Consider the following 57,671-nt stretch of genomic DNA (forward strand, 5'->3'; position numbering starts at 1 on the left):
TTGGAGATGTTCTCTCCGTTACGGTTGGTGAGCTGGATCTTGGCCTGGGTGTTATCCCAACCAAACAGTTTTTCCAGGTCCAGCGCCGCCCCCAGGCCGAACTGGTCCGCGTAACGCGCGGTTTTGTCGTTGTTGTAGCCACCGTGGAGGTTGCCGCCGACTTCACCGACGTAATCCATCTTGATGTCGATGCCTTGCTCGATCAGCTTGGTCCGCTCGCCACCCCAATCACCGGTCATCCATTCGGAGTCAGCGCTGAACGCGTCAGCCGCGTGCACACTACCGGCCAGCATCATGGCTGCAACTGCTGACAACTGGCAGATAAGCTGAGCGTTGTTGTTCTTCTTCATCCCTACATCCTCGTTTTATTGTTATTAACTGTGTTCTAACGCGGTTACATCAGGCGCGAAGAGCGACAGGCCGCTCACCGCATATCCCCCTGTGGGAGCGAGCGCGCCCCCACATTTTGTTCTTCAGCGGCCTTTGAATTGGGCCACGTTGGCGCTGTGCGCCTCGGCTTTTGGTTCGCCAGCCACACCCAACCGCTCCCCGGTCTTGGCATCGAACAGCAACACTTTCGACGGATCGAATTGCAGGGTCAGGGTTTCGCCCGGGGCCGGTGCAACATCGGGTGCCAGACGGCAGCAGACTTTGGTTTCATTCAGATTGACGAACACCAGGGTGTCGGGACCGGTCGGTTCGGTGACCTGGACTTCCGCGCGGATGGTCGGCAAACCGTTCGGCTCGCCGTTCGCCAGCACGATCTGCTCAGGGCGCATGCCGAGGATCACTTCGCGGTCTTCGAGACCGGCGTCCTGCATGCCCAGCGGCAATTCACAACGGGCCTGGCCGCTGTCGAGCAGCGCGTAGAGACGACCGTCCTTGCGCTGCAAGCGCAGGGGGATGAAGTTCATCGGCGGTGAACCGATGAAGCTCGCCACAAACAGGTTGGCCGGGTTGTTGTAGATGTCTTTCGGCGTGCCGAACTGCTGAATGATTCCGTCCTTCATGACCGCCACTTTGTCGCCCAGGGTCATCGCTTCGATCTGGTCGTGGGTCACGTAGACCGTGGTGGTTTTCAGGCGCTGATGCATCAGTTTCATTTCGGTGCGCATCTCGACCCGCAGCTTGGCGTCGAGGTTGGACAGCGGTTCGTCGAACAGGTAAATCTTCGGCCGACGCGCCAGGGCACGGCCCATGGCCACGCGCTGTTGCTGACCACCGGAGAGCTGGCCGGGCTTGCGGTTGAGCAAGTGTTCGATCTGCAACAGCTTGGACACCCGCGCCACTTCCGTTTCGATATCGGCGGCGGGCATTTTGCGAATCTTCAAGCCGAAGGCGATGTTCTCGCGCACGCTCATGGTCGGGTACAGCGCGTAGGACTGGAACACCATGGCGATGTCGCGGTCTTTCGGGCTCATGCCGCTGACGTCCTGGTCATCGATCATGATCGCACCGCCGGTGATGGTTTCCAGGCCGGCGATGCAATTCATCAGAGTCGATTTGCCGCAACCCGAAGGTCCGACCAGGATCAGGAACTCACCGTCCTTGATCGACAAATGAATGTCCTTGAGGGTGTCCGGCAAGCCGGGGCCATAGGTCTTGTTTACATTGCGAAGTTCGAGCGTAGCCATGATTACCCCTTGACTGCGCCGGCCGTCAGCCCGCGCACGAAATACTTGCCTGCGACCACATAGACCAGCAGGGTCGGCAGCCCGGCGATCATCGCCGCCGCCATATCAACGTTATATTCCTTGGCCCCGGTACTGGTGTTGACCAGGTTGTTCAGCGCGACCGTGATGGGTTGCGAGTCACCGCTGGAGAACACCACACCAAACAGGAAGTCGTTCCAAATCTGAGTGAACTGCCAGATCAGGCAGACCATGATGATCGGGGTGGACATCGGCAGGATGATCAGGCGGAAGATCGTGAAGAAACCCGCGCCATCGAGCCGCGCCGCCTTCACCAGCGCATCGGGAACGCTGACGTAGTAGTTACGGAAAAACAGCGTGGTGAACGCCAGGCCGTAGACAACATGGACGAACACCAGGCCCGTGGTGGTGCTGGCCAGGCCCATCTTGCCGAGGGTGAACGAGGCTGGCAGCAGGACGGTCTGGAACGGCAGGAAGCAACCGAACAACAGCAGGCCGAAGAACAATTGCGAGCCGCGAAAGCGCCACATCGACAGCACATAGCCGTTCAGTGCACCGATGGCGGTGGAGATCAACACCGCCGGGACGGTGATCTTGATCGAGTTCCAGAAATACCCGTCGACGGTGCCCCAGGCCTTGACCCAGCCAATGCCGCTGACCACTGTCGGCCAGCTCAGCAGGTTGCCGGTATTGATGTCTTCCGGTGTCTTGAAGCTGGTCAACAGCATGACCACCAGCGGTATCAGGTACAGAAATACGGCGAGGATCAGCACGCCGTAAATCGCGATGCGACTCAGGCTGATGGAAGGTTTGGCAGCGAAACTAGTCATGACGCTTGGTCCTCAGCTCGGAGTACAGGTAAGGCACGATGATTGCGAGAATCGCACCGAGCATCAGAATCGCACTGGCCGAGCCCATGCCCATCTGGCCGCGACTGAAGGTGAAGGAGTACATGAACATCGCCGGCAAATCGGAGGAGTAACCCGGGCCGCCAGCCGTCATCGCTGCCACCAGGTCGAAACTCTTGATCGCGATGTGGGCCAGGATCATCACGGCGCTGAAGAACACCGGACGCAAGCTTGGCAACACCACTTTCAGGTAAATGCGCGGCATGCTCGCGCCATCGATCTGGGCGGCACGGATGATCGATTGATCAACGCCACGCAGGCCGGCGAGGAACATCGCCATGATGAAGCCCGAGGCTTGCCAGACCGCAGCAATGACCAGGCAATACACCACGCGGTCCGGGTCGATCAGCCAGTCCAGGCGGAAGCCTTCCCAGCCCCAGTCACGCAGCAATTTGTCCAGGCCCATGCCCGGGTTGAGCAGCCATTTCCAGGCGGTACCGGTGACGATCATCGAGAGCGCCATCGGGTACAGGTAAATGGTACGAATGAAACCTTCGCGACGAATGCGCTGATCAAGAAACACGGCCAGCAGCACACCGATCACCAGGGTGATGCCGATGAACATGCCGCCGAAAAGCGCCAGGTTCTTGCTCGCCACCCACCAACGATCGTTGTCGAACAGCCGCTGGTATTGAGCCAGGCCTGCCCATTTGTAAGTCGGCAAAAAGGTCGAACTGGTGAACGACAGAACGAACGTCCACAGGATGTAGCCATAAAAGCCCACCAGAACGATGAACATGCTCGGCGCCAGCACCAGTTTAGGTAGCCAGCGTTGCAATGCATCGAACGGCGAGGCCTTGCTGAACACAGCAACAGAACTCATGGGGAAATCCAGTACGAGAGAAAATTTACGTTGGAAATGCTGCCCCCTTGTAGGAGTGAACCTGCTCGCGATCGCTGAGTGTCAGTCAGTGGATGTATCAACTGATACACCGCAATCGCGAGCAGGCTCGCGCCTACAGGGGCCAGGCATTACTTGGCAGACTTGACCGCGGCGCCGAGTTTCTTGGCGGCATCGGCTGGGTCGGCTTTCGGGTCGTTGATGTAGTTGGTCACCACATCAAAGAACGCACCCTGTACGGCCAGCGTGGTCGCCATGTTGTGCGCCATGCTCGGCTGCAGGCCGCCAGACTTGGCGTCTGCCAGGAAGTCCTTGGCAGCGGTCTGGGCGCAGGAGTCGAAACCGTACTTGCCCATGTCGCTCAGCATGTCGTTGCGAACCGGGATCGAGCCCTTGTTGATGCTGAAGACTTTCTGGAAGTTCTCACCCAGGACGATCTTGGCGATGTCCTGCTGACCGGCCGCAGTGCCCGCGTCTTTCTGCTTGAACACGGCCAGGGAGTCGATGTTGTAGGTGAAGGCCTTGTCGGTGCCCGGGAACGCTACGCACTCGTAGTCCTTGCCGGCGACTTTCTTGGCGGCGGTCCATTCGGACTTGGCCCAGTCACCCATGATCTGCATGCCGGCCTTGCCGTTGATGACTTTGGCCGCTTCCAGGTTCCAGTCCTGGCCTTTGCCATCGACGTCCATGTAGGTCGCGACTTTCTTCAGCTCGGTCAGCGCCTTGACCATTTCAGGACCGGTCAGCGCAGCGTTGTCGAGATCGACCAAGGCTTTCTTGTAGCCATCGACACCCATGACCGAAAGCACCACGGCTTCGAACACGGTGCTGTCCTGCCAAGGCTGGCCGCCGTGGGCGAGCGCAATGAAGCCCGCAGCCTTGAGCTTGTCGCCGGCGGCGTAGAATTCTTCGAGGGTGGTCGGGTTTTTGGTGATGCCGGCTTTCTTGAAGACTTCCGGGTTGATCCACAGCCAGTTGACGCGGTGAATGTTCACCGGCACGGCCACGTAGTTACCCTCGTACTTCACGGTATCGGAGACTTTCTTGTCGAGCAGGCTGTCCCACTTCTCCGATTTGGCAACGTCTTTCAAGACGTCGGTGTCGAGCAGACCGGTAGACGCCCATTCCTGGATGTCCGGACCTTTGATCTGCGCCACACCTGGCGGGTTGCCGGCAACGGCGCGGCTCTTGAGCACGGTCATGGCGGTAGCACCGCCACCACCGGCAACAGCGCCGTCCTTCCAAGTGAAGCCGTCTTTTTCGACTTGGGCCTTGAGCACATCGACCGCTGCTTTTTCACCACCCGACGTCCACCAGTGAACCACTTCCACGGAACCTTTGGATTCGGCGGCAAGCACACTGAGAGGGAGCGCAGACAGGGAGGCGAGAGAAATGACAGTAGCGAGGCGAGAAATCGCATTCATCTAGAAGTACCTTTCTTGTTGTTATGCATGCAAGTCTGGTGCTTGCGCTGCATAGGATTTTAAACAGGAGTTATCCCCTCGCAGGTAACGAAGGGACGCTTGAATGTCACCACATGGTTACACAGGAGCGCTCTGGGACAACCTCGTCAGAGCCGTGGCCATGCTGGGCGCCAGGGGCAGTCGTGGAATCAGTACGGCTTGCCAGGCGTGATACAGATCAGGTTTACCCGCCCAGATATCGGCACTTGGGCGATTCTGCGGATCCAGTTCGTGATGCCAGCTGCCGTCGCAATGGTCGATGAAATGAGTGTCACAAAATCCCCAGAACAGCCGGTACCAGCGTTCGTATTGCTCATCGCCCGTGCGTTTGAGCAACGCGCTGGCGGCAGCGCTGGCTTCGCAATGGGTCCAGTGCAGACGGTGACGAACCACTGCGCGGTTGCCCCAATCGAGGGTGTAGACAATCCCGGGCAGCCCGTCGATATCCCAGCCATGACGGCAGTTGTGGTCGAAAAGTTTTTGCGCGTCAGTAGCCAGCCACCCCGGCGTCAGCATGCCGGCCTGAACCCGCGCCGCTTCGAGGTGCAGTAGCAGGCGTGCCCATTCAAAACCGTGGCCCGGTGTGGTGCCGTAGGGGCGAAAACCGTCGGCCGGGTTGTCGTGGTTGTATTCGCGTAGCGGCTGCCAGTCGCGGTCAAAATGCTCGACCACCAGATAATCATTAGCGGCGGCGTGACCGTGGATCACCCGCTCGACGATGCGCTGTGCGCGACATAGCCAACGACTTTCTTCGGTGACATCGGCCAGCGCGAGGAACGCTTCGGTGGCGTGCATGTTGCTGTTGGCGCCGCGGTACGCTTCTTCTTCGCTCCAGTCACGATTGAAGGATTCGCGCAGGGCGCCCTCCTCCTCGCTCCAGAAATGCGTGTCGATGATGTTGATCGCGTCATCGAGCAAGGCGTGTGCGCCGGGACGTTGCGCGACCACGGCCGAACTGGCGGCCAGGGCCACGAAGGCATGCAGATAAGCCGCCTTGCCGGTGTTGTCATCCAGCGCATGAGCGACGGCAAACCAACCGCCATGCTCGGCATCGCGCAACGGGCCGCTGAGGGCCTGGACACCGTGATCCACCAACTCGGCAAACCCCGGCAAGCCTTGAATATGGGCCATGGCGAAGCTGTGCGTCATGCGCGCGGTGTTCATGGTTTCAGCGCGAGCGTTGGCCGGGAGATGGCCTTTTTCATCGAGATTGCCGAAGCCGTCAGGAAGCTTTGAAGCCTTGGCGAACGCCAGCAGGCGCAGGCCTTCGGCGGCGAGCCATTGCTGGTGGGCAGGCGCGTTCAGCCAACTGCTGAAGGCCGGTTGGAAGGTGTCCATGGGGTGCCTTTTTTGTTGTTTTGACTGAGGGCAGTCTAAACAACGGGCGGGGACGGGCTTGTAACGAAAGGGGCGAGTTATGTCACTGGTTTGTGACATTAGCTAAATGATGTGTTGAAAATCTGCTCGCGAAGAACGATGACGCGGCATTACTAATCAACACTACGAGGCAACTGCAACGTCACCCGCAACCCACCCTCACGCAGGTTTTGCAGACTGACCTCGCCACCATGACTGTGCGCAATATTGCGCGCAATCCCCAACCCCAGCCCATATCCCTGCTGCTGCCCGGCCAGGCGGAAGTGCGGTTCAAACACCTGCTCCAGCCGTTGCTCCGGCACGCCCGGCCCTTCGTCATCGACGTGAAGGATGAACGCGCTCTCGTCGTCATCGATGTGCAAATGCGCGTTCTGTCCGTATTTCAGGGCGTTGTCGATCAGGTTGCCAATGCAGCGCTTGAGCGCCAACGGTTTGCCCGGATACGCCGCCAACGCCCGGCCCTGCTGGGTCACGCGGCCATTGCCGTTAGGTGCCAGGTACGGTTCCACCAGGCAATCGAGCACGTGGTTGAGGTCCACCGGCTCGATGTTTTCGTGAATGTCGGTGTCTTTCACGCATTGCAGCGCGCCTTTGACCAGCAACTCCAACTCATCCAGATCACGCCCGAACTTGGCTTGCAGCTTCTCGTCTTCCAGCAATTCCACGCGCAGGCGCAAACGGGTAATGGGCGTGCGCAGGTCGTGGGAAATCGCACTGAACAACTGACTACGCTCCGTCAGGTAACGGCTGATCCGTTCGCGCATGGCGTTGAACGCGCGCCCCACTTCGACCACTTCACTGCCGCCACCCTCGGCCACCGGTTGCACATCAGCCCCCAGCGACATATCGCGCGCGGCCCGTGCCAGGCGCTTGAGCGGACGGCTTTGCCAGTGCACCAGCAAGCCAATGAACAACAGCAAGAAGCTGCTGGTGAGGACGATGAACCAGACCTGTTGCGCCGGCAGGCCTTGCTCTTCAAGACTGGTGTAGGGCTCGGGCAGCAATGACGCGATGTACAGCCATTCTCCCGGCGCCATCTGGATTTGCGTGACCAGCACGGGTGGATTGACCGGTTCGAGGGTCAATGCGTAATGCGCCCAGGAGCGCGGCAACTCATCGAGTTTCAGCCCGCTGTTGAAGATCCGCAGGTCTTCAGGACTGACGAAAGTCACCGAGATATCCGTGTCATGGCCCAGGGATTCGCGCAGCACCTGGTCCACCGCTTTGAGTACGGCCTCCTTGCGCGGGGTGATCGGCAGCACTTCCATGCCCAGGGGTTTGTCGTTGAGCGTCACCACGAAACGGGTGCCGCCCATGCTGCGCAACTGATCCAGTACCAACGGCCTGAAAGCGACGGGCAATGAGCGGAAGTAACTGACGCTGGCCGTCATCGAATGCGCCAGGCTGCGGGCAGCAGTGACCAGGCCTTCAAGCTGCGTGGCACGCAATTGCGAGACCCAGATCACGCTCGACAACGTCTGCGCAAACAGCACCGCCAACAACGTCAGCAGCAACATCCGCCCGAGCAGCGAACGGGGCACCGGCACGCGGGCGGCGAGCTTGCGCAGAAACTCAGTGGCCATTGCTGGCAACCACATTGGCTGCCAGTTGGTAGCCGCTGCCGCGCACGGTGCGGATCAGACGTGGCGGCTTTTCGGTGTCACGCAGGCGTTGACGCAAGCGGCTGACCGCCATGTCGACGATGCGGTCCAGCGGCATCAGATCGCGCCCGCGGGTGGCGTTGCCGATGGTGTCACGGTCGAGGATTTCCTGCGGGTGATCGAGGAACAGTTTCAGCAGCGCGAAGTCGGCGCCGGACAGAATCACTTCTTCGCCATCGGTGTGGAACAGCCGATGGCTGACCATGTCCAGGCGCCAGTCGTCGAACGCCAGCACTTCTGCGCCATTACGCTCCTGGCCAAATTGCGCACGGCGCAACAGGGCTTTGATGCGCGCCTGCAATTCTCGTGGGCTGAACGGTTTGCCGAGGTAATCGTCGGCGCCGAGCTCCAGGCCGATGACGCGGTCAGCTTCGTCGGAGCTGGCGGTGAGCATGATGATCGGCACCTGCGCCTGACGCGGGTGCTGGCGAACCCAGCGGCAGAGGCTGAAGCCGTCTTCGTCCGGAAGCATCACGTCGAGGATCACCAGATCGCTCGGGGCCTCGTTCAGAGCCTGGCGAAAACCGGCGCCATCGGGCGTGGTGCGGACCTGGAAACCGGCGCGAGTCAGGTAGGTATCCAGCAACTCGCGTATCTCTTGATCGTCATCGACCAACAAAATCGACTTGTTGACTGAGCTCACGGGGCGGCGTCCTTGTTGTTTGAATTGGGCGGATTATGCCTGATGAACCTTGGAAATTTGTTGCCTGATCTGGCCTCATCGCGGGCAAGCCCGCTCCCACAAGGTTACGCACACATCTTCAGAATGTAGGAAATCCTGTGGGAGCGTGGCTTGCCCGCGATGAAGACGACGCGGTTTCAAGCCTGTTCCAGCGCCACGCCCGCGCCCATCAGGCCGGAATACGGCGCTGTCACCAACCACACCGGAATGCCCTTGAAGTAATCGCTCATGCAACCCTTGTCGGCGAAGCACCGGGCGAAACCGCTCTCAAGGAAGAAATCGGCAAACCGTGGGATAACACCACCAACGATATACACGCCACCGCGCGCGCCAGTGGTCAGCACGTTGTTGCCGGCCACGCGGCCGAGCCAGCAGCAGAACTGCTCCAGCACTTCGAGGGCAATCGGGTCGCCCGCGAGCCCGGCAGCGGTGATTGCTTCCGGTGTTTCGAGCACCGGCGTGTGGCCGTCGACTGCACAAATCGCCCGGTAAACCCGAGGCAAGCCGCCGCCGCTCAACGCCGTTTCAGCACTGACATGGCCAATCTCATTGAAGATGTGTTGCCACAATTGAGTTTCCCGCGGGCTGCTCAGCGGCAAATCAACATGACCGCCCTCCCCCGGCAACGCGGCAAAACGCCCTTCACCAAAATCCAGCAAGGTGCCGACGCCAAGGCCGGTGCCCGGCCCAATCACGACCGCTGGCCGCAACGGTTCCGGGGTGCCTTCGCAGACCACGCGAAACTCGCCCGGCTGCAAACGGGTCATGCCCAGCGCCATCGCCGAGAAGTCGTTGACCAGCAACAGTTGCTCGACCTGCAAGGTCTTGCAGAAACCCTTGCGGCTCAGGCGCCAGTGATTGTTGGTGAACCTGAATTCATCGCCACTCACGGGACCTGCCACCGACAGGCATACCGCGCCGATCGAACCCAACGCCAGACCGAGCCCGCTCAAGTAGAGGGCAATCGCCTCTTCCGGGCTGGCGTGGTCGGCCGTCGCCAGCACCTGGACCGACTCCAGCTGCTGGTTTTTCCACAACGCGAAACGAGCGTTGGTCCCACCGATGTCACCGACCAAAGCCAGTTTCAATTAAGCGTCTCCAGGGCAGAAGTAAAGGCGCTGGCGCCCTGCTCTGCGGAGCTGAAGGCCATGCGCATGAAACCAAACAGCTCGCGTCCGCTGCCAATGTTGTTGCCCAACAGGCCTTTGGCAGGTTCGCGCGCCGCGAATTCGTCGGCGTCCACCTTAAGCTCCAGGGTGCCTTTGACGCCATCGACGCGAATGATATCGCCCTCTTGCACCCGCGCCAAAGCACCACCGACATACGCTTCGGGGCTGACGTGGATCGCCGCCGGGATTTTCCCCGAGGCGCCGGACATGCGTCCGTCCGTGACCAATGCCACTTTGAAACCGCGATCCTGCAGCACGCCAAGGAACGGCGTCATCTTGTGCAGTTCCGGCATGCCATTGGAACGCGGGCCCTGGAAGCGCATCACGGCAACAAAATCCTTCTCCAGCAGACCGGCCTTGAAGGCGTCTGCCAGATCCTGTTGATCCTGGAACACCATGGCCGGTGCTTCGACGATCTGGTTTTCCAGCGCCACGGCCGAGACTTTCATCACGCCGCGACCGAGGTTGCCTTCCATCACGCGCAAACCACCCTCTGGCGAGAACGCGCGAGCGACCGGGCGCAGGATGCTTTCGTCGAGGCTGTCGGTCACGCCTTCGCGCCAGACCAGTTCGCCGTTATCGAGGAACGGTTCCATGGTGTAACGGCGCAGGCCATGACCCAGCACGGTGTTGACGTTTTCGTGCAACAACCCGGCGTCCAGCAGTTCGCGGATCAGGAACGACATGCCGCCCGCCGCCTGGAAGTGGTTGATGTCGGCTTTGCCGTTCGGGTAGACGTGGCTCAGGGTCGGCACGACTTCGGAGAGGTCGGCCATGTCCTGCCAGGTCAACTGGATGCCCGCCGCCATGGCGATGGCCGGCATGTGCAAGGTGTGGTTGGTCGAGCCACCAGTGGCGTGCAGTGCCACGATGGAGTTGACCAGCGAACGCTCGTCGACGATTTCGCCGATCGGCATGAAGTCGCCGTTCTGCTTGGTCAGGCGCGTGACCTGATGCGCCGCTTCGCGGGTCAGGGCATCGCGCAACGGCGTGTTCGGGTTGACGAAGGACGCGCCCGGCAAGTGCAGGCCCATCACTTCCATCAGCAATTGGTTAGTGTTGGCGGTGCCGTAGAACGTGCAGGTGCCAGGGCTGTGGTAGGAGTTCATTTCCGACTCCAGCAGCTCTTCGCGACTGGCCTTGCCTTCGGCATAGCGCTGACGCACATCGGCTTTCTGCTTGTTGGAAATGCCCGAGACCATCGGCCCGCCCGGCACAAAAATCGTCGGCAGATGGCCGAAACGCAACGCGCCCATCATCAGGCCCGGCACGATCTTGTCGCAGATGCCGAGCATCAGCGCGCCGTCGAACATGTTGTGGGACAACGCCACAGCGGTGGACATCGCGATCACTTCGCGGCTCGGCAGGCTCAGCTCCATGCCGGGTTCGCCCTGGGTCACGCCATCGCACATGGCCGGAGTGCCGCCGGCGAACTGGCCGACCGAACCGATCTCGCGCAGCGCTCGTTTGATCTGCTCCGGAAAGACTTCGTACGGCTGATGCGCCGAGAGCATGTCGTTATATGACGAAACGATGGCGATGTTGGCGGAGTTCATCATCCGCAAGCTGTTCTTGTCTTCGGTGCCGCAACCCGCCACGCCGTGGGCGAAGTTGGCGCATTGCAGCTTACCGCGCATCGGACCGTCGCTGGCCGCACCGCGAATCAGTGCAAGGTAGGCCTCACGCGTGGCGCGGCTACGGGCGATAAGCCGTTCAGTGACCTCAAGGACGCGGGGATGCATGTGTAGAACTCCAGGCTAACGGATAGGGCGACCTGATTGTCTATGCTGAACAAGGACCGTTGTGATTGGGATGACAGACGGTTTTCTTGATCGGTCGGACCAGTTGATTCAGGTCACTCGTTGTAGATTGAACAAAATATTGCCATTAAAAAGGCTTGTTTTCTATTTTTATGCGAATAATCTTGTAATTCCAACAACAAAACGACGGCGGCGCTGTAAATGACTCTTCGAATCGCAATCAATGGTTTTGGCCGGATCGGCCGCAACGTCCTGCGCGCACTGTATACCCAAGGCTATCGCCAGGATCTGCAGATCGTGGCCATCAACGATTTGGGAGACAGCGCGATCAACGCTCATCTGCTCAAGTACGACACTGTTCACGGCACGTTCGACGCCGATGTCCAGCACGACCAGGAGAGCCTGACAGTCAATGGCGACCGTATTGCGGTCAGCGCCATTCGCAACCCGGCCGAACTGCCCTGGGCTGCGGAAAAAATTGATGTGGTATTTGAATGCACCGGTCTGTTCACCGACCGCGCCAAAGCCGCCGCGCATATTACGGCCGGCGCACGCAAAGTCATCATCTCGGCACCGGCCAAGGGCGCCGACGCCACCGTGGTGTACGGGGTCAACCACGACATCTTGCGCCAGCACCACCAAATCATTTCCAACGCATCGTGCACCACCAACTGCCTGGCACCGGTGGCTCAGGTGCTGCACCGCGAACTGGGGATCGAAAGCGGTCTGATGACCACGATCCACGCCTACACCAACGACCAGAACCTGACCGACGTCTACCACACCGACCCGTACCGCGCCCGCTCCGCCACGCAGAACATGATCCCGAGCAAGACCGGTGCAGCTGAAGCCGTTGGCCTGGTGCTGCCGGAACTGGCGGGCAAACTGACTGGCATGGCCGTGCGCGTTCCCGTGATCAACGTGTCGCTGGTGGACCTGACCGTGCAACTGAAACGCGAAGCGTCGGCCGAAGAAGTGAATGCGCTGCTGAAAGAAGCCAGCCAGCATTCGAAAATTCTCGGTTACAACACCCTGCCGCTGGTTTCCAGTGACTTCAACCATAACCCGCTGTCGTCGATCTTCGACGCCAACCACACCAAGTCCAGCGGCAAGCTACTGAAGGTGCTGGCCTGGTACGACAACGAATGGGGCTTCTCCAACCGCATGCTCGATAACTGCCTGGCGTTGTGCAACGCAGAATGATCGTGGAGCAGCAACCGATGATCGGTATCAGCTTTATGCAAAAGACCATGGCGGCGCGCAAGCGTGTTGCCTTGGTCGCCCACGACCACTGCAAGGTGTTTTTACTGGACTGGGCCGAGCGGCAGAAAGACAGACTCGCACAGCATGAATTGATCGCCACCGGCACCACGGGGTTGTTGTTGCAACAACGCCTGGATTTGCCAGTGGAGAGCATGATCAGCGGTCCGTTGGGCGGCGACCAGCAACTCGGGGCGCAAATCGCCGAGCAGCGGGTCGACATGCTGGTGTTCTTCTGGGACCCGTTCGAACCACAGCCTCATGACCCGGACATCAAGGCGTTATTGCGCGTCGCGGCGGTCTGGAACATCCCGGTGGCCTGCAACGAATGCAGCGCCGATTACCTGCTCAGTAGCCCCATGATGGATCAGGCACACGAACATCGAATACCCGATTACTCGAAATATCTGCTTGGCCGCGCCTGAAGCTTCAACCTGTTTGCGGAACAATCTTGAGTCTGCATCCTGGATGCCCGCCTGACTTAAAAGCGCCCCACCTGCGGGCGCTTGTTTCAGCAGCCCCCCTGCCTCCCCCTGCCGCGCGCCCGGAATCACTGCCGAGAATGTCTTGAATTCCCGGCCATTTCAGGGCTTTTTCCTGCGCAAACGTTCACCTGCTACCGTTCGTCGGCATCCGTTCATGCAATCGTCACACGGCGCCGATGTGCATTGAATGGCGCTAAATGGATTTGGCGTACCGAGTCGATCTCGACTCCTTGCCAACACCTCATCCATTTGTGAGTTCGCCCTATGTTCGACTCTCTCTCTATCCGTCTGAAAATCGTTTTGCTGTCCGGTCTGTGTCTGCTCGGCGTGGTCGCTCTGATCGTCGGCATGAACATTTACCAGACCAATCAGAACGATGATCTGGTCAACGCCTCCAGCAGCAAGATGCTCACCGACAGTGTGCAGAACCTGCTGCAAGCCAAGGCGGCGGAACAGGCCGTGCGAGTGCAGAAGACCTTCGGCGAAACCCTGACGGTGGTGACCGCCCTGGCGGACCAGATCAAGGACATGCGCAACATGGCCGCCAAGCGCTCGCTGGAGGCGGGTGCGTTGCGTGAAGAGTTGAACCAGAGCATCAAGACCGCGTTCGAGCGCAACGCAAAAGTATTGGGCGTCTGGCTGGCGTTCGAGCCTAACGGGCTGGATGGCAAGGACAGCGAGTTCGTCAATGATGCGGTCCGCCAGTCCAACGAAGCCGGGCGTTTCGCCACGTACTGGAGCCGCGCAGGGGGTGAAGTGCTCAACACCGTCATGGTCGAAGAAGACATGACCAAAACCACCCTGAACCTCAGCGGCACGCCCTACAACGTCTGGTACACCTGCCCGCGCGACAGCAAGCGTACCTGCCTGCTCGACCCCTACGCCGACACCATCGGCGCTAACAAAACAGAAGTGTTGATGACCACCATTTCTGTGCCGCTGCTGGTGGATGGCAAGTCCATTGGCGTGGTCGGTATCGACATTGCCCTCGATGCGCTGCAAGCGGCGGCGGTCGACTCCCAGCGTGAACTGTTCAACAGCGCCGGGCACATGCTGATCGTCTCCGGCACCGGCGTGCTGGCGGCTAACAGTGTCGACGCCGGTAAAGTCGGCAAGCCTATCGGCGAAACCCTGGGCGCGGACGGCAAGGACATCCTGCAATTGCTCAGCGGTGGTGCGCCGAAGATTGTGCAGCAAGGCGACCTGATTCGCGCGGTGTACCCGGTCAGCCCGATTGCCGATGCGAAGGCCTGGGCTGTGGTGATCGACCTGCCTAAACAAGTGTTGCTGGCCGACTCGGTAAAACTGCAAGCGGTGCTCGATGACGCCCAGCAAAGCGGCACGATTAAAACAGTGCTGGTCGCCGTGATTGCCGGCCTGGTCGGTTTGCTGCTGACCTGGCTCACCGCCTCGGGCGTCACCCGGCCGATCAACAGCGTGGCCCAGATGCTCAAGGCGATTGCCAGCGGCGACGGCGACCTGACCCAGCGTTTGCACTACAGCAAGAAAGACGAATTGGGCGAACTGGTCAGCTGGTTCAACCGCTTCCTCGACAAGCTGCAACCGACCATCGCGCAGATCAAGCAAAGCATCACCGACGCCCGCGGCACTGCCGACCAGTCTTCGGAAATCGCACGTCAGACCAGCGAAGGCATGCAGGTGCAGTTCCGCGAAATCGACCAGGTCGCCACCGCGTCCAACGAAATGAGCGCTACCGCCCACGACGTTGCCAACAGTGCCTCGAACGCAGCCAACGCCGCCAAAGGGGCCGACCAGTCGGCACGCGATGGCATGCAGATCATCGAGCGCAGCACCCGCGACATTAATCAACTGGCCGACGAAGTCAGCAAAGCCGTGACGGAAGTCGAAGCGCTGGCGGTGAACAGCGAGCAGATCGGTTCGGTACTGGAAGTGATCCGCAGCATTGCCGAGCAGACTAACCTGCTGGCGCTCAACGCCGCGATTGAAGCGGCGCGTGCCGGCGAGAGTGGGCGCGGCTTTGCGGTGGTGGCCGATGAAGTACGCAACCTGGCCAAACGCACCCAGGACTCGGTGGAAGAAATTCGCCAGGTGATCGAACGCATCCAGAGCGGCACACGCGGCGTGGTCGCCACCATGCATTCGAGCCAGACCCAGGCGCACAACAACGCCGGGCAGATCCAGCAAGCGGTGCAGGCCCTGGGCAAAATCAGTGACGCGGTGACGGTGATCAGCGACATGAACCTGCAAATCGCCAGCGCCGCCGAACAGCAAAGCGCCGTGGCCGAAGAGGTCAACCGCAACGTCTCGGCGATCCGTACCGTCACCGAAACCCTGACCGGCCAGGCCACCGAATCGGCGCAGATCAGCAGCCAGCTCAACTCGCTGACCACCCACCAGATGAAACTGATGGACCAGTTCCGGGTTTAAGGCTTCACCTCGCTCCTACAAGGGGGGGCAGTGTTGAAGCTGACATCATCGTTTCATCCGGCCAGCCAGTTTTTTGAACTATGATCGGGCTCTCGTTCCGGAGGGCCTTCGATGACTGATCTACTCACGTCCATTCAAACCGCACTCGGCTTGCCCCACACCCCAATTCCCTTCACGTCGAGCGGCGCCCTGCCCTCGGCGTTTGCCGTGACCGACCTTGCCTGCGCCAGCATCGCCGCAGCCGGGCAGGCGGTCAGCAAATTGTTGCAGCAGCACACCGGTCGCTTGCCCGGGGTTGAAGTCGACCGCCGCCTCGCGTCGTTCTGGTTCGCCACCTCGATCCGCCCCATCGGCTGGAGCGTTCCGCCGCTGTGGGACCCGATTGCCGGTGACTACGCGACGAAGGACGGCTGGATCCGCCTGCACACCAACGCGCCCCATCACCGCGCCGCGGCTGAAAGCGTGCTCGGCACCTGCGCCGACCGCGCGGCGATGGCGAGCAACGTGGCGCAATGGGCCAGCAGTGGTCTGGAACAGGCCGTGGTCGACGCCGGAGGATGCGCCGCCGAGATGCGCACCTGGGCGCAATGGCAGCAACACCCACAAGGTGTGGCCGTGAACGCCGAGCCGTTGATTCAGTTCAGCGGCGACCAAGGGCAACCGGCGAAACCGTGGCAAGGTTCCGTGGCTCAGCCGCTGGCCGGGCTCAAGGTGCTGGACCTGACCCGCGTGCTGGCCGGTCCGGTCGCCAGCCGTTTTCTCGCCGGCCTCGGGGCGGATGTTTTGCGCATCGACCCACCGACCTGGAACGAACTCGGCGTGGTGCCGGAAATCACCCTGGGCAAACGCTGCGCGCGCCTGGACCTGCACAACCGCGATGATCGCGCGGTGTTCGAAACGCTGCTCAAAGAGGCTGACATCCTCCTGCACGGCTACCGCGCCGATGCGCTGGAACGCATGGGTTACGGGGCTGCTGAACGCCGGAGGCTGGCACCGGGGCTGATCGATGTCAGCCTCAATGCGTACGGCTGGAGCGGACCGTGGCAGAACCGCCGTGGTTTCGACAGTTTGGTGCAGATGAGCAGCGGGATTGCCGAGGCCGGGATGCACTGGAAAAACGCGGACAAACCGACGCCGTTGCCAGTGCAGGCACTCGACCACGCGACCGGGTATTTGATGGCGGCGGCAGCAATCAGGTTGTTGGGGCGCGGGGGTTCGGCGCGGCTTTCGTTGGCGCGTACAGCAAAGTTGCTGATTGAAAATGGCCCGGGAACGGCCGAGGCATTACGAGCGGAGGATGACAACGACCAGGGGCTGGTGGTTGAGCAGACACCTTGGGGACCGGCGCATCGGCTGCATGTGCCGCTGAGAATAATCGGTACTCCGTTGCAGTGGGCACTGCCGGCAACTGAATTGGGTTCCCATCGCGCGCAGTGGGGGTGATTGCTCGCGATGAGGCCAGCAGAATCAATACAAATCCCGGATCAGCTCAATCCATTCGGCTCAGCGATGTCCAAAGCAACTGCGCCGCATACCCTCGACAAGGTCGCCACGCCTCGGCGCGCAACAGCAGTTCGCGCGCCGTCACCGGCCTTTGCTCGAGTGCCGCCAACGCCTTGATCAACCCCACATCCCCGGACGGAAACGCATCCGCCTCACGCAACTGACGCAAGGCAATGTACTGCGCCGTCCAGTCACCAATCCCGTGTAACGCCAACAACCGCGCCACACCGCCCTCCCGCCCCGGCGCAAACAACAGCGAATCATCCAGCAGCGCCTGAGCCACGCCGGACAAGGTCCGCCCTCGGCTTTTCGGCATGCCCAACCTCGCCAGATCCGCCTGCGCCAACACGACAGGCTCAGGAAAAACATGGCTCAAACCCGCCAGCGGCGAGGAAAAGGGCGCACCATACTGCGCGACCAATTTACCCGCCAACCGAATCGCCGCGCCCACGGTAATCTGCTGCCCCAGCACGGCCCGAATCGCCAGCTCCAGCCCATCCCAGGCCCCCGGCACCCGCAAGCCCGGACGCTCGGCCATCAAGCGCGCCATCAACGGGTCCCGCTTCAACTGCCGATGAATCGACGGCAAATCCGCGTCCAGATCAAACATCCGTCGCACGCGCGCCACGATCTCGGGCACCGCCGACTCCTGCGCAAAATCCAGCGTCAGCTCAAGCGCATCACCGCCCGCCGGCCCGATCGAAAACGTACCGTGAACACCGTTAAACCCGATGCTGCGCGAGTACACCCCATCGGTCACGATTTCCATACCGGCCACCGCCCGCGCCGACAAGAACTGCAACATCGCCGCCCAGTCATACGGCGGTTGATACGCCAGCAGCAACCTCATAACGACAGTAAACCGCTGTACAACCCATATGCGGCCAACCCGGCACCAATCAGGACACCAGTAAAAATGCCCTTCTCTACATGAGTGAACAACGGCTCGCCCTGCTCGTGCTTGGCCTTGGCAAACAGAATCACCCCCGGCGCATACAGCAGCGCCGACAGCAGCAGGTATTTGACCCCGCCGGCATACAGCAACCACACCGCATACCCCAGCGCGACCCCACCGATCATCAGGTCTTTGGTGCGCTCGGCACTGGCGTGTTCGTAGGTTTCGCCGCGTCCGCTCAACAATACCGCGTACGCCGCCGACCACAGGTACGGCACCAGAATCATCGAGGACGCGAGGTAGATCAGGCTGGTGTAAGTGCCGGCGGAAAACAGCGTGATCAGCAGGAAGAGCTGGATCATCACGTTGGTCAGCCACAGGGCGTTGACCGGCACATGGTTGGCGTTTTCCTTCTTCAGGAAAGCCGGCATGGTCTTGTCCTTCGCCGTGGCGAACAGGATCTCGGCACACAGCAGCGCCCATGACAGCAACGCCCCCAACAGCGAAATCGCCAGGCCGATACTGATCAGCAACGCGCCCCAAGGCCCGACGATATGTTCCAGCACCGCTGCCAGTGACGGGTTTTGCAAGTTGGCCAGTTGCGGCTGGCTCATGATCCCCAGCGACAACACGTTCACCAACACCAGCAATGCCAGCACCCCGAGAAAGCCGATGACCGTCGCCCGGCCCACGTCCGAGCGTTTCTCCGCACGCGCCGAATACACACTGGCACCTTCAATGCCGATAAACACGAACACCGTCACCAGCATCATGTTGCGCACCTGGTCCATCACTCCGCCGAAACTCGGGTTGCTTCGGCCCCAGATGTCGCGGGTAAAGACGTCAGCCTTGAAAGCGACGGCGGCAATGACGATGAACATGATCAGCGGCACGATCTTGGCCACGGTGGTCACCTGGTTGATGAACGCCGCCTCCTTGATCCCGCGCATCACCAGAAAATGCACGGCCCACAGCAGCACCGAGGCGCAGCCAATAGCAGTCGGCGTATTGCCCTGGCCAAAGACCGGAAAGAAATAACCGAGGGTGCTGAACAGCAGCACGAAATAACCGACGTTGCCCAGCCAGGCACTGATCCAGTACCCCCACGCCGACGAGAACCCCATGTAGTCACCGAAGCCGGCCTTGGCGTAGGCGTACACCCCGGAGTCCAGTTCGGGTTTGCGATTGGCCAGGGTCTGGAAGACGAACGCCAGGGTCAGCATGCCGACAGCAGTAATGGCCCAGCCGATCAGCACCGCCCCCGCGTCGGCCCGCGCTGCCATGTTCTGCGGCAACGAGAAAATCCCGCCGCCAATCATCGACCCCACCACCAGGGCGATCAGTGCGCTCAGGCGTAGCTTTTGCGTGGGTTGTGACATTCCAGCATCTCCATTTTTGTCCACAGTCGGCCAAGGGCTGTCATGGTTTTGAAACCTTCAAGGGGTTGGCTTAACTAAATAGATACAGCGTAATAACGTTTATTAGATAAAGCCATTTCGGGCGCGGTTATTTATAACCGATCACTCTATAGGCGTCATGGCAAAGAGCGAATTTGTCGATGAATCCCAATAAATCAAATCCACACTGGAAACGACTGCCAAATAGTTGCGGAAACGCCAAAACGAACTAATTTAAAGATCGCCAGCCAAGCTCTCTTATTTCGGATAGCTCTGAGCGAGCCGTCTGGAATAGGCTTCTGCGGCAATCCGTGTGTGGCCGGAGCAACATCCAAAAGTCTTTATTTAACAATGGAATGTGCCAATGCACTGATCTAAGTCAGATGTTTGAACAGCTAACAGAACTACTCTGTTGTCTCTCTTCTCCTGCACTGGAGTCATGCGATGTCTGAATCCCCCGGAAAACTGAAACTCGGCGCATTGGTTGCACTGGTTGTTGGCTCAATGATTGGGGGCGGGATCTTTTCCTTGCCACAAAACATGGCCGCCAGTGCGGACGTTGGCGCGGTCCTGATCGGCTGGGCCATTACCGCTGTCGGCATGCTCACGCTGGCCTTCGTCTTTCAGACCCTGGCCAACCGCAAGCCTGATCTGGATGGCGGGGTGTACGCCTACGCCAAGGCCGGTTTCGGCGACTACATGGGTTTCTCTTCCGCCTGGGGGTACTGGATCAGTGCCTGGCTGGGCAACGTCGGCTACTTCGTTCTGCTGTTCAGCACCCTCGGCTACTTCTTCCCCATTTTTGGCGAGGGTAATACGGTCGCAGCCATCATCGGTGCATCGGTCCTGCTCTGGGGTGTGCATTTCCTCGTGTTGCGCGGGATCAAGGAAGCGGCGTTCATCAACCTGGTGACCACGGTCGCCAAAATCGTGCCGCTGCTGCTGTTTGTGCTGATCGCGATTTTCGCCTTCAAACTGGACATCTTCACCGCCGACATCTGGGGTTTGAAAAACCCGGACCTGGGCAGCGTGATGAATCAGGTGCGCAAAATGATGCTGGTCACCGTCTGGGTGTTCATCGGCATCGAGGGCGCGAGCATTTTCTCGGCCCGCGCAGAAAAACGCACCGACGTCGGTAAAGCCACCGTCATCGGTTTCATCACCGTGCTGCTGTTCCTGGTGCTGGTGAACGTATTGTCCCTGGGGATCATGACCCAACCGGAACTGGCCAAGCTGCAGAACCCGTCGATGGCGGCCGTGCTGGAGCATGTGGTCGGTCATTGGGGCGCGGTGCTGATCAGCGTCGGTCTGGTCATCTCGCTGCTGGGGGCCTTGCTGTCGTGGGTACTGCTGTGTGCGGAGATCATGTTCGCCGCCGCCAAGGACCACACCATGCCGGAGTTCCTGCGCAAGGAAAACGCCAACCACGTGCCGGTCAACGCCCTGTGGCTGACCAACGCAATGGTGCAGCTGTTCCTGGTCATCACCCTGTTTTCGGCCAGTACTTACCTGTCGCTGATCTACCTCGCCACTTCGATGATCCTGGTGCCCTACCTGTGGTCGGCGGCTTACGCACTGTTGCTGGCGGTACGCGGTGAGAGCTACGAAATCGACAAGGCCGATCGTTCCAAGGACCTGTTCATCGCCAGCATCGCGGTGATCTACGCCGTCTGGCTGGTCTACGCCGGCGGCACCAAATACCTGCTGCTGTCCGCCCTGCTCTATGCGCCCGGCGTGATCCTGTTCGCCAAGGCCAAGCGAGAACTGGGCAAACCTGTTTTCACCAACGTCGAGAAGCTGATTTTTGCAGCCGTGATCATAGGTGCCGTAGTGGCGGCCTATGGACTGTATTCCGGCTTCCTGACTCTGTAACACCTGAATAATTTGTCATCTGGAGGATCACTGTAATGACCACGGAAAAAGTTAAGTACGGCGTGCATTCCGAAGCCGGCAAACTGCGCAAAGTCATGGTTTGCTCCCCCGGCCTGGCCCACCAGCGGCTCACCCCGAATAACTGTGACGAGCTGCTGTTTGATGATGTGCTGTGGGTCGCCCAAGCCAAGCGTGACCACTTCGACTTCGTCACCAAGATGCGCGAACGCGGGATCGACGTTGTGGAAATGCACAACCTGTTGACCGACATCGTCGCCATCCCCGAAGCGCTGGAATGGATTCTGGAGCGCAAGGTCACCGCCGATTCGGTGGGTTTGGGCCTGATCAATGAAGTGAAATCCTGGCTGCTCAGCCTGGAGCCACGTCATATCGCCGAGTTCCTGATTGGCGGTGTCTCCGCCGATGACCTGCCGGACAGCTTCGGTGGCAAGACCATCCAGATGTTCCGCGACTTCCTCGGCCACTCCAGCTTCATTCTGCCGCCACTGCCCAACACTCAGTTCACCCGCGACACCACGTGCTGGATCTACGGTGGCGTGACCCTGAACCCGATGTACTGGCCGGCACGCCGTCAGGAAACCCTGCTGACCACCGCCATCTATAAATTCCACCCGCAGTTCACCAACGCCGAATTCGAGATCTGGTACGGCGACCCGGACCAGGATCACGGCAGCTCCACCCTTGAGGGCGGCGACGTGATGCCGATCGGCAACGGCGTAGTGCTGATCGGTATGGGCGAGCGTTCGTCGCGCCAGGCCATCGGTCAATTGGCGTTGAACCTGTTCAAACACAAAGCCGTGGAAAAAGTCATCGTCGCCGGCCTGCCAAAATCCCGCGCCGCGATGCACCTGGACACCGTGTTCAGCTTCTGTGACCGCGACCTGGTCACTATTTTCCCCGAAGTCGTGAACCAGATCGTCGCCTTCACCCTGCGTCCGGACGAAAAGAAACCGGGCGGCATCGACATCCGACGCGAAGACGGCACGTTCCTCGACACCGTGGCCAAGGCACTCAACCTGAAAGCGTTGCGGGTCGTCGAAACCGGCGGCAACAGCTTCGCCGCCGAACGCGAACAGTGGGATGACGGTAACAACGTGGTGGCCGTGGAGCCGGGCGTGGTCATCGGTTATGACCGTAACACCTACACCAACACCTTGCTGCGCAAGGCGGGTATCGAGGTCATCACCATCAGCGCCGGCGAACTGGGGCGTGGACGTGGGGGCGGCCACTGCATGACCTGCCCGATCATTCGCGACCCTATCGACTATTAATCTTTGAGCCCTGGCCGCTGCTGCCCTCTACCCGAAGGCAAGCACGGCCAGGGGGATAACCGACATCTAAGGAGATCCATCATGGCTTTTAACATTCACAACCGTAATTTGCTGAGCCTGGAACACCACACCCCTCGCGAATTGCGTTATCTGCTCGACCTGTCCCGCGACCTCAAACGCGCCAAGTACACCGGCACCGAGCAACAGCACCTCAAAGGCAACAACATCGCGCTGATCTTCGAAAAAACCTCGACCCGCACCCGTTGCGCCTTCGAAGTCGCCGCTTATGACCAGGGTGCCAACGTCACCTACATCGACCCGAACTCTTCGCAGATCGGCCATAAAGAAAGCATGAAAGACACCGCCCGCGTGCTGGGGCGCATGTACGACGCTATCGAGTACCGTGGCTTCAAGCAGGAAATCGTTGAAGAACTGGCCAAGTTTGCCGGTGTGCCCGTGTTCAACGGCCTGACCGATGAATACCACCCAACGCAAATGATCGCCGACGTGCTGACCATGCGCGAACACGCCGACAAGCCGATCCACGACATCAGCTACGTCTACCTGGGCGACGCCCGCAACAACATGGGTAACTCGCTACTGCTGATCGGCGCCAAGCTGGGCATGGACGTGCGCATCTGCGCGCCAAAAGCCCTGTGGCCGCTGGACGATCTGGTTGAGCGTTGCCACAAATATGCCGAAGAAAGCGGCGCGCGCATCACCCTGACCGAAGACACGAAAGTCGCGGTCAAAGGCGTGGACTTCATTCACACCGACGTGTGGGTCTCGATGGGTGAACCGGTCGAAGCCTGGGCTGAACGTATCCAGCAACTGCTGCCGTATCAGGTCAACGCCGAACTGATGAAAGCCACCGGCAACCCACGCACCAAGTTCATGCACTGCCTGCCGGCCTTCCACAACAGTGATACCAAAGTCGGCAAACAGATTGCCGAGCAGTACCCGAACCTGAAGAACGGCATCGAAGTGACTGATGACGTGTTCGAGTCGCCGGCCTGCATTGCCTTCGAGCAAGCGGAAAACCGCATGCACACGATCAAGGCGATTCTGGTGTCGACCCTGGCTGACCTTTAACGGCGCACCCGGCTCCCACTGACTGGACTCAGTCAATGTGGGCGCCGGCTTTTGTGGGAGCCGGGCTTGCCCCGGGCGGCGTTCCGATGATGGCATCACCTCGTTGTGACTGATTCACCGAGGCGTCTGCATCGCTGGCAAGCCAGGCTTCCACAATGACCGCATTCGTCTTACGAGACCTCACTGTTTTCTGGAAGGACTGCATTATGCGTATCGTCGTAGCTCTGGGCGGTAACGCCCTGCTCCGCCGTGGTGAACCCATGACCGCGGACAACCAGCGCGCCAACATCCGGATCGCCACTGAACAAATCGCCAAGGTCCATGCCGGCAACCAACTGGTGATCGCTCACGGTAATGGCCCGCAGGTCGGCCTGTTGTCGCTGCAAGCCGCGGCCTACACCTCGGTGTCCCCTTACCCGCTGGACGTGCTCGGTGCCGAAACCGAAGGCATGATCGGCTACATCATTGAACAGGAACTGGGCAACCTGCTGGATTTCGAAGTGCCTTTCGCCACCCTGCTCACCCAGGTCGAAGTCGACGCCAACGACCCGGCGTTCCAGAAGCCCAGCAAACCCATCGGCCCGGTCTATACCAAGGCTGAAGCGGAGAAACTCGCCGCCGAGAAAGGCTGGGCGATTGCCCCGGACGGCGACAAGTACCGTCGCGTGGTGGCCAGCCCGAAACCGAAACGCATTTTCGAAATCCGCCCGATCAAATGGCTGCTGGAAAAAGGCAGCATCGTGATCTGCGCCGGCGGTGGCGGCATCCCGACCATGTATACCGCGCCCGGCAAACTGGAAGGCGTCGAAGCGGTGATCGATAAAGACCTGTGCTCGGCGCTGCTGGCCGAACAACTCGAGGCCGATCTGCTGGTGATCGCCACCGACGTCAACGCCGCGTTTATCGACTATGGCAAGCCGACCCAGAAAGCCATCGGCCAGGCTCACCCGGATGAAATGGAAAAACTCGGCTTCGCCGCAGGCTCCATGGGACCCAAGGTTCAAGCGGCTTGCGAGTTCGCCCGTCACACTGGAAAAACCGCGGTAATCGGTTCACTCTCGGACATTGAAGCGATCGTCCAGGGCAAGGCAGGTACGCGTATCAGCACGGCGAAACCTGGCATTACTTACTTGTAAGGAGAGACGTCTATGGCAAAGTTTGAACCAGGTCACTTGCACATCGAGCGTCACGCGCTGACCCCGGATGATGTCAGCTACAACATTTTCCTCGACTATGAAGTCAGCAAGAACCCCAAAGGGGAAAAAGGCATCCAGTTCAGGATGCATGGCGACATTCAGGGCAAGAAAGTGGACGAGCCCTTCTTCCTGCGCAAGGAGGAAGCCTACAACTTTGCCAACAACGTGACGGTTATCGCCGAGAAGTACGGCATTCCAAAGACACACAGCCAGATTGGTTCGGTTCACAAGCATTACGATCTGATGTTTGAAGACATCCGGGTGCAACTGGACATGAAGTCCGGCGACCCGGTGAACCTCGAGAACTTCGAGTAACCCACACTCCCCCTGTAGGAGTGAGCCTGCTCGCGATAGCGGACTGATATTCACCATGGATGTCGACTGATACACCGCTATCGCGAGCAGGCACACTCCTACAAAGGTTCGGTGTGGGCCTGAAATCCCGCGCAGGATTTCACCATTCGCCCGCCCCAAGGCATACTTGCGCCCCTCCGCACTCCAGAACCAAATACCGCCCCATGCGTATCCACGTCAGTTTCATCGACCGCGTCGGTATCACCCAGGAAGTCCTGGCCCTGCTCGGTGGGCGCAATCTCAATCTGGATGCGGTGGAAATGGTCCCGCCCAACGTTTACATCGATGCCCCGACCCTGAGCCCGGAAGTCCTCGAAGAGCTGCGCGATGCGCTGTTCAGCGTGCGTGGCGTGCAAGCGGTGACGGTGGTCGACATCCTTCCCGGCCAGCGTCGACACCTGCAACTCGACGCATTGCTCGCGGCCATGACCGACCCGGTACTGGCTCTCGACAGTGCCGGCAAAGTGTTGCTGGCCAACCCGGCATTGATCGCGCTGTACGGGCGTGAACCGGCGGGTGAAAGCATCGCCGACTTGTTCGCCGACCCGGCGCTGCTCGACGCGCTGCTGGAACAGGGCTTTCGTTTGCCGCTGCGGGAAATCACGGTCAACGGCCAGACCTTGTTGCTGGACGCCACGCCGATCACCGACGCGGGTGCCCTGCTGACGCTGTATCAACCCAACCGCATCGGCGAACGCCTCTCGGCGCTGCACCATGATCACGCCGAAGGATTCGATGCGCTGCTCGGCGAGTCGCCGGTGATCCGCACCCTCAAGGCGCGCGCGCAACGGGTGGCGGCGCTCGATGCACCACTGCTGATTCAGGGTGAAACCGGCACCGGCAAGGAACTGGTGGCCCGGGCCTGCCACGCCATCAGCGCGCGGCACAGTTCGCCCTTTCTTGCGTTGAACTGCGCAGCATTGCCGGAGAACCTCGCCGAAAGTGAACTGTTCGGCTACGCCCCCGGCGCCTTTACCGGCGCGCAACGGGGCGGCAAACCGGGGCTGATGGAACTGGCCAACCAGGGCACGGTGTTTCTCGATGAAATCGGGGAGATGTCGCCGTACTTGCAGGCGAAACTACTGCGGTTTCTCAATGACGGCAGTTTCCGTCGGGTCGGCGGTGATCGTGAGGTGAAGGTCAATGTGCGGATCCTCAGCGCCACCCACCGCGATCTGGAAAAAATGGTCAGCGAAGGCACCTTCCGCGAAGACCTGTTTTACCGCCTCAACGTACTCAACGTTGAAGTCCCGCCGCTGCGCGAACGCGGCCAGGACATTCTGCTGCTCGCCCGCTACTTCATGCAGCAAGCCTGCGCGCAGATCCAGCGCCCGGTCTGTCGCCTGGCGCCGGGCACCTACCCGGCACTGCTGGGCAATCGCTGGCCGGGCAACGTGCGGCAATTGCAAAACGTGATTTTCCGCGCCGCGGCAATTTGCGAAAGCACGCTGGTCGACATCGGCGACCTCGACATCGCCGGCACCTCGGTGGCGCGCCAGAGCGACAGCGATGTCGACAGCCTGGAGCAGGCGATGGAAGAGTTCGAGAAAACCCTGCTGGAAAAACTCTACGTCAGCTACCCCTCGACTCGCCAACTGGCCAGCCGCCTGCAGACGTCCCACACGGCGATTGCCCATCGGTTGCGCAAGTACGGCATACCCAACAAGCCCTGAGCCTGAGGTTGAACCACAACCCACAAACACCACAAAACCCTGTGGGTGGCCCCAGAACATCTCTCCAAAAACGACCTCCATCTGTACTGAAAGCGCTACAGCGGAACGATATCGCTACACCCCTCCCTGATCACGGCTGTGCAAGGCTTTGATCCACCTCGGCTTTCTTCCCTGACCTTGTCCGTATCGATTTCGCTACAGCGGGCGAATTCCGTCGCCTCGCAAAACGCCACAAACCACTGATTAATAAAGACAAAACCAACATTGGCCGTGTTCTTGCTTTGTAGTCCGGCATAACAGGGCTTTTTTGCCCAAGCATTCAATAGCGTCCACCAGACGAGTCTGGCCCCCTTAGGAGTTCTCATGAGCGATTTGCGTTTTACTGAAGATCACGAATGGCTGCGCACCGAAGCTGACGGCACCGTTACTGTCGGCATCACCGCTTTCGCACAGAACGCCTTGGGCGACGTGGTTTTCGTACAACTGCCTGAGCTGCAGTCCTACGACAAAGGCGCTGAAGCCGCCACCGTGGAATCGGTAAAAGCCGCCAGCGGCGTGTACATGCCGCTCGACGGCGAAGTGCTGGAAGTCAACCCGGCACTCGACAGCAGCCCTGAACTGGTCAATGAAGATCCGCTGGGCGAAGGCTGGTTCTTCCGCTTCCAGCCAAGCGACGCCTCTGCCGTCGCCCAACTGCTGGACCAGGACGCCTACGACCGCCTGATCAAAGCCCAAGCCGAAGCCTGAGGAGCACCGACATGACCGTAAACCTGACCACCGCCAACGAATTCATCGCCCGTCACATCGGCCCGCGTGCCGGCGACGAGCAAGCCATGCTCAACAGCCTCGGCTTCGACTCGCTGGAAGCCCTGAGCGCCAGCGTTATCCCGGACAGCATCAAAGGCACCAGCGTGCTGGGCCTGGAAGACGGTTTGAGCGAAGCTGAAGCCCTCGCTTCGATCAAAGCCATCGCCGGCAAGAACCAACTGTTCAAGACCTACATTGGCCAGGGCTACTACGGCACCCACACGCCATCGCCGATCCTGCGCAACCTGCTGGAAAATCCGGCCTGGTACACCGCCTACACCCCGTACCAGCCAGAAATTTCCCAGGGCCGACTCGAAGCGCTGTTGAACTTCCAGACCCTGATCAGCGACCTGACCGGCCTGCCGATTGCCAACGCCTCCTTGCTCGACGAAGCCACCGCCGCTGCCGAAGCCATGACCTTCTGCAAACGCCTGAGCAAGAACAAGGGCAGCCACGCCTTCTTCGCTTCCGTGCATTGCCACCCGCAAACCCTCGACGTACTGCGCACCCGTGCCGAGCCGTTGGGCATTGATGTGGTGGTCGGCGACGAACTCGAACTGACCGACGTGACGCCGTTCTTCGGCGCTCTTCTGCAATACCCGGCCAGCAACGGTGACGTGTTTGATTACCGCGAACTGACCGAACGCTTCCACGCCGCCAACGCACTGGTGGCTGTGGCCGCTGACCTGCTGGCCCTGACCGTGCTGACCCCGCCAGGCGAATTCGGTGCCGACGTGGCCATCGGTAGCGCCCAGCGTTTCGGTGTTCCGCTGGGCTTCGGCGGCCCGCACGCGGCGTACTTCTCCACTAAAGACGCGTTCAAGCGCGACATGCCGGGCCGTCTGGTCGGTGTCTCCGTGGACCGTTTTGGCAAGCCGGCCCTGCGCCTGGCCATGCAAACCCGCGAGCAACACATCCGTCGCGAGAAAGCCACGAGCAACATCTGCACCGCTCAAGTGCTGCTAGCCAACATCGCCAGCATGTACGCCGTGTACCACGGTCCGAAAGGCCTGACCCAGATCGCCAACCGCGTGCATCACCTGACCGCCATTCTGGCCAAAGGCTTGAACGCACTGGGCCTGACCGTCGAACAAGCCAGCTTCTTCGACACCCTGACCCTGGCCACCGGCGCGCAAACCGCCGCGCTGCACGACAAGGCTCACGCCCGGCAGATCAACCTGCGCGTCATCGACGCTCAGCGTCTGGGCCTGTCGGTGGACGAAACCACCACCCAGGCTGACATCGAAACCCTGTGGGCTCTGTTCGCCGACGGCAAGACCCTGCCGGACTTCGCTGCGCTGGCCGCCTCGGTACAAAGCACCCTTCCAGCTGCGCTGGTGCGTCAATCGCCGATCCTCAGCCACCCGGTGTTTAACCGTTATCACTCGGAAACCGAGCTGATGCGCTACCTGCGCAAGCTCGCCGACAAGGACCTGGCGCTGGACCGCACCATGATCCCGCTGGGTTCTTGCACCATGAAACTCAACGCTGCCAGCGAAATGATCCCGGTGACCTGGGCTGAATTCGGTGCCCTGCACCCGTTCGCCCCGGCCGAGCAAAGCGCCGGCTACCAGCAACTGACCGACGAACTGGAAGCGATGCTGTGCGCCGCGACCGGTTACGACTCGATCTCGCTGCAACCGAACGCCGGTTCGCAAGGTGAATACGCCGGTCTGCTGGCCATCCGCGCCTATCACCAGAGCCGTGGCGAAGATCGTCGCGACATCTGCCTGATCCCGTCGTCCGCCCACGGCACCAACCCGGCCACCGCCAACATGGCTGGCATGCGTGTGGTCGTGACCGCTTGCGATGCACGCGGCAACGTCGACATCGAAGACCTGCGCGCCAAAGCCATCGAGCACCGCGAACACCTTGCGGCGCTGATGATCACTTACCCGTCGACCCACGGCGTGTTCGAAGAAGGCATCCGCGAAATCTGCGGCATCATTCATGACAACGGCGGCCAGGTGTACATCGACGGCGCCAACATGAACGCGATGGTCGGCCTCTGCGCACCGGGCAAGTTCGGCGGCGACGTGTCGCACCTGAACCTGCACAAAACCTTCTGCATTCCACACGGCGGCGGCGGCCCGGGCGTCGGCCCGATCGGCGTGAAATCGCACCTGACTCCGTTCCTGCCGGGCCACGCCCAGATGGCACGCAAGGAAGGCGCGGTCTGCGCAGCACCGTTCGGCAGCGCGAGCATTCTGCCGATCACCTGGATGTACATTCGGATGATGGGCGGCGCCGGCCTGAAACGCGCTTCGCAGCTGGCAATCCTCAATGCCAACTACATCTCCCGTCGCCTCGAAGAGCATTACCCGGTTCTGTACACCGGCAGCAACGGCCTGGTGGCGCACGAATGCATCCTCGACCTGCGTCCGCTGAAAGACAGCAGCGGTATCAGCGTTGATGACGTCGCCAAGCGCCTGATCGACTTCGGCTTCCACGCCCCGACCATGTCGTTCCCGGTCGCCGGCACGCTGATGATCGAGCCGACCGAAAGCGAATCCAAGGAAGAACTGGACCGTTTCTGCGACGCCATGATCCGCATCCGCGAAGAAATCCGCGCGGTGGAAAACGGCACGTTGGACAAGGAAGACAACCCGCTGAAGAACGCTCCGCACACCGCGGCAGAGATCGTTGGCGAGTGGACGCATCCGTACAGCCGTGAACAAGCGGTGTACCCGGTGGCCTCCCTGATCGAAGGCAAATACTGGCCACCGGTCGGTCGCGTCGACAATGTGTTTGGCGATCGCAACCTGGTGTGCGCCTGCCCGTCGATCGAAAGCTACGCTTAAGAAAATCAGCGTCTAGCGGCCAGCCTCGGGCTGCAAGGAAGAGCCGATCGGCTTTAACTTGCAGCTTGTTGCTTGCCGCTGAGTGCTCGCGCTTGCATGCGCCTATAACAAGAAACCGGAGAACAACCATGTCGTTAAGCGTGTTCGACCTGTTCAAGATTGGCATCGGCCCCTCCAGTTCCCACACCGTCGGCCCGATGCGCGCAGCTGCGCGTTTCGCCGAAGGGTTGCGCCGCGAAGGGCTGTTGGCCGCCACCACCTGCGTCAAAGTCGAGCTGTACGGCTCGCTCGGCGCCACCGGCAAGGGCCACGGCAGCGACAAGGCTGTGTTGCTCGGCCTCGAAGGTGAACACCCGGACACCGTGAATACCGAAACCGTGGCCGCCCGTCTGCAAGAAATCCGCGGCAACGGTCGCTTGAACCTGCTCGGTGAACACAGCATTGCGTTCAACGAGAAAGAACACCTGGCAATGATTCGCAAACCCTTGCCCTATCACCCCAACGGCATGATCTTTCGCGCCTTCGACGCCGCCGGTCTGCAGATCCGCAGCCGCGAGTACTACTCGGTCGGGGGTGGTTTTGTGGTCGATGAAGATGCCGCCGGCGCCGACCGCATCGTCGAAGACGCCACGCCGCTGACCTTCCCGTTCAAAAGTGCCAAGGACTTGCTCAGTCATTGCACCACCTACGGCCTGTCCATCAGCCAGGTGATGCTGACCAACGAAAGCGCCTGGCGCCCGGAAGCGGAAACCCGCGCCGGCCTGCTGAAGATCTGGCAAGTCATGCAGGACTGCGTCGACGCCGGTTGCCGCAACGAAGGCATTCTGCCCGGCGGGCTGAAGGTCAAGCGTCGCGCGGCGGCACTGCACCGGCAATTGTGCAAAAACCCGGAATCGTCACTGCGCGATCCGCTGTCAGTGCTGGACTGGGTCAACCTGTACGCCCTGGCGGTCAACGAAGAAAACGCCAATGGCGGACGCGTCGTCACCGCGCCCACCAACGGTGCGGCCGGGATCGTTCCGGCGGTTTTGCATTACTACATGCGCTTCATTCCCGGTGCCAATGAAGACGGCGTCGTACGCTTCCTGCTGACGGCGGCGGCTATCGGCATTCTCTATAAAGAAAACGCCTCGATCTCCGGCGCCGAAGTCGGCTGCCAGGGCGAGGTCGGCGTAGCCTGTTCGATGGCGGCCGGCGCCTTGTGCGAGGTCCTTGGCGGGACCGTGCAGCAAGTGGAAAACGCCGCCGAAATCGGCATGGAACATAACCTCGGCCTGACCTGCGACCCGATTGGCGGGCTGGTGCAAGTGCCTTGCATCGAGCGCAACGCCATGGGTTCGGTCAAGGCGATCAACGCGGTACGCATGGCCCTGCGCGGCGACGGTCAGCACTTCGTCTCCCTCGACAAGGTCATCCGCACCATGCGCCAGACCGGCGCCGACATGAAAAGCAAATACAAGGAAACCGCCCGCGGCGGTTTGGCGGTCAACATTATCGAGTGCTGATGCTCACGCGCACTGCACACTTTTTCAGGAGCTGAATATGTCCACCGAACAATTGCTGAAAACCCCGCTGCACGCACTGCACATCGAACTCGGCGCACGCATGGTGCCGTTCGCCGGCTATGACATGCCGGTGCAATACCCGCTCGGCGTGATGAAAGAACACCAGCACACCCGTGATCAGGCCGGGCTGTTTGATGTGTCGCACATGGGCCAGATCCGCCTGACCGGCGCCAATGCCGCCAAGGCCCTGGAAACCCTGGTGCCGGTGGACATTATCGACCTGCCGGTGGGCATGCAGCGCTACGCCATGTTCACCAACGAAACCGGTGGCATCCTCGACGACCTGATGGTCGCCAACCTCGGTAACGACGAACTGTTCCTGGTGGTCAACGCAGCCTGCAAGGATCAAGACCTGGCGCACCTGCGCAAGCACATCGGCGAGCAGTGCAACATCGAGCCGCTGTTCGAAGAACGCGCCCTGCTGGCGCTGCAAGGCCCGGCCGCCGTCACCGTGCTCGCACGCCTGGCGCCGGAAGTGGCGAAGATGACCTTCATGCAGTTCACCCGCGTGAAACTGCTGGGCGTGGACTGCTTTGTCAGCCGTTCGGGCTACACCGGTGAGGACGGTTTCGAAATCTCGGTACCGGCCGCCAACGCCGAAGCCCTGGCTCGCGCCCTGTTGGCTGAACCTGAAGTGGCGGCCATCGGCCTTGGCGCTCGCGACTCGCTGCGCCTGGAAGCCGGTCTGTGCCTCTACGGCCACGACATGAACACCGAGACCACCCCGATCGAAGCGAGCCTGCTGTGGGCCATCTCAAAGCCTCGTCGTGCCGATGGCGCGCGGGCCGGCGGCTTCCCTGGCGCTGAAACCGTGTTCGCACAACAGCAAGGTGGCGTCAGCCGCAAGCGCGTCGGCCTGCTGCCTCAGGAACGCACACCCGTGCGTGAAGGCGCAGAAATCGTCAACGAGGCCGGCGAGATCATCGGCGCCGTTTGCAGCGGCGGCTTCGGTCCGACCTTGGGTGCTCCTTTGGCCATGGGTTACCTCGACAGCGCTTATATCGCTATCGACACACCCGTATGGGCGATCGTCCGTGGGAAAAAGGTGCCTTTGCTTGTAAGCAAAATGCCATTTGTTGCACAACGCTACTATCGCGGCTGATTGATTGTTTCTATAAGTAACGCGGTTGCGTTGACAGTGCACTAATGTGTAACGCAACCGCCATAAAATAGTGCATATCTTTATAGCCAGCCTTCGTTTATGAACGTTGCTTATAACGATCGAAAACAATTGAACAGCGGCAAAGAATAAGACGGCACTAGTGGATCGACTAGTACCCTCAACCTGAGTAAAACCGGGCCTCTGACGGGGCTTGTTTTTTCTCCCGTAGTTGGCGTAGAGTTTATTCACTGTGTTTGCATGGGTCGCTTGGAATCGTGACCTGGGCAGTAGCCTACAAGTTAGCTACATCCCGTTCGACGTCTTCTTACTCTCCTGCAACCAGCCCCAGTACTCTTTCATGAGAAGGAGACTGTCATTAATTTTTGCGTCAAAGGAAATAAGAAATGTCCCAACGTCAGAGCGGTACCGTCAAGTGGTTTAACGACGAGAAAGGTTTTGGTTTTATCACTCCTGAAAGCGGTCCGGATCTGTTCGTGCATTTCCGCGCCATCCAGGGCAACGGCTTCAAGAGCCTGAAAGAAGGCCAGAAAGTGACTTTCGTTGCTGTGCAAGGCCAGAAAGGCATGCAGGCTGACGAAGTACAAGCAGAAGCCTAATCTTCTGTTACGAAAAAGCCCCTGATGCTGACATCAGGGGCTTTTTTGTGCGCGTAAATCCGTAAAATGGCTTTTTTTTCCGCCCAGAGGCTGCCATGTCGAAACACCTGCTCAATCCCCAGGGCGACTTTCCCGCCGCCACCCTGGGTCGTCGCCTGGCAGCGATGTTCTATGACTTCCTGTTGTGTACCGCCCTGCTGATCGTCACCAGCGGCGTCTACAAGATGATCCAGATGGCGATCCTCGGCGAAGAGAAAATGCGCACCCTGACTGAAGCCGGCGCGCTGGACGGGGATCCATTACTCTCGACGGTGCTGCTGTTTGTGCTGTTCGGTTTCTTCGCCAAGTTCTGGACCTGGTCGGGCCAGACCCTCGGCATGCAGGTGTGGTGCATCCGTGTGCAGAATGCCGATGGCTCGTCCATCAGCCTGTGGCAGGCGTTGTTGCGCTTTGTGGTGTCGATTGCTTCTTGGCTGTGCGTGGGCCTGGGGTTTATCTGGCCATTATTTGATAAGCAGAAACGCAGCTGGCATGACATGTACTCCAACACTCAGCTTGTGCGCATCCCGAAGAAAACCAAGTAATTCAGCTATACAGAAACCACTGTGGGAGCAAGCTTGCTCCCACAGGTTTTTTAGGACTGGCTCAAAGAGTTCAGGCGTTACCGGCGAGCTTCATCCGCGCAGCCTGAGTAAAGTCCAGCATGCGCTTCAACGGCCGAATCGCCTGCGGAATCAACGCCGGATCCACAAAGATCTCGTTAGTCCCTTCCTTCAAGCACTTCAGCGTGCGCTCAAGGGTGTTCATCGCCATCCACGGGCAGTGCGCGCAACTGCGGCAGGCTGCGCCGTTACCGGCCGTTGGCGCCTCGATGAAGACCTTGTCAGGGCACAGCTGCTGCATCTTGTAAAAGATGCCGCGATCGGTGGCGACGATCAGGGTCTTGTTCGGCAGACTCTGTGCCGCCGCAATCAACTGACTGGTGGAACCGACGGCATCCGCCAGCTCGATCACCGAGGTCGGCGACTCCGGGTGCACCAGAATCGCGGCATCCGGGTACAGCGCTTTCATGTCTTCAAGCTGCTTGGACTTGAACTCTTCGTGAACGATGCAGGCACCGTCCCAGAGCAGCATGTCCGCACCGGTCTGGCGCTGAATGTAGGTGCCCAGGTGCTTGTCCGGGCCCCAGATAATGGTCTCGCCGTTATCCATCAGGCTTTCGACGATTTCCAGCGCACAGCTGGATGTCACCACCCAGTCCGCCCGCGCCTTGACCGCCGCCGAGGTGTTGGCATACACCACCACCGTGCGTTCCGGGTGCTGATCACAGAACGCCGAAAACTCGTCCACCGGGCAACCCAGGTCCAGCGAGCAGGTCGCTTCCAGGGTCGGCATCAGAATGCGTTTTTCAGGGTTGAGAATTTTGGCGGTTTCGCCCATGAACTTCACTCCGGCGACCAGCACGGTCTTGGCCGGGTGAGCACTGCCGAAGCGGGCCATCTCCAGTGAGTCGGAGACGCAACCACCGGTTTCTTCGGCCAGGGCCTGAATCACCGGATCGCAATAGAAGTGAGCAACCAGCACCGCGTCCTGAGCCTTGAGCTCGGCAGCGATGGCGGCACGGTAAAAAGCTTCCTCCTCGACGGTCAGCGGCTTGGGCTGCTTGGCGTCGAGGTGAGCTTGAACCAGAAGGCGTTCGGAAATCTGCGTCATGTTCGCAAGACCTGCAGGCGCTTTCGCGCGAAAGTCGAGTATACACCCGGCTCCGGCCCCATCAGGGTACCGCCGGGAGAGTGAGTATTCATCAGGCACGGACAGCGTTGAAGTTGCGCAAGGCTACAGAATATCCCGTGGATGCAAAAGATGATTCTGACCTGCGTCATGCGATGCAGCCCAGGGCCTGGGCGAGCTCAAATCGCGGGCAAAAAAAAATCCGGAAATCCTCACTTGCGTGGGCCTTCCAGACTTTTAAAACTGCTACAAAAATGGTGGGTCGTGTGGGATTCGAACCTACGACCAATTGGTTAAAAGCCAACTGCTCTACCAACTGAGCTAACGACCCGCTGTGTGGTGGCGCGTATAATACTGATTTTTAAGGACTATTCAACACCTAATTTGAAATAAATCAAAAATAAGGTGTTGGGTCGCTGATTCCGGCCGCCGCAAAGCCTTCTGCACGCAGTCGGCAGCTGTCGCATTTGCCGCATGCACGGCCGTCATCGTCAGCCTGATAGCAGGAAACCGTCAGCCCGTAATTGACGCCCAGCTTCACGCCCGCCTCGACAATTTGCGCCTTGCTCAGGTTCTGCAGGGGCGCCTGGATACGGAAGCCATTGCCCTCTACCCCGGCTTTGGTCGCCAGATTGGCCATGCGCTCGAAGGACTCGATGAACTCGGGACGGCAGTCCGGGTAACCGGAGTAATCCACCGCATTCACGCCAATGAAGATGTCACGCGCACCGAGCACTTCAGCCCAGCCCAAGGCCAGCGACAGGAATACCGTGTTGCGCGCTGGCACGTAAGTCACTGGAATGCCCTCCCCCAGCGCCTCCGGAATGTCGATGCTGCTGTCGGTCAGCGCCGAGCCGCCCATACCGTTCAGGTTGAGGCCGATCACCTTGTGCTCGACCACGCCCAGGTCACGGGCAACGCGTGCAGCGGCGTGCAACTCTGCCTGGGAGCGCTGACCGTAATCAAAGCTCATGGTGTAGCAGCTGTAGCCTTCGGCGCGGGCCATGGCCACGACAGTTGCCGAGTCCAGCCCGCCGGACAGCAGGATGACTGCTCGTTTTTCAGCGGTGTTCAGTTGTTCCGTCATTTCAGCGCCCCGGCTCGTCATTCCAAAGATATTTATGCAGCTGCAATTGCAAACGCACTGGCAGGTTGTCCGCCACCACCCAATCCGCCAGGTCCCGAGCATTCAGGTCGTGGTGGCTTGGCGAGAACAGGACTTCGCCGACACGCCGGTCAAGACCGTACTGGATCAGCTTGGACACGGCCCAGTCGTAGTCTTCCCGCGAGCAGATGACGAACTTCACCTGATCGTTAGGCGTGAGCAGCTCGATATTTTCGTAGCGGTTGCGATGTGCTTCTTTCGAACCCGGGGTTTTCAGGTCGACAACGCGACTGACCCGGGAATCTACCGCCGAGATATCAAGCGCACCACTGGTTTCCAGTGACACTTCGTAACCGGCGTCGCACAACTGCTTGAGCAATGGGATGGCGTTAGGTTGTGCCAGTGGCTCGCCACCGGTAACACACACATAACGGGGGTGGAAACCGGCCACTTGCTCGAGGATGTCGTCGAGCGGGCGAAGGGTGCCGCCAGTGAACGCGTAGGCGCTGTCGCAGTATTGGCAACGCAAAGGGCAACCGGTCAGGCGCACAAATACTGTAGGCAGCCCGGCAGTTCGCGTTTCACCCTGCAACGAGTAAAAAACTTCGGTAATTCTCAATGTGTCTTGCATAGTCGCCACGGGCATAACAGCTAAACAGGCTGTCCGCCTCCGTCAGGCACTTCAAGGAACCCCGCCACCGCGCAGATCCCAAAAAGCGTGTTTCATAAAAAGGGCGTGAATTCTAACGAAAAAACCCGCGACAAGCGCGGGTTTCTTCGAAACGGGTCAAGCAGCCCTTACATTTTTTGCAGATCACGCTGAGCCAACTGAGCGGCGGAGGTGCCCGGATATTGCGACACAACCTGCTGCAGAATGCCTTTGACCTTGTCGGTGTGACCGAGGCGGCGCTCTACATCAGCCAGCTTGTACAACGAATCAGGCACTTTGGCGTGCTTTGGGTACAGCTGTGAAACCTTGGCAAACGCCTGACCTGCACCTTGCAGATCGCCTTTGGCCAGGTTCACTTCGCCCAACCAGTACTGGGCATTGCCCGCGTATTGACTGTTCGGGTATTTGCGCAGGAAAGCGGCAAAAGCCTGGCTGGCCTTGTCGAAATCCTTGGCTTTGATCAGGTCGAAGGCTGCATCGTAATACAGCTTTTCCTTCGCCGGATCCGCCGGTTCGCCACCCGCGGCAGGTGCTTGAGCGGCAGCCGCTCCTGCACTTGCGCCAGCAGCTGCTGCACTAGGGGCATTCAAATCGCCACCAGTGGAAGAATTTTCAGGAGTCGCGGCAGGTGCAACGCCGGTTCCTATGCGCCGATCAAGATCCTGATATCGCTCCAGGTTCTCTTGCTTCATGCGCGCTACATCATTTTGCAGTTCTTCGATCACACCCTGTTGGCGCGAGATCTGGTCCTGCATTTGTTGCAGTTGGTTGAACAGCTGACCCTGTGCCGAGACAGGGGTTGAAACCCCTCCCCCGGCATAGGCGCCGTTCGTACCGTAACCCGCAGGCGGATAACTACTCCCGCTGTTAGAACCGGAGTTGTTATCGACCACAGGAACCGCAGCCCACACCGCAAGCGGTGCGAGACTGAGAGCCAAGACAGTTACAGCACGACGGCACGTTCGCATGACGAATTACTTACGCAGTTCGACGCGACGGTTTTGAGCCCAGGACTGCTCGTCGTTGCCGGTAGCAACTGGACGCTCTTCGCCGTAGGAAACCAGTTCCAGCTGAGCTGGGGAAACGCCTTGCAGTACCAGGTAGCGTTGAACGGCTTTCGCACGACGCTCGCCCAGTGCCATGTTGTACTCACGAGTACCACGTTCGTCGGTGTTGCCTTCCAGAACAACGCGAGCGCCGTTTGCTTTCAGGTCTTTGGCGTGAACGTCCAGAGCGCGCATGGCTTCTGGCTTCAGGTCCGAGCTGTCGTATTCGAAGTAGAAGGTGGTGATTGCGCGCAGAGCAGCTTCTTCGCTCAGGGAACCGTCAACGGCACCAGTGTTTGCGCCGTAACCAGCGTTTGGATCAACAGCGCCTTCACCGGCGTTGTCGCCGCCTTTGGACGAGCAACCTACAGCTACAGCCATGGCCAGAGCCAGCGCAGCAAATTTACCAAACTTCAGCATTTCCATCGTGAAACTCCTAATGAACCCCAGTGTGTTAAGTAAAACGTGTAGCGCCGCGTCAGTTCAGGTAAGGGGACCAGGAAGGTTCTCGAACTTCGCCTTGAGCGGTAGGAAGCGGGAGCCTTACGCGTCCATTAATGGACACGAGCATCAAGACTCCCCGGCCCTGCTGGCGGGTGGCGTAGATTACCATGGTGCCGTTGGGCGCAACAGTAGGCGACTCGTCCAGAGTGCTATCAGTGAGGATCTTTACACTACCTCGCTGCAAATCCTGGGCTGCCACCTTGAAATTGGTGAAGCCGTCCTGGCGGTGAATCATCACCAGGGTCTTTTCATCAGCCGACAGTTTAGGGTTGGCGTTGTAGTTACCGATGAAGGTCACACGTTCCGCACCGCCACCACTGACACTGGTTTTATAGATCTGCGGCTTGCCGCCACGGTCGGAGGTGAAGTAGATGGTCGAACCATCCTTACCCCAGAACGGTTCGGTGTTGATGCCGGGACCATTGGTGACGCGGGAGATCTGACGCGAACCCAGGTTCATCACATAGATGTCCGGGTTGCCATCCTTGGACAGGACGAATGCCAGGCGATTGCCATCCGGCGACCAGGCTGGCGCGCCATTCAGGCCTTCGAAGTTGGTGATCTGCTCGCGGCGACCGGTGTCGATGTTCTGCATGAAGATGCGCGGACGCTTCTGCTCGAACGACACATAAGCGATGCGCTTGCCATCCGGTGCAAAACGCGGCGACAGGATAGGCTCGCGCGATTGCAGCAGGGTCACGGCACGGGCACCGTCATAGTCCGAACGTTGCAGTGTGTAGCGCGTGTTCTTCTCGGAGAAACGCTCGGCGGTCACGTACAACAGACGCGTCGAGAACGCACCTTTGATACCGGTGAGTTTTTCGAACGACTGGTCGGAGATGTAGTGCGCCATGTCGCGCAGTTGATCAACGCTGCCCGACACGCTGCCGGTCAGCACTTGCTGCTCGGTGGCGACGTTGAACAGAGCGTACTGAACCTGCAGGCGACCGCCTGCTGGCACGATACTGCCGACCATGATGTATTGGGCGCCAACCGCTTTCCAGTCACGGTAAATGATTTCGCTGGCCTGGCTCGGCTGGCTGATCATGTTCTGCTTTGGAATCGGCGCGTAGTAACCCGAGTTGCGCAGGTCGTTACCGATGATTTCAGCCATGTCGTCCGGCAGCACGCTGCCGCCCTGGAAACCGAATGGCACGACGGCAATTGGAGTGGCCTGGGAGCTGCCACTGCTGACCAGGATATTTTTTTCATCTGCCGTGGCCAGTCCTGCGAAGCAGAACATGACTACAAGCAGTCCTCGAAGAAGGTTTCTCACAAGGCTAGATCCTCAGGTGTGAATGTCATCTTGAATGAACGATAGGGTGCGAAATCAGCTGGCTTCAGACCCTGCATTTCGGTCAAACGACCAATATTTTTTACCGCCGCTACTGCTGAACTGTCGAACGGCACATCACCACTGGAATGAGCAACCGATACGCCGGAGATCGTTCCGTCAGGCAGCATGTTGATTTGCAGAATCACTTTCATGCCCTTGCGGGCCGACGGTGGCTGCGCCCAACCTTCAGAAGCGCGCGAACGAATCAGATCATCGAAGTTGCCCGCGGTCTCATCACCCTGCTCATCCGCCAACGCCTGTTGACGCTCCGGCTTGTCGGACAGCAAATCAGCCAAGGCCTGCGCCTTTTTGTCTTCAACCGATTTACGTGCCGCATCCTGCGACTTCTTCTTCGCAGCATCGGCAGCAGCTTTCTTCTTCGCGTCTTCGGCGACTTTCTTCTTCGCCTCTTCAGCTTCAGCTTTCTTCTTGGCGTCTTCGGCGGCTTTCTTCTTCGCGTCTTCGACGATTTTCTTCTTGGCTTCTTCAGCGGCCTCTTTCTTGGCCTCTTCTTCAGCTGCTTTCTTGGCTTCTTCTTCGGCTTTCTTCTTGGCTATATCAGCCAATTGTTTCTCTTCTGCCTTTTTGGCTTCGGCGGTCTTCTTCGCTTCATCGGCTTTCTTGGCTTCATCAGCCTTTTTCGCCTCATCCGCTTTCTTCGACTCGTCGGCCTTCTTGGCTTCCTCGGCCTTTTGAGCCGCTTCTTCTTTCTTTTGTTCCGCAGCCTTCACCGCTTCCTGCTCGACCTTTTTCTGTTCCATCTGTTCGACTTCAGTTTGACGCGCAGCAGATTTCTGCGCTTCACCCGCAATCTTCTGATTGGTCTGGGTGGTCGCCCGACTTTTCGATTTCAGCTGGTACAGGGTCGCCTGGACAATCGGCTTGGCCGGCGGCAACTCAGGCGTCATGGCAAAACTGACAAACAGCATGCCGAACACCAGCACGTGCAAGCCAATCGCCCAGACACTAGGCCAGAAGTAGCTTTCCGAGGCTGTTGGCTCTCGTTGTTGCTGCATCAGGGCGCCTCGGTAATCAAGCCAACGTTACCGACTCCGGCCTTCTGCAACCCGCCCATGGCGCCCATGACCGAACCGTAATCAACGGTCTTGTCGCCACGGATGAACACCTGAGTACGCTTGCCACCTTCAGTGCCGGCACGAATGATCTTGGTCACCGCGTCAGTCATCTGCGGCAAGGTCATGGCCTTGTCCTGCTGCTTTTCGGTGTCGACTTCACTGCCAAGGTTCCAGTAGTAGGTCTTGTCAGCCTTGATCGAAATGGTCAGGACCTGGGTGTTGTTGTCCTGCGGCAAGGCTTCGCTGGAAACCTTGGGCAGATCAACTTTCACGCCCTGATTGAGCATCGGCGCGGTCACCATGAAGATGACCAGCAGTACCAGCATCACGTCGATGTAAGGCACTACGTTCATCTCGGCAACCGGCTTGCGCTTTTTGCGAGCTCGAGCGATTAAAGCCATTGGAAATTACCTGCTTATTCTTCGCTGGTGTGCACTTTGCGGTGCAGGATCGCCTGGAATTCATCGGCGAAGGTGTAGTAACGGCTCAGCAAGGTTTCGCTGCGAGCAGAGAAGCGGTTGTAAGCAATAACGGCCGGGATGGCAGCGAACAGACCGATCGCGGTGGCGATCAGCGCTTCGGCGATACCGGGAGCCACAGTGGCCAGGGTCGCTTGCTGGGCCGAGGCCAGGCCACGGAAGGAGTTCATGATGCCCCAGACCGTACCGAACAGACCGATGTACGGGCTCACGGAGCCGACGGTGGCCAGGAATGGCAGGCTCTGCTCGAGCTTCTCTTCTTCGCGGGAAATGGCGACGCGCATGGCACGGGCCACGCCTTCCATGACCGCTTCCGGGTCAACGCCTGGCTGCTGGCGCAGACGGGAGAATTCCTTGAAACCGGCACGAAAAATCTGCTCGACGCCCGAATCCGGGTCAGGGTTGCTGCCGGCCTGACGGTAGAGTTTGGACAGGTCGATACCGGACCAGAAGCGCTCTTCGAAGCTCTCCAGGGCACGTCGACCGGCGCGAATCAAATTGCTGCGCTGAAAAATCATGATCCATGAGGTCACCGATGCGGCTACCAGGATCAGCATTACCAGTTGCACCACGATACTGGCATTGCTGACCAGGCTCCACATGGAGGAATGGTCGACGACGTTAGCTTCCACGCTTTATCTCCTGCTTTGAGTGTGTACCCGCGCCGCTCACGTCGGCAAAGGCCGCACGTAGAGCTTCGGGAATGGCCCGGGGTTTCAAACTGTTAGTGCGCACACAGGCCACCAAAAACTGCCCTTCGCAGAGCAGCACATTATCCGTTGCCCGCCTGACCTGCTGCTTGAAACGCAGGCTGACCCGGTTCAATTCGATTACTTCAGCGCTTACCAGAAGCTCGTCGTCCAGTCGCGCCGGCGCGTGGTAACGCGCTTCGCTGGAATGCACGACAAACAACAGGTCCTCCCCTGCCAGCGCCGATTGGGCAAAGCCCAGATCCCGGAGCCGCTCGGTTCGAGCCCGTTCCATAAACTTGAGGTAATTGACGTAATACACGATGCCGCCCGCATCGGTGTCCTCGTAATAAACGCGACAACGATGTGTGAACGGCTCAAGCCCGTTTTGCGCGCGCATACTCTAGTGCTTACTCCTCAGGTTGCCAATCCGGCCAGGCAACTGTTTTTCATTGATCTGCGGGCTTTTTCGAAAAAGCACGGTCCTCGGACCGCACAAAAGCCGAATATATCAGCGCGCAAAAATTATTAATCATCCACGGCGTCAAGGAACTCGTCTACCACGGGCATTTCGCCCAATCGTGACGGAATATTTAAACCGAAGTGCAAATACGCATGCCGGGTCACCACTCGCCCCCGCGGGGTGCGCATGATGTAGCCCTGCTGGATCAGGTACGGCTCCAGCACGTCTTCAATGGTGTGGCGTTCTTCACTGATGGCCGCGGCCAGGCTGTCCACTCCGACCGGCCCGCCGTCGAACTTCTCGATCATGGTCAACAGCAGACGTCGGTCCTGGTGGTCGAAACCACGTTCGTCGACATCCAGCAGGTTCAACGCGAGGTCGGCAATCGGCTTGGTGATATGGCCCTTGGCGCGCACCTCGGCGAAATCGCGCACCCGTCGCAACAACCGGTTGGCGATCCGCGGCGTACCGCGGGCACGTCGGGCGATTTCGAAGGCACCTTCCGGGTCCAGCGGCAAACCAAGGATGCTCGCCGAACGGCTGACAATCGTCGCCAGGTCCGCGGTGCTGTAGAACTCCAGGCGCTGGACGATACCGAAGCGGTCGCGCAAGGGGTTGGTCAACATGCCCGCACGGGTCGTTGCACCGACGAGGGTAAAGGGTGGCAAATCAAGCTTGATCGAACGCGCGGCCGGCCCTTCGCCGATCATGATGTCGAGCTGGAAATCTTCCATGGCCGGGTACAGCACTTCTTCGACAATCGGCGACAGGCGATGGATTTCGTCGATGAACAGCACGTCGTGGGGTTCAAGGTTGGTCAACAGCGCTGCCAGGTCGCCCGGACGTTCCAGAACAGGACCCGATGTGCTCTTGATCGACACGCCCATTTCCTGGGCGATGATGTTCGCCAGAGTGGTTTTACCCAGGCCCGGCGGACCGAAGATCAGCGTGTGATCCAGCGACTCGTTGCGCCCACGGGCGGCCTGGATGAACAACTCCATTTGCTCGCGAACGGTCGGCTGGCCGATGTATTCGGCCAGACTGACAGGACGAATCGCCCGGTCCTGGACTTCCTCGCGGTCACGGGGACCTGGCGTGGCGGCTATCAGACGATCAGCTTCAATCACTTAAATCATTCCCTTCAGGGCACGACGAATCAGGTCTTCACTGCTCAAGCCTTTCTCCTTGATCGCGGAAATCGCCTTGCTGGCCTCCTGCGGCTTGTAGCCCAAGGAAATCAGCGCACTGACCGCATCGTTTTCAGCGGTGGCGATCGGCGCCGGCGCATCTGGCCCGCCCGGCTGGTTGGGAACCAGCGCGAACATCGCAGGTACGGTTTCCCACGCCTTGAAGCGGTCCTTGAGTTCCACCAGCAAACGTTCAGCCGTCTTCTTGCCCACGCCCGGCACCTTGGTCAGCGCCGAGGTGTCCTGGGACTGTACGCAACGGACCAACTCATCGACTTCCAGACTGGACATCAAGGCCAGCGCCAATTTCGGCCCTACCCCATTGAGACGGATCAGCTCGCGAAAAAAGTCTCGCTCACGCTTGCCGAAGAAGCCATAGAGTAACTGCGCGTCTTCGCGTACGACCAAGTGGGTGTGCAAGGTCAGCGGTTCACCGACCGACGGCAAGCGATACAGCGTGGTCATGGGCACTTCCAGCTCATACCCCAGACCGTTTACATCCAGAATCAGGTGCGGTGGCTGTTTTTCAGCCAGTGTGCCGCGCAAGCGTCCAATCACGTTACAGATCCTTGAGCGTTGGCCAGATCAATGCCTGGCGACCGACAGAGCAAGGGTTCGCGTCGACAACACAGACACGAAGACCCTCATTCCATAAAAAATGATTGCTGATGCTATCAGAGACGCAGGCGCCCGCCACGACTGCGTGCCGTCCCCAGGCCATGGGGCAGCAGACTGGAACGGGTGTGCGCATGGCAAATGGCGATGGCCAGGGCGTCAGAAGCATCGATTTGCGGTTTGCTGGTCAATTTCAGCATGTGCATGACCATCATTTGCACCTGTTCTTTGTTCGCCGCACCGGTGCCGGTCACTGCCTGTTTGACCTGGGTCGCGGTGTACTCGGCGATTTCCAGGCTTTCTTCGGCACCGGCAACGATGGCCGCGCCGCGCGCCTGACCCAGCTTCAGTGCAGAGTCGGCATTGCGCGCCATGAAGACTTTTTCGATGCCCATGGTGACCGGGCCGTATGTCTGGATGATTTCACGCACGCCGCGATAAACGATTTGCAGACGCTCATGCAATTCTCCCGAGCCGGTACGAATGCAGCCCGAGGCCACATACACACAGCCACGCCCGGTATCGCGCACCACGCCATAACCGGTAATACGCGAACCGGGGTCGATACCTAGAATTAAAGTCATAACGCCTGCGGGTTAGGTAAGAGCACTTCAATACAGCAAACACCAACAGTGGGAGCTGACTCCCACCTTTGATCTTAGTCACCCTTAACCGAGTTGCGCGGCTACCGATTCCGGGATGTCCGCGTTGGAATAGACGTTCTGCACATCATCCAGGTCTTCAAGCATGTCGATCAGCTTGAGCACCTTCTCGGCGCCTTCCAGGTCCAGTTCGGCGCTGGTGGTCGGCAACATGACGATTTCAGCGTCGTCGCCTTTGAACCCGGCCGCTTCCAGCGCATTGCGCACGGAATAGAACCCGGCGAACGAGGTGAACACATCAATGGAACCGTCTTCGTGGGTGACCACGTCATCGGCGTCGGCTTCCATTGCCGCTTCGATCAGCGCGTCTTCATCAACGCCTGGCGCGAAGGAAATCTGCCCTTTACGCTCGAACAGATAAGCCACGGAACCGTCGGTGCCGAGGTTGCCGCCACATTTGCTGAACGCGTGGCGGACTGCCGCTGCGGTGCGATTACGGTTATCGGTCATGCACTCGACCATCACCGCCACGCCACCCGGGCCGTAGCCTTCGTAGCTCAGCTCGACCATGTCGTCGGTGTCGGCAGCGCCGGCACCGCGCGCAACGGCGCGGTCAATGATGTCGCGACTCATGTTCGCGCCAAGGGCCTTGTCCAGCGCCAGACGCAGGCGCGGGTTGGAGCCCGGATCACCGCCACCCTGTCGGGCAGCAACGGTCAGTTCACGAATCCACTTGGTGAAAATCTTGCCCTTCTTGGCATCCTGACGTTCTTTGCGGTGCTTGATGTTCGCCCACTTGGAATGACCCGCCATAACTCGCTCCGAATTCTCTTTGAAACATTGCCCGCCACACTCAGTGTCGGCCAGCAACCAAAAAATCTCGACTTAAAGAAAAGGCGCACCCAAAAGGATGCGCCTTTGTGGTCAGCCTTACTCAGCCTTTGGCGTTTCGCGCAGACGAATGTGCAGTTCGCGCAATGCCTTGGCATCCACCTGACCCGGTGCCTGAGTCATGACGTCCGCCGCGCTCTGGGTTTTCGGGAAGGCAATTACTTCACGGATCGACTGGGCGCCAGTCATCAGCATCACCAGACGGTCCAGACCGAAGGCCAGGCCACCGTGTGGCGGCGCGCCGTACTTCAGGGCGTCGAGCAGGAAGCCGAACTTCTCTTCCTGTTCCGCTTCGTTGATGCCCAGCAGGCGGAATACGGTCTGCTGCATTTCCTTGCGGTGGATACGGATCGAACCGCCACCCAACTCGGTGCCGTTCAGCACCATGTCGTAGGCACGGGACAGAGCGGTCGCCGGGTTGGCTTCCAGTTCTTCCGGAGTGCACTTCGGCGCGGTGAACGGGTGGTGCAAGGCGGTGAAGCTGCCGTCGTCGTTCTCTTCGAACATCGGGAAATCGACGACCCACATGGGTGCCCACTTGCAGGTCAGCAGGTTCAAATCGTTACCGACCTTGATCCGCAGCGCGCCCAGGGCTTCGCTGACGATCTTGGCTTTGTCGGCACCGAAGAACACGATGTCGCCGTCAACCGCGCCAACGCGATCGAGGATCACATTGAGGTTGGCTTCAGGGATGTTCTTGACGATCGGCGATTGCAGACCTTCAACGCCTTTGGCGCGCTCGTTGACCTTGATGTACGCCAGGCCCTTGGCACCGTAGATGCCGACGAACTTGGTGTAGTCGTCGATCTGCTTGCGCGGCATGCTCGCAGCGCCAGGAACGCGCAACGCGGCAATGCGGCATTTCGGGTCGTTGGCCGGGCCGCTGAACACCTTGAAGTCGACTTCTTTCAGTTGATCTTCAACGTCAACCAGTTCCAGCGGGTTACGCAGGTCCGGCTTGTCGGAACCGTAACGACGCATGGCTTCTGCGAAGGTCATGTGCGGGAAGTCACCGAATTCCAGGTCCAGCACTTCCTTGAACAGGTTGCGGATCATTTTTTCGGTGATGCCCATGATCTCGTTTTCATCGAGGAAGCTGGTCTCGATGTCGATCTGGGTGAATTCCGGCTGGCGATCAGCCCGCAAGTCTTCGTCGCGGAAGCACTTGGCGATCTGGTAGTAACGGTCGAAGCCAGCCACCATCAGCAGTTGCTTGAACAGCTGTGGCGATTGCGGCAAGGCGAAGAACGAGCCGGCGTGAGTACGGCTCGGCACCAGGTAGTCGCGAGCACCTTCAGGGGTCGCGCGGGTCAGGATCGGTGTCTCGACGTCAAGGAAGCCGTTCTCGTCCAGGAAACGACGGATGCTGGTGGTCATGCGCGAACGCAGACGCAGCTTCTCGGCCATTTCCGGACGGCGCAGGTCAAGGAAGCGATAGCGCAGACGGGTTTCTTCGCCGACATCGGAGAACTCGTTCAGCGGGAACGGCGGGGTTTCCGACTCGTTCAGCACTTCCAGTTCGTAGCCGAGGACTTCGATCATGCCCGACGCCATGTTGGCGTTGGTAGCACCGGCCGGACGCAGGCGAACCTTGCCGGTGATCTTCACGACGTACTCGCTGCGCACGCGATCGGCGGCAGCGAAGGATTCAGCGCGGTCCGGGTCGAACACCACCTGGGCCAGACCGTCACGATCACGGATATCGAGGAAAATCACCCCACCGTGGTCACGGCGACGGTGAACCCAACCGCAAAGAGTAATTTCCTGGCCTTCCAGGCTTTCGTTCAGTTGGCCGCAATAATGGCTGCGCATCATGGTAGTGGTTTCACTTCTCGTAATTCGAAATTCGGTTGGAGTCCCGCCCATCCTGCCCTTGTTAAAGGTGCCTGATGGTGCAAGCGCTCTCACGTGTCGTTCAACTCAGGCCCTAGACCCTAGTCAGCTTTGTCGCCGCCGGCCAGGTTCTTCTTCGAGCCGGTCTTGAAATCGGTTTCGTACCAGCCGGTGCCGCTGAGGCGGAAACCTGGCATGGACAGCATCTTTTTAAGCTCTGGCGCCTGGCAGGCAGGGCAGTCGACCAGCGGTGCTGCGCTGATCTTTTGAATGGCTTCCAACTGATGACCACAGGAAGCACATTGATAGTCGTACATCGGCATGGGGGTTGTCTCGGCGATCAGATTGCTACCGCGCACGCTGGGTTTTGCGGCAAAGAGCGGGATTATATCCATTAAATGCAGCCTGTGCAGCCGTAAGACTGCACAGACTGACACTCAGTCCATTACGCCGCTCTGCGACTAAGGTGTCGCAACGCAGCCCCCTTCCTTCAAGCTGCGCACGACGCAGACAACCCGCACCAGCCCGGTGAAGTTCTTGACCCCGCCGTGACGCAAATGCACTTCGCGGTCCACATGGGACAACAGCGCACTGACCGAACAGCAATTGACCCTGGCCATATCGCCCAAAATATCCCAATAGACCTGCTCAAGCCGCAAGCAGGTCGCAAAACCATTCAAACGCACAGAGCGGGATAAAGGCCGGGCCAATCCCATATCAAATTCACTGACGAACGGATCAACCCTGATCTCCCTCCCCTCGCCTGGCCTGTCTTCGTAAACCATATCGCTGACACTCCTTTGTCATTCCTTGCCTTCTATCAAGAGCTACATCTGTTGTGTTGCCTTATAAAAGCGCAGGCGCAAAGGGATATCCAGATGACTTTATGACCATCGACGTAGGATAAGCCAACAGTTGACAGGGGATCATGGAGCCCGTCCTAGGCCGGCCATTTTCCTACATGATCAAGCGCGATTTACCACGCGCAAAAGAGACTCTAAGAAGCAAAACGGCAAAGGGTCGGCGGCGGGCACGGCGACCTCGTCCTTAATAGAAGAAAGCCGCGCACAACAAACCTGCCAACACCCCACCGCCCCGAATGACGCACCGACCTGCGACAAATCAACCTCCCAGGCACCGCCGGACTGCCTGATTTGAGTAGCTGCAGGCTTTGCTGTTAAATAGACAGTGTGTCGCGACCGCCTATTTTTCGGGGGCTGCGCATAGGCTGATACCGAATACGTGCCCAACGCCTCTTATTGTTCCGAAGCGAACCGTATTCCATCAGCTCTTCCTCGTGATCCGTCTTAACGTGAGTTAATCAAAATGTTGAAAATCGTCCACCTGCTAACGGGCGCAGCGGCCCTGCTGCTGTCCTTCATCCCCAGCCTGCGAGCTGAAGCGGTCCCTTACCTGCAACAACCCGATGCACTGTACCTGGCCTTTTTCGGCCTGCTGAACCTCACCCTTGCTCCTGTTATCCCTTACTGGAACAAAGGCCCTCGTCACCAACTGCAAAACCTGGTCAGCGTTCTGCTGGTACTGGCCGTCCTCCTGCAAATCCTGACATTGCTCGCGCCGATGCCCGTCATCGCCGGTCAACCTGCCGTCCTGTTCAGCCTGGTCGCAGCCATGGCCGCCGTGTTACTGCACCTGGGCGTCAGCTTCTACAAATCGTCACCAGCCGCCGCCTCGCCAAGCTATGACATGAGCAACCGCGATACCGGCACCGTCAAGTGGTTCAACACCTCCAAAGGCTTCGGCTTTATTTCCCGTGATTCCGGCGATGATATTTTCGTGCATTTCCGCGCTATTCGTGGCGAGGGTCACCGCGTTCTGGTCGAAGGCCAGCGCGTGGAATTCTCTGTGATGAACCGTGACAAAGGCCTGCAAGCCGAAGATGTGATCGCCGCACTGCCGCGTCGCTGATTCAAAGGCTAAAAAAAACCGCGAACAGCCAGACTGTTCGCGGTTTTTTATTGGCTGCTTCTTTATCAAAAAAGTCAGTAATGCGGCGGCGGTGCTTCTTCTTCGAAGGTTTCGAACTGCCCGGCCATTTCTTCCTGGCGCTTGAGCAGTGCTGCCATTTGCAGCTGCAGGCGTTCAACGGCTCGCTGCTGCGTCGCCAGCACATCACTCAATGACTGGATGGTGTCATCCTGAAACGCCAACTGACTCTCCAGATCGGTAACGCGATCTTCCAGGCTCATGATTCAACCCTCCAGAAACGTAAAGTCTTCGGCTAACACCAAACGCAGCCGCTCGCGAATCGCAGCGATCTGGCCTGCATCATAGGGTTTGGCCGGCACCTTGCCCCAGACCGGCGCAGGCCAGGCGGCGTCTTCGCGTTTGCGCACGATCACATGCATGTGCAACTGGCTGACGACATTACCCAGCGCCGCAATATTCAGCTTGTCAGCGTCGAACGCATCCTTGAGCGTTTCCGCCAGCGCGGTTGTCTCCTGCCAGAGCTGTTGCTGCTCGGCGACACCCAACTGAAATATCTCGCTGATATCGTCGCGACGAGGCACCAGGATGAACCAGGGGTAATTCGAGTCATTGGACAACAGCAACCGGCAGAGCGGGAAATCCCCGATCGGTAGCGTGTCTTGTTGAAGCCGTGGATCTAAAGCGAACACTGTGCGCACTCCCGCCTGGTTCTCATTTTTCAGCTTAGCGCCCCTCCCGAGGGACGGCGCGCCAAGCGACAGGACGGCAGCATACCTGCGAACGGGTCTCTCTTCACGACCAGACACGCGCCCCGCCATGAGACATTTTTTGCCAGAACGCACCATTACAGGACCAACGCTCCAGCCAAAACCGCCGAAATGACTGATTAACAACGATGTGTTCGATTCAGACAAATAACAACACTGGATGAATTCAGCACAGTGATTCAAATTTTTTGCACCAAAAGCGCACAGCTCGTCTACGCTGAGTCGGTCAGCATCCGCCATCTACTCACTTTTGGGGTGAACCGGTAACGTTTTTGGTTGTCACGGCACCGAGCCGGAGGCTGGAACACGATGCAAACCTGGCGTCAAGCCCGAACAAAACGTGCTTGAAACGCCCGGTTTTATGAGGTTTTTACACGTATAGACAAGCAGGCAGAAAAAAACAGCAACAAAATTCTGTTTTGTGCACGCTTGTTGCATTCACACCCACATCGCCTTGGATGTCTCTGCTGGAAGTGGGGGCCTCAAGGCAAATAAAAACAGCGGCAGGGTTGCCCGATGGAGATTCAGACGTTTCACCAAGGACTCTTTTTACCGATGTTCAAGCCCCGGAAAACAACGTTAAAGTTGCCGGTCCTCTTGCATTGAGGCTGTAAATTTGCGACATCTACCAAGCTGTTTGCGACAGGGTCGTAAAGAAGCTGAAAGGTTAGATACGCAAGTATCGCCAACATGGTCGGCGTGATATAAGTTTGCGCCGACACAAAAAGAAAGAGCCGCCCAGATAATAAAACAGGTGGGACGGCAGTACTCTTCTAAAACCAAAGGAGCAAATCACGATGCGCGTGATGAAGTGGAGCATGATCGCACTGGCAGTTGCAGCAGCAGCCAGTACTCAGTTGGCAGTAGCCGCACCTTTCGTAAGCGACCAGGCAGAAGCCAAAGGTTTTGTTGAAGACGCGAAGGCCGACATTCTGGTTCGTAACTACTACTACAACCGTAACAAGAAAGACGGCGCTACCGACGACAAAGACTGGACCCAGGGCATTCAGGGCAACTTCAGCTCTGGCTACACCCAAGGCCTGATCGGCGTTGGCGTTGAAGCTTGGGGCCAACTGGCCATCAAGCTGGACGGTTCCGACAAATACGCAGGTTCGGGCAACATGTCCGTGGACGGCGATGGCGAAGTCAACAACAGCCAAGGCAAAGCCGGCGCTGCTGCCAAGTTCCGCATCTCCAAGACCGAGCTGAAAATCGGCGACATGCAGCCAAGCACTGCTCCAGTGTTCGCTGTTGGTGGTTCCCGTATCCTTCACCAAACTGCTACCGGCATCCAACTGCAGAGCAGCGAAGTCAAAGACCTTGACCTCGAAGGCGGCCACTTCACTTCGGCAACCAGCCAGGACAGCAACGCCCGTGACGGCGACCTGTGGGCTACTTACGCTGGCGTGAAAGCCAACTCCATCGACTACTTCGGTGGCAAATACGGCATCAACGACAACCTGAGCTTCTCGCTCTACGGTGCCAAGCTCGAAGACGTCTGGAACCAGTACTACGCCAACGGTAACTACACCCTCCCACTGGGTGGCGATGAGTCGTTGAACTTCGACGCCAACTACTACAACACCAAGGACACCGGTAACGCTAAAGCAGGCGAAATCAGCAACAACGCCTACTCCCTGGCGGCTGCTTTCTCGTTCCTGAAAGCGCACACCCTGACCCTGGGCTTCCAGAAAGTGAACGGCGATACCCCGTTCGACTACGTCGGTGTGGGTAAAAACAACCGCGGTGGCGACTCGATCTTCCTCGCCAACTCCATCCAGTACTCTGACTTCAACGCCCCTGGCGAGAAGTCGGTACAAGCCCGTTACGACCTGAAAATGGCCGAATACGGCGTACCTGGTCTGAGCTTCATGACCCGTTACGTGAAAGGTTGGGACATCGACGGCACCAACACTCCAGCAGGCAGCGCTTACGCTGGTCTGTACGGTGCAGACGGCAAACACCACGAAGTCAACGTAGAAGCCAAATACGTTATTCAATCCGGTCCGGCTAAAGATCTGTCGTTCCGCATCCGTCAAGCATGGCACACCGCCAACGCAGACGAAGGCGAAGGCGATATCTCTGAGTTCCGCCTGATCACCGACTACCCACTCAACATTCTGTAATTGCAGAACGTTAGTTTGCGGTAATCAAAAAAAGGCCCATCTTCGGATGGGCCTTTTTCGTTGGCTATCAATTAAGCGTTAAAACGATCAAATCCGTGAGAAACATGCCTGACCAAAGAGTCAGACATGATCAAAAAACAATCACTGCACCGCAGATTCCTGAACCACGCGAATAACCCGCTGTGGAAACGGAATATCAATACCGGCATTTTTCAAGCGATCACGGGACTGTTCGTTGAACATGAACATCACCTCCCAGTAATCCGCCGTCTTTACCCAGACCCGAAGCGAAAGAGTGATCGAACTGTCACCCAAAGTAGACACCACTGCCTGAGGTGCCGGATCTGCCAACACACGCGGATCTTTGGCCAACTCCAGCAGTACTTCACGAGCCTTCTGCAAGTCCGCTTCGTAATCCACCCCTACGTCGAACACTACTTTGCGGGTGGGTTGACGGTTGGTATTGGTAATGATGCCGTTCGACAAGTTGCCGTTAGGCACGATGATGGTTTTGTTGTCACCGGTGCGCAGTACGGTGTGGAAGATCTGAATACTGTCGACAGTACCGGCAACCCCTTGGGCTTCAATCCAGTCACCGATTCGAAACGGGCGGAACAACAGAATCAACACACCGCCGGCGAAGTTGGCCAGACTGCCTTGCAAGGCCAGACCAATGGCCAGACCCGCCGCACCGATCGCCGCGACGAACGAGGTGGTTTCCACACCGATCATCGACGCTACGCTGACAATCAGCAAAACCTTGAGAATGATGTTCGCCAGGCTGCTGATAAAACCTTGCAGCGCCAGGTCGGCGTTACGCAGGGCCAGCAGGCCACCGAGCTTTTGCGTCACTTTGTTGATCAGCCACCAACCGATGGCCAGGGTGATCACTGCCAGCAACACGCGGCTGCCGTACTCCATGATCATTGGAATCCAGGCTTGGGATGCCTTGACCAGGTTGTCCACTTCAGTATTCAAATCCATCTAATTTCTCCTGATTTCCGGCTATCCGGCACGCGAAAAAAATAAACGGCAGAACGACCAAACCCAGGGGACTTAATCATTTCTGCCGTTGGTTGGGCCTCGGACGCCGAAAACGCCGAGAGGTTCCCAAGTTGAGGGTCAGTCGCGGAAGTTGTTGAACTGCAGCGGCATATCGAACGTTTTGGCGCGCAAGGCCGCGATGGCTTCCTGCAAATCGTCACGTTTCTTGCCGGTAATGCGCACTTGCTCGCCCTGAATAGCGGCCTGAACCTTGAGCTTGGCGTCTTTGACGTGAGCGACGATTTTCTTCGCCAGTTCCTTGTCGATACCTTCCTTGAGGACCGCTTCCTGCTTCATCAGCTTGCCCGATGCGTAGGCGTCCTTGACTTCAAGGCACTGCACGTCGATTTTGCGCTTGACCAGGGCCAGCTTGAGGATCTCGATCATCGCTTCGAGCTGGAAGTCGGCCTCGGCGGTCAGGTTGACGGTCAGGTCCTTTTCCTTGAACTCGAAGGTGCCCTTGCCCTTCAGGTCATAACGGCGATCGAGTTCCTTGACGGCGTTTTCGACCGCGTTGGTGACTTCGTGTTTGTCCAGTTCGGATACCACGTCGAACGACGGCATGTAATCTCTCCAATAAAAAGGCGCGCTCGATTGCAATGGCGCGCGCTTGGCTTGCGGTTAAAATCGGGCTCATTATAACGGGTCTTTTCCAACCGATACTGCGAGCCTCACATGCCTGCCTCAAACCGAGCAAAAAGCTGATGTCGACTACTTGGCATGTATTGGGCGCCGGCAGCCTCGGCACGTTGTGGGCCACACGTCTGGCGCGGGCCGATTTGCCGGTCAGGCTGATCGTTCGGGATGCGCAGCGCTTGCAGGCATATCAAGCCGCGGGCGGTTTGACGCTGGTCGAGCACGGCGTAGCCAATACCTATGATATCCCCGGCGAAACACCGGACAGCCGCGAACCGATCAGCCGCCTGTTGGTGGCCTGCAAGGCTTACGACGCCGAGAAAGCCGTCGCACAACTGGCGCCACGCCTGACACCCGACGCCGAGCTGATCCTGCTGCAGAACGGCCTCGGCAGTCAGGACGCCGTGGCGGCGCAGGTGCCGCAAGCCCGTTGCGTGAGTGCATCGAGTACCGAAGGCGCGTTTCGCGATGGCGACTGGCGTGTGGTGTTCGCGGGCCACGGTTACACCTGGCTGGGGGATGCAGGCCATCCGGTTGCGCCGATCTGGCTGGATGACCTGATGGCAGCCGGAATCCCCCATGAATGGAGCACCGACATCCTCACGCGGCTGTGGCGAAAACTGGCGCTTAACTGTGCGATCAACCCCCTGACAGTCCTTCATAACTGCCGTAATGGCGGATTGCAGGCGCATCAGTGCGAAGTCGCGACCCTCTGCGGCGAATTGACCGAGTTGCTGGAACGGTGTGGTCAGCCCGCTGCGGCAGAAAACCTGCAACAGGAAGTCGAGCGCGTCATCCAGGCCACGGCGGCCAACTACTCCTCGATGTACCAGGACGTCGCGAATCAGCGCCGCACCGAAATCACCTACCTGCTGGGCCATGTGTGCAAAGTGGCCGAGCGTCATCAACTGAACCTGCCCCACCTGCATCAATTACAGCAGCGGCTGATCGGCCATCTGCACAGCCTTGGATTGCCCAGCGACTGAGCAGCGGCTACGCTGGCCACGTGTTCCATTTAAGCGACGAACCTGATGCCATTGCGCCAGCGCCTTGAAAACCTTCCCGTCGGCCAGAAACTGCTGGCCGCCCTGCTGGTGCTGTTGATCACCATCCTGCTGGTTGCCAACCTGACCTTCATCAGCGCGGCGTATTACATCTCCCAGGAAAGCATGGCGCCCCAAGCCTTGCAGACCATTGGCCGACTGGTGTCGAACCCGAGCCTGGTGGCCGACGCCCTGAAGACGCCACAAAACGCCGAACGCCTGCTCAACGAACTCAACAGTTACTCGCCGCTGCGTGCAGCCGCCATTTATGACGGCAAGGGCGAACGGCTGGCCCAGTTGCAGCATGGCGACAAACTCAGCCTGCCGGGGCGCTATCATCACATAGAGGCTTGGCAAGCGACCGAGTTTCGCAGCAATCAACTGATCACCCTGCCCCGCCCCGGCACTGAGCCTGGTCATTTGTTGCTGGTGGCCAGCAGTGAGCTGCCAATGGCGTTCTACACCGGAACCCTGACTGCCAGCCTGGGCATTCTGATCTTCAGCGTGTTGTTGTGGCTGGTGATTGCCCGGCAAATCAAACGGCTGATTACCCGCCCCATCCATGAGCTCGAAGAGCTGTCCCGGCAGGTGACCCGCGAAGAGAACTACGCGCTGAGAGCCTCCCGTGGCAACCACGACGAAATCGGCAGCCTCGCCGAGGCGTTCAACACCATGCTCTCGCGGATCGAAGCCCGTGAGCAGCAACTCAAACGGGCGCGGGACGACTCCCAGGCCGCTTACGACCAGGCCCAGGGCCTGGCCGAAGAAACCCGCCACACCAATCGCAAGCTGGAACTCGAAGTCCAGGTGCGCAGCAAGATCGAGAAAAAGCTCACCGGTTTCCAGAACTACCTCAACAGCATCATCGACTCCATGCCGTCGGCGCTGATCGCCCTCGACGAACAGCTCTACGTGACCCAGTGGAATCAGGAGGCCAGTGCCCTGTCCGGCACGCGCCTGGACGAAGCGCTGAACCAGCCGATCTTCCTCGCCTTCGAACCGTTGAAGCCGTTTCTGCCGCAGCTCAAGCAAACCGTCGAGCAGCACACCGTGGCCAAGATCGAGCGGGTAACGTGGTTCAAGGACGATGAGCCCAAGCATTACGCCCTGACCTTTTACCCGCTGATGGGCGGCGCCGGGCGCGGCGTGGTGATCCGGATCGACGACATCACTCAGCGCCTGTCGCTGGAAGAAATGATGGTGCAGTCGGAGAAAATGCTCTCGGTCGGTGGCCTCGCCGCCGGCATGGCCCACGAAATCAATAACCCGTTGGGCGCGATCCTGCACAACGTGCAGAACATTCGCCGACGCCTGTCACCTGACCTGCCGAAGAACCTGGAGCAGGCCGAGCACATCGGCATCGAGCTGGAAACGGTCAACCGGTACCTGCAAGCGCGCGAAGTCCCGCAACTGCTCGACGGCATTCAGCAAGCCGGCGCCCGGGCGGCGAAGATTGTGACGCACATGCTCAGCTTCAGCCGTCGCAGCACCCGGCAAATGGCCCCGTGCGACCTGCCGGCGCTGATCGATCAAGCGGTGGAAATCGCCGGTAACGACTTCGACCTGGCGATTGGTTTCGACTTCAAGGGCCAGGCAATCATTCGCCAGTTCGATCCGGCCCTCGGCCCGGTGCCCGGCACGGCCAACGAATTGGAGCAGGTGCTGCTCAACCTGTTGAAAAACGCGGCTCAGGCCATTCACCAGCGTGAAGATGACCGCGAACCGGGACGGATCATTCTGCGCACCAAACTGAATCCGCCCTGGGCGGAAATCCAGGTGGAGGACAACGGCATCGGCATGAGCGAAAACGTGCGCAAACGCACGTTCGAGCCGTTCTTCACCACTAAGGAAATCGGCCAGGGCACGGGGTTGGGCCTGTCGGTTTCCTATTTCATCATCACCAACAATCACAAGGGCCAGATGGAAGTGCAATCGACGCCGGGCCAAGGCACCAGTTTCACCTTGCGCCTGCCCTTGGCGGGCACGCCAGTCATCTCTCAAGAACTCAATCAGCTATCGAGGTAACCCATGGGCTTTCGCTTGTC

53 protein-coding genes, 1 tRNA gene and 2 pseudogenes (1 of these 56 running past the window's edge) are annotated in these 57,671 nt (G+C 59.2%); 22 read left to right on the top strand and 34 right to left on the bottom strand.

Going from position 1 to position 57,671, the window contains the following annotated elements; translation table 11 throughout:
- The 10 genes from SB725_RS17925 to edd form a co-directional block, all read right to left on the bottom strand.
- Nucleotides 1–350, bottom strand: a 350-nt coding sequence (locus SB725_RS17925; protein WP_410922438.1) for a carbohydrate porin, incomplete at its 3' end; no start/stop codon positions are given.
- Nucleotides 351–473: 123 nt separating this feature from the next.
- Nucleotides 474–1,634, bottom strand: a complete 1,161-nt coding sequence (locus SB725_RS17930) for an ABC transporter ATP-binding protein (RefSeq protein WP_027922972.1) — start codon at nucleotides 1,632–1,634, stop codon at nucleotides 474–476.
- 2 nt (nucleotides 1,635–1,636) lie between these two features.
- On the bottom strand, nucleotides 1,637–2,482 hold the full coding sequence (locus tag SB725_RS17935) for a carbohydrate ABC transporter permease (protein ID WP_027922971.1): 846 nt from the start codon (nucleotides 2,480–2,482) through the stop codon (nucleotides 1,637–1,639).
- Nucleotides 2,475–3,383: a carbohydrate ABC transporter permease gene (locus tag SB725_RS17940; protein ID WP_027922970.1), complete on the bottom strand. Its 909-nt coding sequence runs from the start codon at nucleotides 3,381–3,383 to the stop codon at nucleotides 2,475–2,477. Before SB725_RS17940 ends, SB725_RS17935 begins: the two co-directional genes overlap by 8 nt.
- A 149-nt stretch (nucleotides 3,384–3,532) precedes the next feature.
- Nucleotides 3,533–4,825 carry an ABC transporter substrate-binding protein gene (locus SB725_RS17945; protein ID WP_027922969.1) on the bottom strand — a complete coding sequence of 431 codons (1,293 nt, stop codon included), beginning with the start codon at nucleotides 4,823–4,825 and terminating at the stop codon, nucleotides 3,533–3,535.
- Nucleotides 4,826–4,942: 117 nt separating this feature from the next.
- Nucleotides 4,943–6,202 (bottom strand): AGE family epimerase/isomerase, encoded by a 1,260-nt coding sequence (locus SB725_RS17950; RefSeq protein WP_410922439.1) that lies wholly within the window; start codon nucleotides 6,200–6,202, stop codon nucleotides 4,943–4,945.
- Between the two features lie 152 nt (nucleotides 6,203–6,354).
- Nucleotides 6,355–7,824: an ATP-binding protein gene (locus SB725_RS17955; protein WP_027922967.1), complete on the bottom strand. Its 1,470-nt coding sequence runs from the start codon at nucleotides 7,822–7,824 to the stop codon at nucleotides 6,355–6,357.
- A complete protein-coding gene (locus SB725_RS17960; protein WP_027922966.1) occupies nucleotides 7,814–8,545 on the bottom strand; it encodes a response regulator in 732 nt (243 codons plus the stop codon). Before SB725_RS17960 ends, SB725_RS17955 begins: the two co-directional genes overlap by 11 nt.
- Nucleotides 8,546–8,721: 176 nt before the next feature.
- The gene (locus tag SB725_RS17965) at nucleotides 8,722–9,672 is read right to left on the bottom strand and encodes a glucokinase (protein WP_027922965.1); all 951 of its coding nucleotides are present in this window, start codon (nucleotides 9,670–9,672) and stop codon (nucleotides 8,722–8,724) included.
- Nucleotides 9,669–11,495: a phosphogluconate dehydratase gene (gene edd / locus SB725_RS17970; protein WP_027922964.1), complete on the bottom strand. Its 1,827-nt coding sequence runs from the start codon at nucleotides 11,493–11,495 to the stop codon at nucleotides 9,669–9,671. The genes SB725_RS17965 and edd overlap by 4 nt, the downstream gene beginning before the upstream one ends.
- A gap of 219 nt (nucleotides 11,496–11,714) precedes the next feature.
- On the opposite strand from edd, the gene gap reads away from it, so the two are divergent.
- The 5 genes and pseudogenes from gap (at nucleotide 11,715) to SB725_RS17995 (ending at nucleotide 17,110) form a co-directional block, all read left to right on the top strand.
- Nucleotides 11,715–12,716: a type I glyceraldehyde-3-phosphate dehydrogenase gene (gene gap, locus SB725_RS17975; protein ID WP_027922963.1), complete on the top strand. Its 1,002-nt coding sequence runs from the start codon at nucleotides 11,715–11,717 to the stop codon at nucleotides 12,714–12,716.
- A 17-nt stretch (nucleotides 12,717–12,733) separates the two neighbouring features.
- Entirely contained in the window at nucleotides 12,734–13,198 is a 465-nt protein-coding gene (locus SB725_RS17980; RefSeq protein ID WP_027922962.1) for a methylglyoxal synthase, read from the top strand.
- Nucleotides 13,199–13,795: 597 nt separating this feature from the next.
- Nucleotides 13,796–14,761: pseudogene (locus SB725_RS17985) on the top strand (chemotaxis protein); the annotation flags it as partial.
- 378 nt (nucleotides 14,762–15,139) lie between these two features.
- A pseudogene (locus tag SB725_RS17990) lies at nucleotides 15,140–15,667 on the top strand (methyl-accepting chemotaxis protein); the annotation flags it as partial.
- 111 nt (nucleotides 15,668–15,778) lie between these two features.
- Nucleotides 15,779–17,110, top strand: a complete 1,332-nt coding sequence (locus tag SB725_RS17995; RefSeq protein ID WP_410922440.1) for a CoA transferase — start codon at nucleotides 15,779–15,781, stop codon at nucleotides 17,108–17,110.
- 46 nt (nucleotides 17,111–17,156) lie between these two features.
- Here SB725_RS17995 and SB725_RS18000 read toward each other — a convergent pair whose 3' ends face one another.
- Together SB725_RS18000 and arcD (SB725_RS18005) are read right to left on the bottom strand one after the other, a co-directional pair.
- Nucleotides 17,157–18,020: a DNA-3-methyladenine glycosylase family protein gene (locus SB725_RS18000; protein ID WP_410922441.1), complete on the bottom strand. Its 864-nt coding sequence runs from the start codon at nucleotides 18,018–18,020 to the stop codon at nucleotides 17,157–17,159.
- Nucleotides 18,017–19,444: an arginine-ornithine antiporter gene (arcD, locus tag SB725_RS18005; RefSeq protein ID WP_059182267.1), complete on the bottom strand. Its 1,428-nt coding sequence runs from the start codon at nucleotides 19,442–19,444 to the stop codon at nucleotides 18,017–18,019. The genes SB725_RS18000 and arcD (SB725_RS18005) overlap by 4 nt, the downstream gene beginning before the upstream one ends.
- Before the next feature lie 462 nt (nucleotides 19,445–19,906).
- Between arcD (SB725_RS18005) and arcD (SB725_RS18010) the strand changes: the two genes are divergently transcribed.
- From arcD (SB725_RS18010) to SB725_RS18065, 12 genes are all read left to right on the top strand, one after another.
- The gene (arcD, locus tag SB725_RS18010) at nucleotides 19,907–21,334 is read left to right on the top strand and encodes an arginine-ornithine antiporter (protein ID WP_027922957.1); all 1,428 of its coding nucleotides are present in this window, start codon (nucleotides 19,907–19,909) and stop codon (nucleotides 21,332–21,334) included.
- Between the two features lie 35 nt (nucleotides 21,335–21,369).
- Complete coding sequence (gene arcA, locus SB725_RS18015) at nucleotides 21,370–22,626, top strand: arginine deiminase (protein ID WP_027922956.1); 1,257 nt, start codon at nucleotides 21,370–21,372, stop codon at nucleotides 22,624–22,626.
- Nucleotides 22,627–22,707: 81 nt separating this feature from the next.
- Entirely contained in the window at nucleotides 22,708–23,718 is a 1,011-nt protein-coding gene (locus SB725_RS18020; protein ID WP_027922955.1) for an ornithine carbamoyltransferase, read from the top strand.
- Nucleotides 23,719–23,924: 206 nt separating this feature from the next.
- Nucleotides 23,925–24,854 (top strand): carbamate kinase, encoded by a 930-nt coding sequence (gene arcC, locus SB725_RS18025; protein WP_027922954.1) that lies wholly within the window; start codon nucleotides 23,925–23,927, stop codon nucleotides 24,852–24,854.
- Between the two features lie 12 nt (nucleotides 24,855–24,866).
- On the top strand, nucleotides 24,867–25,229 hold the full coding sequence (locus SB725_RS18030) for a DUF5064 family protein (protein ID WP_027922953.1): 363 nt from the start codon (nucleotides 24,867–24,869) through the stop codon (nucleotides 25,227–25,229).
- Between the two features lie 203 nt (nucleotides 25,230–25,432).
- On the top strand, nucleotides 25,433–26,941 hold the full coding sequence (locus tag SB725_RS18035; RefSeq protein WP_027922952.1) for a sigma-54-dependent transcriptional regulator: 1,509 nt from the start codon (nucleotides 25,433–25,435) through the stop codon (nucleotides 26,939–26,941).
- Between the two features lie 363 nt (nucleotides 26,942–27,304).
- Nucleotides 27,305–27,688: a glycine cleavage system protein GcvH gene (gcvH, locus tag SB725_RS18040; protein ID WP_027922951.1), complete on the top strand. Its 384-nt coding sequence runs from the start codon at nucleotides 27,305–27,307 to the stop codon at nucleotides 27,686–27,688.
- Nucleotides 27,689–27,699: 11 nt separating this feature from the next.
- Entirely contained in the window at nucleotides 27,700–30,549 is a 2,850-nt protein-coding gene (gene gcvP / locus SB725_RS18045) for an aminomethyl-transferring glycine dehydrogenase (protein WP_194940545.1), read from the top strand.
- Nucleotides 30,550–30,677: 128 nt separating this feature from the next.
- On the top strand, nucleotides 30,678–32,054 hold the full coding sequence (locus SB725_RS18050; RefSeq protein WP_027922949.1) for an L-serine ammonia-lyase: 1,377 nt from the start codon (nucleotides 30,678–30,680) through the stop codon (nucleotides 32,052–32,054).
- A gap of 37 nt (nucleotides 32,055–32,091) precedes the next feature.
- Nucleotides 32,092–33,216: a glycine cleavage system aminomethyltransferase GcvT gene (gene gcvT / locus SB725_RS18055; protein ID WP_027922948.1), complete on the top strand. Its 1,125-nt coding sequence runs from the start codon at nucleotides 32,092–32,094 to the stop codon at nucleotides 33,214–33,216.
- Between the two features lie 404 nt (nucleotides 33,217–33,620).
- The gene (locus SB725_RS18060) at nucleotides 33,621–33,833 is read left to right on the top strand and encodes a cold-shock protein (RefSeq protein WP_003175786.1); all 213 of its coding nucleotides are present in this window, start codon (nucleotides 33,621–33,623) and stop codon (nucleotides 33,831–33,833) included.
- Nucleotides 33,834–33,928: 95 nt separating this feature from the next.
- The gene (locus SB725_RS18065) at nucleotides 33,929–34,417 is read left to right on the top strand and encodes an RDD family protein (protein ID WP_027922947.1); all 489 of its coding nucleotides are present in this window, start codon (nucleotides 33,929–33,931) and stop codon (nucleotides 34,415–34,417) included.
- 70 nt (nucleotides 34,418–34,487) lie between these two features.
- Here the strand turns inward: SB725_RS18065 and nadA are convergent, their stop codons facing one another.
- The 18 genes from nadA to SB725_RS18155 all read right to left on the bottom strand — a co-directional run bounded on the left by nadA (nucleotide 34,488) and on the right by SB725_RS18155 (nucleotide 48,845).
- Nucleotides 34,488–35,546, bottom strand: a complete 1,059-nt coding sequence (nadA, locus tag SB725_RS18070; RefSeq protein WP_077748706.1) for a quinolinate synthase NadA — start codon at nucleotides 35,544–35,546, stop codon at nucleotides 34,488–34,490.
- 273 nt (nucleotides 35,547–35,819) lie between these two features.
- Nucleotides 35,820–35,895 (bottom strand) — tRNA-Lys (locus tag SB725_RS18075).
- Nucleotides 35,896–35,958: 63 nt separating this feature from the next.
- On the bottom strand, nucleotides 35,959–36,651 hold the full coding sequence (gene queC / locus SB725_RS18080) for a 7-cyano-7-deazaguanine synthase QueC (protein ID WP_027922945.1): 693 nt from the start codon (nucleotides 36,649–36,651) through the stop codon (nucleotides 35,959–35,961).
- A gap of 1 nt (nucleotide 36,652) precedes the next feature.
- Nucleotides 36,653–37,300: a 7-carboxy-7-deazaguanine synthase QueE gene (gene queE / locus SB725_RS18085; protein WP_410922442.1), complete on the bottom strand. Its 648-nt coding sequence runs from the start codon at nucleotides 37,298–37,300 to the stop codon at nucleotides 36,653–36,655.
- 167 nt (nucleotides 37,301–37,467) lie between these two features.
- The gene (gene ybgF / locus SB725_RS18090; RefSeq protein ID WP_027922943.1) at nucleotides 37,468–38,307 is read right to left on the bottom strand and encodes a tol-pal system protein YbgF; all 840 of its coding nucleotides are present in this window, start codon (nucleotides 38,305–38,307) and stop codon (nucleotides 37,468–37,470) included.
- A gap of 6 nt (nucleotides 38,308–38,313) precedes the next feature.
- Entirely contained in the window at nucleotides 38,314–38,811 is a 498-nt protein-coding gene (gene pal / locus SB725_RS18095; RefSeq protein WP_003178634.1) for a peptidoglycan-associated lipoprotein Pal, read from the bottom strand.
- Nucleotides 38,812–38,863: 52 nt separating this feature from the next.
- Entirely contained in the window at nucleotides 38,864–40,132 is a 1,269-nt protein-coding gene (gene tolB / locus SB725_RS18100) for a Tol-Pal system beta propeller repeat protein TolB (protein WP_218186576.1), read from the bottom strand.
- Nucleotides 40,133–40,161: 29 nt separating this feature from the next.
- Nucleotides 40,162–41,241, bottom strand: a complete 1,080-nt coding sequence (gene tolA / locus SB725_RS18105; RefSeq protein ID WP_027922941.1) for a cell envelope integrity protein TolA — start codon at nucleotides 41,239–41,241, stop codon at nucleotides 40,162–40,164.
- Complete coding sequence (gene tolR, locus SB725_RS18110; RefSeq protein ID WP_161807482.1) at nucleotides 41,241–41,693, bottom strand: protein TolR; 453 nt, start codon at nucleotides 41,691–41,693, stop codon at nucleotides 41,241–41,243. The genes tolA and tolR overlap by 1 nt, the downstream gene beginning before the upstream one ends.
- Before the next feature lie 23 nt (nucleotides 41,694–41,716).
- Nucleotides 41,717–42,412: a protein TolQ gene (tolQ, locus tag SB725_RS18115; RefSeq protein WP_027922940.1), complete on the bottom strand. Its 696-nt coding sequence runs from the start codon at nucleotides 42,410–42,412 to the stop codon at nucleotides 41,717–41,719.
- Entirely contained in the window at nucleotides 42,402–42,869 is a 468-nt protein-coding gene (gene ybgC / locus SB725_RS18120; protein WP_027922939.1) for a tol-pal system-associated acyl-CoA thioesterase, read from the bottom strand. Before ybgC ends, tolQ begins: the two co-directional genes overlap by 11 nt.
- A gap of 128 nt (nucleotides 42,870–42,997) precedes the next feature.
- The gene (gene ruvB, locus SB725_RS18125; protein ID WP_027922938.1) at nucleotides 42,998–44,059 is read right to left on the bottom strand and encodes a Holliday junction branch migration DNA helicase RuvB; all 1,062 of its coding nucleotides are present in this window, start codon (nucleotides 44,057–44,059) and stop codon (nucleotides 42,998–43,000) included.
- Entirely contained in the window at nucleotides 44,060–44,677 is a 618-nt protein-coding gene (ruvA, locus tag SB725_RS18130; protein WP_027922937.1) for a Holliday junction branch migration protein RuvA, read from the bottom strand.
- 116 nt (nucleotides 44,678–44,793) lie between these two features.
- Entirely contained in the window at nucleotides 44,794–45,318 is a 525-nt protein-coding gene (gene ruvC, locus SB725_RS18135) for a crossover junction endodeoxyribonuclease RuvC (protein WP_007945844.1), read from the bottom strand.
- A gap of 84 nt (nucleotides 45,319–45,402) precedes the next feature.
- On the bottom strand, nucleotides 45,403–46,149 hold the full coding sequence (locus tag SB725_RS18140; protein ID WP_027922936.1) for a YebC/PmpR family DNA-binding transcriptional regulator: 747 nt from the start codon (nucleotides 46,147–46,149) through the stop codon (nucleotides 45,403–45,405).
- A gap of 117 nt (nucleotides 46,150–46,266) precedes the next feature.
- Nucleotides 46,267–48,042 carry an aspartate--tRNA ligase gene (gene aspS, locus SB725_RS18145; protein WP_027922935.1) on the bottom strand — a complete coding sequence of 592 codons (1,776 nt, stop codon included), beginning with the start codon at nucleotides 48,040–48,042 and terminating at the stop codon, nucleotides 46,267–46,269.
- A 119-nt stretch (nucleotides 48,043–48,161) separates the two neighbouring features.
- Nucleotides 48,162–48,383: an FmdB family zinc ribbon protein gene (locus SB725_RS18150; RefSeq protein WP_010457489.1), complete on the bottom strand. Its 222-nt coding sequence runs from the start codon at nucleotides 48,381–48,383 to the stop codon at nucleotides 48,162–48,164.
- Nucleotides 48,384–48,521: 138 nt separating this feature from the next.
- Nucleotides 48,522–48,845: a ribbon-helix-helix domain-containing protein gene (locus SB725_RS18155; protein WP_027922934.1), complete on the bottom strand. Its 324-nt coding sequence runs from the start codon at nucleotides 48,843–48,845 to the stop codon at nucleotides 48,522–48,524.
- Between the two features lie 541 nt (nucleotides 48,846–49,386).
- On the opposite strand from SB725_RS18155, the gene SB725_RS18160 reads away from it, so the two are divergent.
- Nucleotides 49,387–49,989 (top strand): cold-shock protein, encoded by a 603-nt coding sequence (locus tag SB725_RS18160; protein ID WP_027922933.1) that lies wholly within the window; start codon nucleotides 49,387–49,389, stop codon nucleotides 49,987–49,989.
- 74 nt (nucleotides 49,990–50,063) lie between these two features.
- On the opposite strand, the gene SB725_RS18165 is transcribed toward SB725_RS18160, so the two are convergent.
- Both SB725_RS18165 and SB725_RS18170 read right to left on the bottom strand, forming a co-directional pair.
- A complete protein-coding gene (locus tag SB725_RS18165) occupies nucleotides 50,064–50,270 on the bottom strand; it encodes a SlyX family protein (RefSeq protein ID WP_010457497.1) in 207 nt (68 codons plus the stop codon).
- 3 nt (nucleotides 50,271–50,273) lie between these two features.
- Complete coding sequence (locus SB725_RS18170) at nucleotides 50,274–50,699, bottom strand: HIT family protein (protein WP_027922932.1); 426 nt, start codon at nucleotides 50,697–50,699, stop codon at nucleotides 50,274–50,276.
- Nucleotides 50,700–51,574: 875 nt separating this feature from the next.
- Here SB725_RS18170 and SB725_RS18175 point away from each other — a divergent pair.
- On the top strand, nucleotides 51,575–52,903 hold the full coding sequence (locus SB725_RS18175; RefSeq protein WP_410922443.1) for an OprD family porin: 1,329 nt from the start codon (nucleotides 51,575–51,577) through the stop codon (nucleotides 52,901–52,903).
- A gap of 141 nt (nucleotides 52,904–53,044) precedes the next feature.
- Here the strand turns inward: SB725_RS18175 and SB725_RS18180 are convergent, their stop codons facing one another.
- Nucleotides 53,045–53,887, bottom strand: coding sequence for a mechanosensitive ion channel family protein (locus SB725_RS18180; protein WP_027922930.1), 843 nt, complete (start codon nucleotides 53,885–53,887; stop codon nucleotides 53,045–53,047).
- 138 nt (nucleotides 53,888–54,025) lie between these two features.
- Nucleotides 54,026–54,511: a YajQ family cyclic di-GMP-binding protein gene (locus tag SB725_RS18185; RefSeq protein WP_007906601.1), complete on the bottom strand. Its 486-nt coding sequence runs from the start codon at nucleotides 54,509–54,511 to the stop codon at nucleotides 54,026–54,028.
- A gap of 140 nt (nucleotides 54,512–54,651) precedes the next feature.
- Between SB725_RS18185 and SB725_RS18190 the strand changes: the two genes are divergently transcribed.
- The 3 genes in view from SB725_RS18190 to SB725_RS18200 are tightly spaced (at most 45 nt apart) and all read left to right on the top strand, a layout consistent with a single transcriptional unit that may run on beyond the window.
- The gene (locus tag SB725_RS18190) at nucleotides 54,652–55,569 is read left to right on the top strand and encodes a putative 2-dehydropantoate 2-reductase (protein WP_410922444.1); all 918 of its coding nucleotides are present in this window, start codon (nucleotides 54,652–54,654) and stop codon (nucleotides 55,567–55,569) included.
- Between the two features lie 45 nt (nucleotides 55,570–55,614).
- Nucleotides 55,615–57,651, top strand: a complete 2,037-nt coding sequence (locus tag SB725_RS18195) for an ATP-binding protein (RefSeq protein WP_410922445.1) — start codon at nucleotides 55,615–55,617, stop codon at nucleotides 57,649–57,651.
- 3 nt (nucleotides 57,652–57,654) lie between these two features.
- On the top strand, nucleotides 57,655–57,671 hold the 5' portion of the coding sequence (locus tag SB725_RS18200) for a cob(I)yrinic acid a,c-diamide adenosyltransferase (protein ID WP_027922927.1). 565 nt of this gene lie beyond the right edge of the window; only the first 17 of its 582 coding nucleotides appear in the window; the start codon lies at nucleotides 57,655–57,657; its stop codon lies off the right edge, out of view.

Source organism: Pseudomonas sp. SIMBA_041, from assembly GCF_046535095.1.
Classification (GTDB): Bacteria; Pseudomonadota; Gammaproteobacteria; order Pseudomonadales; family Pseudomonadaceae; genus Aquipseudomonas; species Aquipseudomonas mucoides.

Coding starts and splice junctions, on each gene's coding strand:
- SB725_RS18165 (WP_010457497.1), bottom strand. CDS start 50,270: ATGAGCCTGGAAGATCGCGTTACCGATCTGGAGAGTCAGTTGGCGTTT.
- gcvH (WP_027922951.1), top strand. CDS start 27,305: ATGAGCGATTTGCGTTTTACTGAAGATCACGAATGGCTGCGCACCGAA.
- ybgF (WP_027922943.1), bottom strand. CDS start 38,307: ATGCGAACGTGCCGTCGTGCTGTAACTGTCTTGGCTCTCAGTCTCGCA.
- ybgC (WP_027922939.1), bottom strand. CDS start 42,869: ATGCGCGCGCAAAACGGGCTTGAGCCGTTCACACATCGTTGTCGCGTT.
- tolB (WP_218186576.1), bottom strand. CDS start 40,132: ATGTTCTGCTTCGCAGGACTGGCCACGGCAGATGAAAAAAATATCCTG.
- SB725_RS18065 (WP_027922947.1), top strand. CDS start 33,929: ATGTCGAAACACCTGCTCAATCCCCAGGGCGACTTTCCCGCCGCCACC.
- queE (WP_410922442.1), bottom strand. CDS start 37,300: ATGCAAGACACATTGAGAATTACCGAAGTTTTTTACTCGTTGCAGGGT.
- SB725_RS18195 (WP_410922445.1), top strand. CDS start 55,615: ATGCCATTGCGCCAGCGCCTTGAAAACCTTCCCGTCGGCCAGAAACTG.
- SB725_RS17935 (WP_027922971.1), bottom strand. CDS start 2,482: ATGACTAGTTTCGCTGCCAAACCTTCCATCAGCCTGAGTCGCATCGCG.
- SB725_RS17955 (WP_027922967.1), bottom strand. CDS start 7,824: ATGGCCACTGAGTTTCTGCGCAAGCTCGCCGCCCGCGTGCCGGTGCCC.
- nadA (WP_077748706.1), bottom strand. CDS start 35,546: ATGACGCAGATTTCCGAACGCCTTCTGGTTCAAGCTCACCTCGACGCC.
- SB725_RS17995 (WP_410922440.1), top strand. CDS start 15,779: ATGACTGATCTACTCACGTCCATTCAAACCGCACTCGGCTTGCCCCAC.
- SB725_RS18000 (WP_410922441.1), bottom strand. CDS start 18,020: ATGAGGTTGCTGCTGGCGTATCAACCGCCGTATGACTGGGCGGCGATG.
- SB725_RS18150 (WP_010457489.1), bottom strand. CDS start 48,383: ATGCCGATGTACGACTATCAATGTGCTTCCTGTGGTCATCAGTTGGAA.
- SB725_RS17980 (WP_027922962.1), top strand. CDS start 12,734: ATGATCGGTATCAGCTTTATGCAAAAGACCATGGCGGCGCGCAAGCGT.
- pal (WP_003178634.1), bottom strand. CDS start 38,811: ATGGAAATGCTGAAGTTTGGTAAATTTGCTGCGCTGGCTCTGGCCATG.
- SB725_RS17930 (WP_027922972.1), bottom strand. CDS start 1,634: ATGGCTACGCTCGAACTTCGCAATGTAAACAAGACCTATGGCCCCGGC.
- gap (WP_027922963.1), top strand. CDS start 11,715: ATGACTCTTCGAATCGCAATCAATGGTTTTGGCCGGATCGGCCGCAAC.
- ruvC (WP_007945844.1), bottom strand. CDS start 45,318: ATGACTTTAATTCTAGGTATCGACCCCGGTTCGCGTATTACCGGTTAT.
- SB725_RS18035 (WP_027922952.1), top strand. CDS start 25,433: ATGCGTATCCACGTCAGTTTCATCGACCGCGTCGGTATCACCCAGGAA.
- SB725_RS18140 (WP_027922936.1), bottom strand. CDS start 46,149: ATGGCGGGTCATTCCAAGTGGGCGAACATCAAGCACCGCAAAGAACGT.
- SB725_RS18160 (WP_027922933.1), top strand. CDS start 49,387: ATGTTGAAAATCGTCCACCTGCTAACGGGCGCAGCGGCCCTGCTGCTG.
- SB725_RS18185 (WP_007906601.1), bottom strand. CDS start 54,511: ATGCCGTCGTTCGACGTGGTATCCGAACTGGACAAACACGAAGTCACC.
- tolA (WP_027922941.1), bottom strand. CDS start 41,241: ATGCAGCAACAACGAGAGCCAACAGCCTCGGAAAGCTACTTCTGGCCT.
- arcD (WP_027922957.1), top strand. CDS start 19,907: ATGTCTGAATCCCCCGGAAAACTGAAACTCGGCGCATTGGTTGCACTG.
- aspS (WP_027922935.1), bottom strand. CDS start 48,042: ATGATGCGCAGCCATTATTGCGGCCAACTGAACGAAAGCCTGGAAGGC.
- SB725_RS18180 (WP_027922930.1), bottom strand. CDS start 53,887: ATGGATTTGAATACTGAAGTGGACAACCTGGTCAAGGCATCCCAAGCC.
- SB725_RS18050 (WP_027922949.1), top strand. CDS start 30,678: ATGTCGTTAAGCGTGTTCGACCTGTTCAAGATTGGCATCGGCCCCTCC.
- SB725_RS18155 (WP_027922934.1), bottom strand. CDS start 48,845: ATGGTTTACGAAGACAGGCCAGGCGAGGGGAGGGAGATCAGGGTTGAT.
- SB725_RS18175 (WP_410922443.1), top strand. CDS start 51,575: ATGCGCGTGATGAAGTGGAGCATGATCGCACTGGCAGTTGCAGCAGCA.
- gcvT (WP_027922948.1), top strand. CDS start 32,092: ATGTCCACCGAACAATTGCTGAAAACCCCGCTGCACGCACTGCACATC.
- queC (WP_027922945.1), bottom strand. CDS start 36,651: ATGACGGAACAACTGAACACCGCTGAAAAACGAGCAGTCATCCTGCTG.
- SB725_RS17950 (WP_410922439.1), bottom strand. CDS start 6,202: ATGGACACCTTCCAACCGGCCTTCAGCAGTTGGCTGAACGCGCCTGCC.
- arcD (WP_059182267.1), bottom strand. CDS start 19,444: ATGTCACAACCCACGCAAAAGCTACGCCTGAGCGCACTGATCGCCCTG.
- SB725_RS18020 (WP_027922955.1), top strand. CDS start 22,708: ATGGCTTTTAACATTCACAACCGTAATTTGCTGAGCCTGGAACACCAC.
- arcC (WP_027922954.1), top strand. CDS start 23,925: ATGCGTATCGTCGTAGCTCTGGGCGGTAACGCCCTGCTCCGCCGTGGT.
- SB725_RS18060 (WP_003175786.1), top strand. CDS start 33,621: ATGTCCCAACGTCAGAGCGGTACCGTCAAGTGGTTTAACGACGAGAAA.
- SB725_RS18030 (WP_027922953.1), top strand. CDS start 24,867: ATGGCAAAGTTTGAACCAGGTCACTTGCACATCGAGCGTCACGCGCTG.
- SB725_RS17945 (WP_027922969.1), bottom strand. CDS start 4,825: ATGAATGCGATTTCTCGCCTCGCTACTGTCATTTCTCTCGCCTCCCTG.
- SB725_RS18190 (WP_410922444.1), top strand. CDS start 54,652: ATGTCGACTACTTGGCATGTATTGGGCGCCGGCAGCCTCGGCACGTTG.
- arcA (WP_027922956.1), top strand. CDS start 21,370: ATGACCACGGAAAAAGTTAAGTACGGCGTGCATTCCGAAGCCGGCAAA.
- gcvP (WP_194940545.1), top strand. CDS start 27,700: ATGACCGTAAACCTGACCACCGCCAACGAATTCATCGCCCGTCACATC.
- SB725_RS17940 (WP_027922970.1), bottom strand. CDS start 3,383: ATGAGTTCTGTTGCTGTGTTCAGCAAGGCCTCGCCGTTCGATGCATTG.
- edd (WP_027922964.1), bottom strand. CDS start 11,495: ATGCATCCCCGCGTCCTTGAGGTCACTGAACGGCTTATCGCCCGTAGC.